The organism is Streptomyces sp. NPDC005435 (assembly GCF_040703155.1).
GTDB lineage: Bacteria > Actinomycetota > Actinomycetes > Streptomycetales > Streptomycetaceae > Streptomyces.
The window spans coordinates 166,474-224,144 of record NZ_JBEXEQ010000003.1 but is presented as its reverse complement, the minus strand read 5'-3'; the positions used below and the strand labels follow the sequence as shown (position 1 = coordinate 224,144).

The following is a 57,671-nucleotide window of genomic DNA, read 5'->3' as shown; positions in this document are numbered from 1 at the left end:
GATCTCCCTCAGCCGCTCCAGGAACGCGGGGTCGCGCGGGCTCGCCGGCTTCAGCACCTCGATCCCCGCCTCCACCGCCCGCTCGGCCACGGGCGACGCGACCAGCCTGCGCCCCCGCCCCGCCGGCGCGTCGGGCCGCGTGACGACGGCGGCCACCTCATGCCGCCCGGACGCGATCAGCGCGTCCAGAGCGGGAACGGCAACCTCGGGAGTTCCGGCGAAGACAAGCTTCATGAGCGGGATCGCGCCTCTCAAACGGCTACGGACGGGCAGCGCACCAGTCTATGACCCCGGAAAAGCCCAACAGCCGGCACCAGCTCGATGCGGGGACCGGGGCCGCCGCCGACGCCAACTCGACGCGGGGGCCAGAGCCGCCGACGGCGCTGGCCTCAATGCGGGGGCCGAAGCCACCGACGGTGCCGGCCTCAATGCGGGGACCGAAGCCACCGACGGTGCCGGCCTCAATGCGGGGGCCGAAGCCACCCGACGACGCCAGCTCGATGCGGGGACCGAAGCCGCCGACGGCGCCAGCCTCAATGCGGGGGCCGAAGCCACCCGACGACGCCAGCTCGATGCGGGGACCGAAGCCGCCGACGGCGCCGGCCTCGGCGCGCGGGGCGAGCGCGGCGACGGTGCCGGCCTCGACGCGGGGCCGGAGCCACCGACGGTGCCGGCCTCGACGCGCGGGGCGAGCGCGGCAACGGCAGGGAGCCCGTTCTGGGCCCGTCCCGCCTCCCTGCCGCCTGGAAACACCGGCGGTCAGCCGCCGACGGCGCTCGACCCCCACCGGTTGTCCAGCCTCTCTGCCAACTGGAAACGGGTGGTGCGCGGGTGGGAGAACCGGCGTACAAAACACACCGCACGCCCCCACCGCGTGACCAGCGGAGCCCCCACGCGTTGGTCAAGACAGAGTTGACCAACACCGGGCGGCTGAAGCGGCCCGTTCCTTTCAACGCCGGTTCGAGAGGCTTGTTCATGGCCGACCACGCAACCCACGACGCCCAGGCCCGGGCCAGCCTGCACCTCCTGGTGCGGGACATCGAGCGGGTCCGCCGCCAGGTGGACGCACTGCGCACGCTCACCGCCCAGCTCGGCAACGTCTACCGCCCGCGCCGCTCCGGCCCGTCCACCGGTTTCGTCGTCTACGGACGCGCCCCCGCCCCCACGGTCCGCCTCGCCCAGGAACTCCGGGACAGCGTCGAGACCCTGGTCACCGCCGCCGTGGACTTCGACCGCTCGCTCGGCTTCTCGTGGGACGCGGTGGGCTCCGCGCTCGGCGTCACCAAGCAGGCGGTGCACCGGCGTTACGGCGCCCGCCGCGCCGCCGCCCAGGCGGCCGCCGACGCCGAACGCGCGAACGAGCCCTCGGGCACCCGCACGCTCAACGTCCCCACGGTCCCCGCCGCCCGCTCCATGCCGACCCAGCCCACGGCAGGCAGCCCCACCCTCCGCGAGGACCCCCGCCCGCCCGCCTTCCCGGGCCCCCGCAACGGCTGACCCCCCGCCCTCCCGGCACCCACCCCACCCGGGAGGGCACCCCCACCACGCACCGCCGCGACACCGGGCCCCCAGCGGGACGCCCCCGAGACCGACCGTCACCGACCCCGGCAGGATGGCTCACCCACCAGCCGAACCGGCTGAACGGACCAGACCGGCCACCAGCCACCCCGCCGGCGTGGACCGAGCCGACCACAAGCCACACCTGCTGGACTCATCAGCCGACCGCCGGCGCACCCGGCCAGGCGGACCAGCCGACCGTCAGCCGGACCGACGGGGGGACCCGGTTACCCCCAGCCACACCACCCAGGCGGCCCGAGCCGACCACCGGCCGCCCCCGGCCAAGCGATCAACCCGACCGCCGCCGGCACCCGGCGGGGCACCGAGCCGTCCGCACCACACCGGCTCCGGTCGAGCCGGGCGACCGCCAGCCAACACCGGCCGGGGTCGCACTGGCCCACCACCGGCCCCACCCCGCAGAACACACCCCCACCGGGACCGCCGGCCACACCCGGCAGGACGCCACCAGTCGCCCCGCCAAAACGCCACCGCAGCCCGTCAGCCGCCCCCAGCGGGACCGCCGCCACGGGACCGCCCAGACCCAGCGGCGCGCCCCTCACCCGATGTCCGGCGGATCGATCCGCACCCGCACCGGCGCACCCCCGCCCCGCGCCATCCGGGCCGCCTGGGCCGTCTTCAGTGCCCCCGCCAGCGCCGCCCCGCTGCCCGGTGGCACCCGGATCAGGGCGCGCTCCCACTCCTCGCCCGGCGGCGGTGCCCCGGGCCTGCGGGGGCGCCCGGGGAGGGTCGGCGGGAGCGGGACGGGTCCCAGGACCTCCGCGTCCGGGGGCAGCTCGGCGGCGGTCAGGAACTCCGCGACGGCCTCGGTCGTACCGGAGACGGCGGCCATCCGCGACACCGGCGGAAAGCCCAGCTCGGCCCGCTCGGCCAGCTCGCGCAGCGCGAAGCCGGCCGGGTCCCACCGCACCAGCGCCTGCACGGGCCGCAGCGTCGGCTCGGCCATGACGACCACCGTCCCGTGCTCACCCTGCGGACGCACCAGCGCCGCCGCCGACATCCACCGGCGCAGCGCGTCCTCGTCGGAACGCAGGTCGGGACGGCCGAGCATGGCCCACCCGTCCAGCAGCAGGGCGGCCGCGTACCCGCCCTCGGCCACCGGTTCGGCGCCCGGGGTGCTGACCACCAGCGCGGGCGCACCCGGCACCGTGTCCAGTACGTGTTCGCGGCCCGAGGTACGCACCGGTACGGCGGGAAAGGCGCGCCCCAGCTCCTCGGCCGTCCGCCGCGCGCCGACGATCTGAGCACGCAGCCGGAAACCGCCGCACTCCGCGCAGTGCCAGGACGTCTCCTGGTGCCCGCACCACTCGCAGCGCAGCTCCCCCGCGTCCTGCGCCTGGAGCGGCCCCGCGCAGTGCCGGCACCGCGCGGGCGCCCGGCACTGGGCGCAGGCAAGCCGGGGGACGTAGCCGCGCCGGGGCACCTGCACCAGCACCGGCCCGTGCTTCAGCCCTTCCCGTACGGCCTGCCAGGCGAGCGTGGGCAGCCGGGCGGCGCGGGCGGCCTCGTCGCGGGCGAGGTCGGCGTCGCTGACGGTCCGCACCAGCGGGGCGCTACGGCGCACCTGGTCGCGCCCCGCGGCCAGCGGCCGGGCCCAGCCGGTCTCCACCAGCTGGGCGGCCTCCACCGTGCAGCTCCAGCTGCCCAGCAGGAAGCCACACCGGTCGAGGGAAGCCCTCAGCAGCAGGACGTCCCGCGCGTGCGGCTGGGGTGCGTGCTGCTCGGCGTGGCTGTCGTCGCCGTCGTCCCAGATGGCCACGAGCCCGAGGTCCTGGACGGGGGCGAACATGGCCGCGCGCGTCCCGACGACGGCCCGGACCGAACCGCGCCGCACCGCGAGCCACTGCGCGTACCGCTTCTCGGGCCCGGCGTCCGCGGTGAGCAGCGCGTGCCGCCCCTCGCCGAGGACCTCGGTCAGCGCGGCGTCGACACGGGCGGCGGTGCGGCCGTCCGGTACGACGACGAGCGCGCCGCGTCCCGAGGCGAGCGTGGCGGCGACGGCGCGGGCCAGCTCACCGGCCCACTCGGGGCCCGGCAGCGCGTTCCAGACGGCCCGGGGCGCGCCCCCGGAGGCCAGGGACGCGAGGAAGCCGGGCCCGTGCTCGTACCGCGCCCAGGAACCGGGGTCGGGCGCCGGGGGCGCGGGCAGCGGCTCGGGCGAGGGGCGGCGCTCGGCGCGGGCGCTGCGCGGGGGTACGGCGAGCTGCAGCACGTCGGCGAGGCTGCCGGCGTACCGGTCGGCGACCGCGCGGGCCAGGGTCAGCAGCTCCTCGCTGAGCACGGGCTCCGGGGAGACGACCTGGGCCAGCGCGGCCAGCGGTCCCGGGTAGTCGGACTCGGCGCGCCGCTCGATGAGGAAGCCGTCGATGAGCGCGCCGCCCTCACGGCGACCGCCCCGCACGCGTCCCCGCCCGGCCCCGAACCGCACCCGGACCCGCACCCCGGGCTGCGCCTCGGCGTCCAGCTCCTCGGGCACGGCGTAGTCGAAGTACCGGTCGAGGTGCAGCACGCCCTTGTCGACCAGCACCCGCGCGACCGGCCTGTCCTTGGCCAGCGCCGCTCCCCGCCAGGTCCGCGGCTTGGCCCTGGGCACCTCCGCGGCCCGCACGCTCTCCCTGATGAGCGCAAGCTGCTCCGGCGAGGCCCCTTCAGCCCCGCCGCCCCCCGACCCGTTCTCCCTGCTCACGCTTGCATTCTTACCAAACCCCACCGACAACGCCGCCCCGCCGTATCCTCACGCCCCTGCCCGGCCACGCCCCCTTCGCCCACCTGAGAGAACAACCGACGGCCCGCGACGAGGAGGAACCGGCGCACGCCCGAGCCGACGACCCCCCGCACCGCTACCTGGCGTCGCATCTTCCTGACGCTCGTGCGCTGGCATACGCCGAGGCCCGGCTCCCCCGCAGGGGAACCGGGCCTCGGGATGCCTCGGTGGGTCAGATGCCCGCGGCCTCGCGGAGGGCGTCCACGCGGTCCGTGCGCTCCCACGTGAAGTCGGGGATCTCGCGGCCGAAGTGGCCGTAGGCCGCCGTCTGGGCGTAGATCGGGCGCAGCAGGTCGAGGTCGCGGATGATCGCGGCCGGACGGAGGTCGAAGACCTCGTCGATGGCCTTCTCGATCTTCTCGGGCTCGATCTTGTGCGTGCCGAAGGTCTCGACGAAGAGACCGACCGGCTCGGCCTTGCCGATCGCGTACGCGACCTGGACCTCGCAGCGGGAGGCCAGGCCCGCCGCCACCACGTTCTTCGCGACCCAGCGCATCGCGTACGCGGCCGAGCGGTCCACCTTGGACGGGTCCTTGCCCGAGAAGGCGCCGCCACCATGGCGGGCCATGCCACCGTAGGTGTCGATGATGATCTTGCGGCCGGTCAGCCCGGCGTCACCCATCGGGCCGCCGATCTCGAAGCGGCCGGTCGGGTTGACCAGCAGGCGGTAGCCCTCGGTCTCCAGCTTGATGCCCTCGTCGAGCAGCGCGCGCAGCTCCGGCTCGACCACGAACTCGCGGATGTCGGGCGCGAGCAGCGACTCCAGGTCGATGTCCGAGGCGTGCTGGGAGGAGACCACGACGGTGTCGAGGCGGACGGCCTTGTCGCCGTCGTACTCGATGGTGACCTGGGTCTTGCCGTCGGGGCGCAGGTAGGGGATGGTGCCGTTCTTGCGGACCTCGGAGAGGCGCTTGGACAGGCGGTGCGCCAGGAAGATCGGCAGCGGCATCAGCGTCGGCGTCTCGTCCGTCGCGTAGCCGAACATCAGGCCCTGGTCGCCCGCGCCCTGCTTGTCCAGCTCGTCCTCGTCGCCCTCGACACGCGACTCGTACGCCGTGTCGACGCCCTGTGCGATGTCCGGGGACTGCGCGCCGATGGACACCGAGACGCCGCAGGAGGCGCCGTCGAAGCCCTTCTTCGAGGAGTCGTAGCCGATTTCGAGGATCTTGTCCCGCACCAGCTGCGCGATCGGCGCGTACGCCTTGGTCGTGACCTCGCCGGCGACGTGCACCAGGCCGGTGGTGATCAGCGTCTCGACGGCGACGCGCGAGGAGGGGTCCTCGCGCAGCAGCGCGTCGAGGATCGTGTCGCTGATCTGGTCAGCGATCTTGTCGGGGTGACCTTCGGTCACGGACTCCGAGGTGAACAGGCGACGGGACACAACGCTCCCTGGGGTTGCAGCGGCTGCTGGCTGATCATTGGCGGACGCCCCGGGAGCTGCGCCCGGCGTCGTCCGAGGACAGTTTATCGGTCGCTCGCGACCGCGAACCCACCCGCGCTCCTCCGGCGGAGGGCGCTGTGACCTGCGGCACGGGCATTCTGCCCAATGCCGGGCGGCATTGACCAGGCCCACCGCGCCGGATCCCGGCGGGTCCGCAGGGGAACGAATGACTCCGTGTGGCCGAAAGAACACCGTCCCCAACGGCCCAACGGGTCAGCCCAGTCGGGTCGCCACGAGGTCCCAGACCAGGTCGGCGAGGGCCTCCTTCGGGCCGTGCGGGACGAGCGTCTCGCTGCCGTCGGCGCCGAGGATCAGCGCCTCGTTCTCCTCGGAGCCGAAGGTCTTGCGCTCCCCCACCTCGTTCACCACGAGCAGATCGCAGCCCTTGCGGGCCAGCTTGGCGCGGCCGTTGGCCACCACGTCGTCGGTCTCGGCGGCGAAGCCGACGACGACCTGACCGGGCCGGGCGCGCTCGGCGGACAGCTCCGCGAGCACGTCGGGGTTGCGTATCAGGGCGACCGGTTCGGGCTCCTGGCCGTCCTTCTTCTTGATCTTGCCGCCGGCGTAGACGGCCGGGCGGAAGTCGGCGACGGCGGCGGCCATGACCACCGCGTCGGCGTCGGCGGCCGCCTTCAGCACGGCCTCGCGCAGCTGCACGGCGGTGCCGACCGGGACGACGTCCACCCCGGCGGGGTCGGGCAGCGCCGCGTTGGCCGAGACGAGTGTCACACGGGCGCCGCGCGCGGCGGCGGTGCGGGCGAGGGCGTAGCCCTGCTTGCCGGAGGAGCGGTTGCCGAGGAAGCGGACCGGGTCGAGCGGCTCGCGGGTGCCGCCCGCGGAGACGACGACATGGCGGCCCCTGAGGTCGGGCTCGCAGACGCCCCGGGCGAGCACCCGGCGGCAGACCTCGAAAATCTCGCCGGGGTCGGGCAGCCGTCCCTTGCCGGTGTCGACGCCGGTGAGCCGGCCGACGGCGGGCTCGATGACGACGGCGCCCCGGCGGCGCAGCGTGGCCACGTTCTCCTGGGTGGCGGGGTGCTCCCACATCTCGGTGTGCATCGCGGGGGCGAAGACGACCGGGCAGCGGGCGGTGAGCAGCGTGTTGGTGAGCAGGTCGTCCGCGAGGCCGTGGGCGGCCTTGGCGAGCATGTCGGCGGTGGCGGGCGCGACGATCACCAGGTCGGCGTGCTGGCCGATGCGGACGTGCGGCACCTCGTGGACGGCGTCCCAGACCTCGGTGGAGACCGGGTTGCCCGAGAGGGCGGACCAGGTGGCGGCGCCGACGAAGTTGAGCGCGGAGGCGGTCGGCACGACCCGCACGTCATGGCCCGACTCCGTGAACCTTCTCAGCAGCTCACAGGCCTTGTAGGCGGCGATGCCACCACTGACCCCCAGCACGACCTTCGGCTTCTCCACCGTCTCTCCCCGGCTCGGCACTACGTACGGGACCATCACACACCACAGGCCCGGCAATCTGCTTGCCGGGCCTGTGGATAAGTCAGTCGTGATCCGACCGTACTACTAACTGCCTGCTTACTGGACCGGGCCCTCGATGGCCTCGGACGTCAGCAGACCGGCGTTGATCTCGCGCAGCGCGATCGACAGCGGCTTCTCGTGGACGTGGGTGTCGACGAGCGGACCGACGTACTCGAGGAGGCCCTCACCGAGCTGCGAGTAGTACGCGTTGATCTGACGGGCACGCTTGGCCGCGTAGATCACGAGGCTGTACTTCGAGTCGGTGGCCTCGAGGAGCTCGTCGATCGGAGGGTTGATGATGCCCTCGGGCGCGGTGATGGAAGAGGACACGCTCTGCCTTCCGATGGGTGGGAAAGATTCAGTCGGTGGAATCGACGATGCCGTTCAGAGGACGGCGGTCACGATCACACAACGTCCATCAAGGCTAGCAGCTCACGGGCCACGTCCTTGACGGAGGTGTTGACAAGGGTCTCGTCGAACTCGGGCTCGGCCGCCAGTTCGGTGCGGGCGGCCTCCAGGCGGCGCTCGATGACCTCGGGCGATTCGGTGCCCCGGCCGGTGAGCCTGCGCACCAGCTCCTCCCAGGAGGGGGGAGCCAGGAAGACGAGCTGCGCGTCCGGCATGGACTCGCGGACCTGGCGGGCGCCCTGGAGGTCGATCTCCAGCAGTACGGGCTCGCCCTTCTCCAGCCGCTCCAGGACGGCCGCGCGCGGGGTGCCGTAGCGGTTGCCGGCGAACTCGGCCCACTCCAGCAGCTCGCCGTTGGCGATCAGCTTGTCCATCTCGTCGTCGGTGACGAAGAAGTAGTGGACGCCGTGCTGCTCGCCGGGGCGCGGCTTGCGGGTCGTCGCCGACACCGAGAGCCAGACGTCGGGGTGTTCCTTGCGCATATGGGCGACGACCGTGCTCTTGCCGACCCCGGAGGGGCCGGAGAGCACGGTCAGCCGCGGACGTGCGTCCGGGGGCACGGGGGTCGTCCCCCGGGGTGTTACAGCCATGCAGCGATTATTCCAGCATTCCCGGAGTGCCCGGGACTCCTGGTCCGGCAGAGCCCGGACTCAGGACCCGGTGCTGCCGAACTCACGCTCCAGGGACGCGATCTGGTTGGAACCGAGGCCGCGCACACGGCGGCTCTCGGAGATGCCCAGACGCTCCATGATCTGCTTGGCGCGGACCTTGCCCACGCCAGGCAGGGATTCGAGCAGGGCGGAGACCTTCATCTTGCCGATGACGTCGTTCTCCTGGCCCTGCTTGATGACCTCGTGCAGAGAGGCGCCGGAGTGCTTGAGTCGATTCTTGACCTCGGCCCGCTCCCGGCGAGCCGCGGCGGCCTTTTCGAGCGCGGCTGCGCGCTGTTCAGGGGTAAGGGGCGGAAGAGCCACGCCTACGTCACCTCGGATGTCGAACTGTCGGATACGGACCGGTGAGGAACCTAGTCGCCCCACACCTGGGGAGGTACGAGCAACACGCTTGCCCGTTCTCTGCTCGGAGACTAGCGGCCAACTCCGCCAGAGTCAGCGAGAACAGCGGAAAAGTCCTGGTCAGCCTCCGTGAGGCCGGACTTTTCGGGCATATTGCCCGGGATTCGCCGATCTATTCACACCGCAGGGGCCCGGTGACGGGCGTTCGAGCCCCCGCCACCGCCTCCGCACCGGTCCGCGACGGCCCTCGTCAGCCGCCGACGGCGGCCCTGATCTCGTCCGCGAACCGCTCCGTGGCCGCCCGCAGCCCCGCGACCTCGGGACCGTGACGCAGAACACCCCGGCTGACGTTCGGTACGACGTTGCGCACGGCCGGCCCGAAGACCCGGGGAAGGTCCGCCGGGGTCGCCCCCTGCGCGCCGACGCCGGGGGCCAGCAGCGGGCCGTTGATCGCGAGGTCGTACGACGACAGGTCGCCCACGGTGGCGCCGACGACCGCGCCGAAGGAGCCCAGCGGCTCCTCCCCCGCGTTGTCGGCGGCCAGGTGCGCCAGCACGGTCGCGGCGACGGTGCGGCCGTCGGCGCGGACGGCGTGCTGCACCTCGGGGCCCTCCGGGTTGGAGGTCAGGGCGAGCACGAACAGGCCGGTGCCGGTCTCCCGGGCCAGCGCGACGGCCGGGGCGAGCGAGCCGTAGCCGAGGTACGGCGAGACGGTGAGCGCGTCGGAGAACAGCGGGGCGTCCTTGTGGAGGAACGCCTCGGCGTAGCCAGCCATGGTCGAGCCGATGTCGCCGCGCTTGGCGTCCATGACGACCAGGGCCCCGGCCGCGCGGGTCTCCTGGACGACGCGCTCCAGGACGGCGACACCGCGCGAGCCGAACCGCTCGAAGAACGCCATCTGCGGCTTGATCACCGCGACCCGGTCGGCGACCGCCTCGACGACCGTGCGGCTGAACCGCTCCAGGCCGTCCACGTCGTCGTTCAGGCCCCACTCTGCGAGCAGGGAGGCGTGCGGGTCGATGCCGACGCAGAGCGGGCCGCGCTCGTCCATGGCGCGGCGCAGCCGGGCGCCGAAGGGTTCCAGGGAGCTCACGCGGACTTCCTCACGTCGGCGCCGACCGCGTCGGCGAGGGTGGCGTACGGGCTGTTGGCCAGGCGGGCGGCGAGGCCCTTGTGGATCGCTCGGGACCAGAAGGGGCCCTCGTAGACGAAGGCGCTGTAGCCCTGGACGAGGGTGGCGCCGGCGAGGATGCGCTGCCAGGCGTCCTCGGCGGTCTCGATGCCGCCGACGCCGACCAGGGTGATGCGGTCGCCCACGCGCGCGTAGAGGCGGCGCAGCACCTCCAGGGAGCGTGCCTTCAGGGGCGCGCCGGACAGTCCGCCGGTCTCCTTCACCAGCGCGGGCGCGGAGCGCAGGCCGAGGCCCTCGCGGGCGATGGTGGTGTTGGTGGCGATGATGCCGTCCAGGCCGAGTTCCACGGCGAGGTCGGCCACGGCGTCCACGTCCTCGTCGGCGAGGTCGGGGGCGATCTTCACCAGGAGCGGGACGCGGCGGCCCGCGACCACGCGGTCGGCGGCCTCGCGCACGGCGGTGAGCAGCGGGCGCAGCGCCTCGGTGGCCTGGAGGTCGCGCAGCCCCGGGGTGTTCGGGGAGGAGACGTTGACGACCAGGTAGTCGGCGTGCGGGGCGAGCCGCTCGGCGGACTTCACGTAGTCGGCGACGGCCTCCTCCTCGGGGACGACCTTCGTCTTGCCGATGTTGACGCCGACGACGGTCCGGAAGGCGGGCCTGCGCGCGGCGAGGCGGGCGGCGACGGCGGTGGAGCCCTCGTTGTTGAAGCCCATGCGGTTGATCAGCGCGCGGTCCGCGACCAGCCGGAAGAGCCGCTTCTTCGGGTTGCCGGGCTGGGCCTCGCCGGTGACGGTGCCGATCTCCACGTGGTCGAAGCCGAGCATCGACATGCCGTCGATCGCGACGGCGTTCTTGTCGAAGCCGGCGGCGAGCCCGAAGGGCCCGTGCATCCGCAGCCCGAGGGCCTCCGTGCGCAACTCCTTGTGGCGCGGCGCGAGCACGGCGGCGAGGAAGACGCGCAGCACCGGGAGCGCGGCGGCGAGCCGGATCCAGCGGAAGGCGAGGTGGTGGGCCTCCTCGGGGTCCATGCGCTTGAAGACGAGGTGGAAGAAGAACTTGTACATGACTGTCCTCACGAAGACACGGCTGTCCTCACGAAGAGGGGGACACCGTTTCCGGTGTCCCCCTCGGGGCTGCTAGTCGCGGGCCGCGTTCAGGTGTTCGGCGTGTTCCTGGAGCGAGCGGACGCCCACGTCACCGCGGTTGAGGGCGTCGATGCCCTGGACGGCGGCGGCGAGCGCCTGGACGGTGGTCAGGCACGGGACCGAACGGGCCACGGCCGCCGTGCGGATGTCGTAGCCGTCGAGACGGCCGCCGGTGCCGTACGGGGTGTTGACGATGAGGTCCACCTCGCCGTCGTGGATGAGCTGGACGATGGTCCGCTCGCCGTTCGGACCGGTGCCCTCGGACTGCTTGCGCACGACGGTGGCGTTGATGCCGTTGCGCTTGAGCACCTCGGCGGTGCCGGAGGTGGCCAGCAGCTCGAAGCCGTGGGCGACCAGCTCGCGCGCCGGGAAGATCATCGAGCGCTTGTCGCGGTTGGCGACGGAGATGAACGCGCGGCCCTTGGTGGGCAGCGGGCCGTAGGCGCCCGCCTGCGACTTGGCGTACGCCGTGCCGAAGACGGAGTCGATGCCCATGACCTCGCCGGTGGAGCGCATCTCCGGGCCGAGGACGGTGTCCACGCCGCGGCCCTGGATGTCCCGGAAGCGGGACCAGGGCATCACGGCCTCCTTGACGGAGATCGGCGCGTCCAGCGGGAGTTCGCCGCCGTCCCCGGTCGCCGGGAGCAGGCCCTCGGCGCGCAGCTCGGCGATGGTCGCGCCGAGCGAGATGCGGGCTGCGGCCTTGGCCAGCGGTACGGCGGTCGCCTTGGAGGTGAAGGGGACCGTGCGGGAGGCGCGCGGGTTGGCCTCCAGGACGTAGAGGATGTCGCCCGCCATGGCGAACTGGATGTTGATCAGGCCGCGGACGCCCACCCCGCGCGCGATGGCCTCGGTGGAGGCGCGCAGCCGCTTGATGTCGAAGCCGCCGAGCGTGATCGGGGGCAGGGCGCACGCCGAGTCGCCGGAGTGGATGCCGGCCTCCTCGATGTGCTCCATGACGCCGCCGAGGTAGAGCTCCTCGCCGTCGTAGAGGGCGTCCACGTCGATCTCGATCGCGTCGTCCAGGAAGCGGTCGACCAGAACCGGCCGGGAGGGGCTGATCTCGGTGGACTCGGCGATGTAGGAGGCGAGGCGCTCCTCCTCGTAGACGATCTCCATGCCGCGTCCGCCGAGGACGTAGGAGGGCCGGACGAGGACCGGGTAGCCGATCTCGTCCGCGATGGCCTTGGCCTCGGCGAAGGTGGTGGCGGTGCCGTGCTTGGGCGCGGGCAGGCCGGCCTCGGCGAGGACGCGGCCGAAGGCGCCCCGGTCCTCGGCGGCGTGGATGGCCTCGGGCGGGGTGCCGACGACCGGCACGCCGTTGTCCTTGAGCGCCTGCGCGAGGCCCAGCGGGGTCTGGCCGCCGAGCTGGACGATCACACCGGCGATCGGGCCGGCGAGGGACTCCGCGTGCACGATCTCCAGCACGTCCTCCAGGGTGAGCGGCTCGAAGTAGAGCCGGTCGGAGGTGTCGTAGTCGGTGGAGACGGTCTCCGGGTTGCAGTTGACCATCACCGTCTCGTACCCGGCGTCGGACAGCGCGAAGGAGGCGTGGACGCAGGAGTAGTCGAACTCGATGCCCTGGCCGATGCGGTTGGGGCCGGAGCCCAGGATGATGACCGCGGGCTTCTCGCGGGGCGCGACCTCGCTCTCCTCGTCGTAGGAGGAGTAGAAGTACGGCGTCCTGGCGGCGAACTCGGCGGCGCAGGTGTCGACCGTCTTGTAGACCGGGCGGACGCCGAGCGCGTGCCGGACCTCGCGGACGACGTCCTCGCGCAGGCCGCGGATTTCGCCGATCTGGAGGTCGGAGAAGCCGTGCCGCTTGGCCTCGGCGAGCAGTTCGCGGGTCAGCTCGGGGGCGTCGGTCAGCTCGTCCGCGACTTCCTTGATCAGGAAGAGCTGGTCCACGAACCAGGGGTCGATCTTCGTGTACGCGAAGATCTCCTCGGGCGTGGCACCCGCGCGGATGGCCCGCATGACGGTGTTGATGCGGCCGTCGGTGGGGCGTACCGCCTCTTCGAGGAGGGCGGTCTTGTCGCCGGGGTCACCCACGAAGGTGAACTGGCTGCCCTTCTTCTCCAGCGAGCGCAGCGCCTTCTGGAAGGCCTCGGTGAAGTTGCGGCCGATGGCCATGGCCTCGCCGACCGACTTCATGGTGGTGGTCAGCGTGGAGTCGGCCTGCGGGAACTTCTCGAAGGCGAACCGGGGGGCCTTGACGACGACGTAGTCGAGCGTGGGCTCGAAGGAGGCCGGGGTCTCCTGGGTGATGTCGTTGGGGATCTCGTCCAGGGTGTAGCCGACGGCCAGCTTGGCGGCGATCTTGGCGATGGGGAAGCCGGTCGCCTTGGAGGCCAGCGCCGAGGACCGGGAGACGCGCGGGTTCATCTCGATGACGATGACCCGGCCGTCCTCGGGGTTGACCGCGAACTGGATGTTGCAGCCGCCGGTGTCCACGCCGACCTCGCGGATGATCGCGATGCCGACGTCGCGCAGGAGCTGGTACTCGCGGTCGGTCAGCGTCATGGACGGCGCGACGGTGATCGAGTCGCCGGTGTGCACGCCCATGGGGTCGAAGTTCTCGATGGAGCAGACGACCACGACGTTGTCGTTCTTGTCGCGCATGAGCTCCAGCTCGTACTCCTTCCAGCCGAGGATGGACTCCTCCAGGAGCACCTCGGTGGTCGGGGAGAGCGTGAGGCCCTGGCCGGCGATGCGGCGCAGCTCCTCCTCGTCGTGGGCGAAGCCGGAGCCGGCGCCGCCCATGGTGAAGGAGGGGCGGACGACGACGGGGTAGCCGCCGAGCGTCTCGACGCCGGCGAGGACGTCGTCCATGGTGTGGCAGATGACCGAGCGGGCGGACTCGCCGTGGCCGGTCTTCTTGCGGACCTCCTCGACGACGTCCTTGAAGAGGTCGCGGTCCTCGCCCTTGTGGATGGCCTCGGGCTTGGCGCCGATCAGCTCGACGCCGTACTTCTCCAGGACACCGCTGTCGTGCAGGGAGATGGCGGTGTTCAGGGCGGTCTGGCCGCCGAGGGTGGGCAGGAGGGCGTCGGGGCGCTCCTTGGCGATGATCTTCTCGACGAACTCGGGCGTGATCGGCTCGACGTAGGTGGCGTCGGCGATCTCCGGGTCGGTCATGATCGTCGCCGGGTTGGAGTTGACGAGGATCACGCGCAGGCCCTCGGCCTTGAGCACGCGGCACGCCTGGGTGCCGGAGTAGTCGAACTCGGCGGCCTGGCCGATGACGATCGGGCCGGAGCCGATGACCAGGACGGACTGGATATCGGTGCGCTTAGGCACGCTGGCCCTCCAACAGGGAGACGAAGCGGTCGAACAGGTAGGCGGCGTCGTGGGGGCCCGCTGCCGCTTCGGGGTGGTACTGGACGGAGAAGGCGGGCTGGTCGAGCAGCTGGAGGCCCTCCACCACGTTGTCGTTGAGGCAGACGTGGGAGACCTCGGCGCGGCCGAACCTGGTGTCGCTCACCTTGTCGAGGGGCGCGTCGACGGCGAAGCCGTGGTTGTGCGCGGTGACCTCGACCTTGCCGGTGGTGCGGTCCTGGACGGGCTGGTTGATGCCCCGGTGGCCGTACTTCAGCTTGTAGGTGCCGAAGCCGAGGGCGCGGCCGAGGATCTGGTTGCCGAAGCAGATGCCGAACAGCGGGGTCTTACGCTCCAGGACGGCGGTCATGAGGGCGACGGGGCCGTCGGCGGTGGCGGGGTCGCCGGGGCCGTTGGAGAAGAACACGCCGTCGGGGTTCACGGCGTAGACGTCGTCGGCCGTGGCGGTCGCGGGCAGCACGTGCACCTCTATGCCGCGTTCGGCCATGCGCTGCGGGGTCATGCCCTTGATGCCGAGGTCGATCGCGGCGACGGTGAACCTCTTCTCGCCGACCGCCGGGACGACGTACGCCTCCTTGGTGGCGACCTCCTCGTAGAGGCTCGCGCCCTTCATGTGCGGCTGGGCCTGGACGCGCTCGATCAGCTCGGCCTCGGGGGCGAGGGTCGCGCCGGAGAAGATGCCGGCGCGCATCGAGCCGCGCTCGCGCAGATGGCGGGTGAGGGCACGGGTGTCGATCCCGGAGATGCCGACCACGTTCTGGGCGGTCAGTTCGTCGTCCAGGGAGCGCCGGGAACGCCAGTTGGACGGCACGCGCGCGGGGTCGCGGACCACGTAGCCGGAGACCCAGATGCGCGCCGACTCGTCGTCCTCGTCGTTCCAGCCGGTGTTGCCGATCTGGGGGGCGGTCGCGACGACGATCTGGCGGTCGTACGAGGGGTCGGTCAGGGTCTCCTGGTAGCCGGTCATGCCGGTGGAGAACACGGCTTCGCCGAAGGTCTCCCCCACGGCCCCGTAGGCGCGGCCGCGGAAGATGCGGCCGTCCTCCAGGACGAGTACGGCGGGAGTCTTGGCGGCTCCCCTGGTGGAGGTCGTCATCGTGCGCCTTCCGTGTTGTCGATCAGGTGGTTCAGGGTGTCGGCCCAGTCGTTGTGCTCGGCCGCGCGGTCGGAGCGGAAGCCGGAGTCGATCAGCTTGTCGCCGAGCGCCCAGGTGACGATCAGCAGTCCGCCCTCGGTGAGGACCTTGCCCGCGATGCCCTTGTCGAGCCGGGCGCCGCGCACGGCGTCCATGGGCACGAAGAAGTCGGTAGCGCCGGGGCGCTCGACGACCAGGCCCGCGTCGGTGAGGGTCAGCTCCACGCGGCTGCGGGTGCCCAGGCCGTGCGCCACGATGCGGTCCAGCCACTGTCCGGCGGTGGTGGAGCCGTGGTAGCGGCCGCTCATGCTCAGTCTCGCCGGACCGGGGTCCTCCGGCACGCCGGGCAGCTCCGGCAGGTCGCTCTGGAGGGTGCCGCGCCACTTCCAGCCCTCGCGCATCAGCCAGTAGACGAGCGCGATGAAGAGGGCGAGTCCGACCAGCCAGCCGATCCGCGCGCCCCAGTCGGTCACGGCGGCGGATTTCTTCTCGTCCGCGAGCCCCGTGGCGAGCGATACGGCGAGCAGGGGTGCAGATGTCACGTGAGCTTCCCGTCCATGAGCGTGGCCTTGCCCCGCAGCCAGGTGTGGGTGACACGGCCCGGCAGCTCGCGGCCCTCGTAGGGGGTGTTGCGGCTGCGCGAGGCGAAGCCCGCGGGGTCCACCTGTCCACGGTAGGCGGTGTCCACGAGGGTGAGGTTGGCGGGCTCGCCCGGCGCGACGGGCCGGCCGTGGCCGGTGGCGCGGCCGATGCGGGCGGGCGCGGCGGACATGCGGTCCGCGACGCCGGTCCAGTCGAGCAGGCCGGTCTCGACCATGGTCTCCTGCACCACTGACAGGGCGGTCTCCAGGCCGACCATGCCCATGGCGGCGGCGCCCCACTCGCAGTCCTTGTCCTCGTGCGGGTGCGGGGCGTGGTCGGTGGCGACGATGTCGATCGTGCCGTCCGCCAGCGCCTCGCGCAGCGCGCGCACGTCGCGCTCGGTGCGCAGCGGCGGGTTGACCTTGTAGGCCGGGTTGTAGGTGCGCACCATCTCCTCCGTGAGGAGGAGGTGGTGGGGGCAGACCTCGGCGGTGACCTGGATGCCGCGGGACTTGGCCCAGCGGATGATCTCGACCGAGCCGGCCGTGGAGACGTGGCAGATGTGCAGGCGGGAGCCGACGTGCTCGGCGAGCAGCACGTCCCGCGCGATGATCGACTCCTCGGCGACGGCCGGCCAGCCGCCGAGGCCCAGCTCGGCGGAGACGACGCCCTCGTTCATCTGGGCGCCCTCGGTGAGCCGGGGCTCCTGGGCGTGCTGGGCGACGACGCCGCCGAACGCCTTCACGTACTCCAGGGCGCGGCGCATGATCACCGCGTCGTCCACGCACTTGCCGTCGTCGGAGAAGACGGTGACCCCGGCGGCGGAGTCGTGCATGGCGCCCAGCTCGGCGAGCTTCCGGCCCTCCAGGCCGACGGTGACGGCGCCGATGGGCTGCACGTCGCAGTAGCCGTACTCGCGGCCGAGCCGCCAGACCTGCTCGACCACGCCGGCGGTGTCGGCGACGGGGAAGGTGTTGGCCATGGCGAACACGGCGGTGAAGCCGCCGGAGGCGGCGGCGCGGGTGCCGGTCAGCACGGTCTCGGAGTCCTCGCGGCCCGGCTCGCGCAGATGGGTGTGCAGGTCGACCAGGCCCGGCAGCAGCACCTTGCCCTCTGCCTCTACGACCTCGGCGCCCTCGGCGGACAGTCCGGTGCCGACCGCCTCGATGGTCTCGCCGTCGATCAGGACGTCCTGCGGCTCGCCCCCGAGCACCTTCGCACCACGGATCAGGATCTTGCTCATGGTTCTTACTTCTCCTCGGTACGAAGGTGGGTGGTGGCGCTCTGGGTGGTGGCGGGCTCGTTGCCGCCGAGCAGCAGGTACAGGACGGCCATGCGGATGGAGACACCGTTGGCGACCTGCTCGACGACCGTGCAGCGCTCGGAGTCGGCGACCTCGGCGGTGATCTCCATGCCCCGGACCATCGGTCCCGGGTGCATCACGATGGCGTGCTCCGGCATCCGCGCCATGCGGTCGCCGTCGAGGCCGTAGCGGCGGGAGTACTCGCGCTCGGTGGGGAAGAAGGCGGCGTTCATGCGCTCGCGCTGGACGCGGAGCATCATCACCGCGTCGGACTTGGGCAGCGTGGAGTCGAGGTCGTACGACACCTCGCAGGGCCAGGTCTCCACGCCGACCGGCAGCAGGGTGGGCGGGGCGACGAGGGTGACGTCGGCGCCGAGGGTGTGCAGCAGGTCCACGTTGGAGCGGGCGACGCGGCTGTGCAGGACGTCGCCGACGAGGGTGACGCGCTTGCCGGTGAGGTCCTGGCCGAGCCCGGCGTCCGGGCCGATCAGCCGGCGGCGCATGGTGAAGGCGTCCAGGAGGGCCTGCGTGGGGTGCTGGTGGGTGCCGTCGCCGGCGTTGATGACGGGCGCGTCGATCCAGCCGGAGTTGGCCAGGCGGTAGGGGGCGCCGGAGGCGCTGTGCCGGATGACGACGGCGTCCACGCCCATCGCCTCCAGCGTCTGGGCGGTGTCCTTGAGGGACTCGCCCTTGGAGACGCTGGAGCCCTTGGCCGCGAAGTTGATGACGTCGGCGGAGAGGCGCTTCTCGGCGGCCTCGAAGGAGATCCGGGTCCGGGTCGAGTCCTCGAAGAAGAGGTTGCAGATCGTGCGGCCGCGCAGGGTCGGCAGTTTCTTGATCGGCCGGTCCGCGACCCGGGCCATCTCCTCGGCGGTGTCGAGGATCAGGACGGCGTCGTCGCGGGTGAGGTCGGCGGCCGAGATGAGATGACGCTGCATCTGTCAGGCTCCGTAAGGCAGTTCAAACGGGAGGATTCGGGCGGAGCTGGGCGCGTCGAGGGCATGCCGAAGCAGCCCGTGCGCCGCTGTTCGCTACTGGCCGGGCTTGGCGCCGAGCAGCACGGTGTCGCGACCGTCCTCCTCGGCGAGCTGGACCTTGACCGTCTCCCGCAACGACGTGGGGAGGTTCTTGCCGACGTAGTCGGCGCGGATGGGCAGTTCGCGGTGGCCGCGGTCGACCAGGACCGCGAGCTGGACCGCGCGGGGCCGCCCGATGTCGTTCAGGGCGTCGAGGGCGGCGCGGATGGTGCGGCCGGAGAAGAGCACATCGTCCACGAGGACGACCAGGCGGCCGTCGAGGCCGTCACCGGGGATCTCGGTACGGGCGAGGGCGCGCGGCGGATGCATCCGCAGGTCGTCGCGGTACATGGTGATGTCGAGCGAGCCGACCGGGATCTTGCGGTCGGTGATCTGCTCCAGCTTGACGGCGAGCCGCTGGGCGAGGAAGACGCCCCGGGTCGGGATGCCGAGGAGCACCACGTCGTCGGCGCCCTTGGCGCGTTCGACGATCTCGTGGGCGATGCGGGTCAGGACGCGTGCGATGTCGGGGCCCTCAAGGACGGGCCGGGCATCGGACGCGGGGTGGTGCGCGTGCGTGTCCATACGAAACGGACCTCCTTCTCCGCCTCACGGGACGGACTTTAAAGGACGTCGGATTTGCGCCATCCACCCTAGCAGGTCCTCCGGAGCGCCCGTTTCACCCGTTCGGACCAGTCGGCGGCCACTACCACGGAAGAGTCGGTGTGGACCATTCGGCTTGACGCAGAAGAATCACGCTGCGTAACCTCACAGTGAGTTACCAGCCGCGCGGCGGGCACCCCCGCCGGCCGCGTCGACACAGTGTCCGGGGAGCTATATGTCCAGCGAATACGCCAAACAGCTCGGGGCCAAGCTCCGGGCCATCCGCACCCAGCAGGGCCTTTCCCTCCACGGTGTCGAGGAGAAGTCCCAGGGGCGCTGGAAGGCCGTGGTGGTCGGTTCGTACGAGCGCGGCGACCGTGCCGTGACCGTGCAGCGCCTGGCCGAGCTGGCCGATTTCTATGGCGTTCCGGTGCAGGAGCTGCTGCCGGGCACCACGCCGGGCGGGGCCGCCGAGCCGCCGCCGAAGCTCGTCCTGGACCTGGAGCGGCTGGCCACGGTGCCGGCCGAGAAGGCGGGCCCCCTCCAGCGCTACGCGGCGACGATCCAGTCCCAGCGCGGCGACTACAACGGCAAGGTGCTCTCGATCCGCCAGGACGACCTGCGCACCCTCGCCGTCATCTACGACCAGTCCCCCTCGGTCCTCACCGAGCAGCTCATCAGCTGGGGCGTCCTGGACGCGGACGCGCGCCGCGCGGTCGCCCACGAGGACAGCTGACCGCTTTACGCGCATTGAGCAGAAACGTGCCGCCGGGGTGGCAGGGAGAGTTTTTTCCCTGCCACCCCGGCGGCTTTGTGACGTACGCAAGTGGAGAAACCCGAAGGGGCGCGGGGAACTGCGCGACCGGCCGAAACGGACCGGCACACAACAGATCACCCACGCCCCAACGGCGCTCTACCGAAAAAACTAATCGCGTCGCAGGCTCGACTTGAGCTCCTTGAAACGGCCCAGCAGACCGTTCACGAACGCCGGCGAGTCATCCGTCGAGAACTCCTTGGCAAGCTGCACCATCTCGTCCAGAACGACCGCGTCGGGCGTCTCGTCCACCCAGATCAGTTCGTACGCGCCCAGCCGCAGCAGGTTGCGGTCGACGACCGGCATCCGGTCCAGCGTCCAGCCCACCGCGTACTGGGAGATCAGCTCGTCGATGCGCGACACGTGGTCCGCGTAGCCCTCGACCAGCTGCATCGTGTACTCGCTGACCGGAGGCTGGCGGGTGTCGGACCGGGACAGCCGGACCCAGTCCGCGAGGACCGTGAGGACGTCGGCGCCGCGCTGGTCGCTCTCGAAGAGGATCTGGAACGCGCGCTTGCGGGCCGTGTTGCGGGCAGCCACGGTTAGCTGTTCACCCGGCCGAGGTAGTCGCTGGTGCGGGTGTCGACCTTGATCTTCTCGCCGGTCGTGATGAACAGCGGGACCTGGATCTGGTGGCCGGTCTCCAGCGTGGCGGGCTTGGTGCCGCCGGTGGAGCGGTCGCCCTGGACGCCCGGCTCGGTCTCCTGGACGACCAGCTCGACGGCGGCCGGCAGGTCGATGAAGAGCACCTCGCCCTCGTGCTGGGCGACGGTGGCGGTGAAGCCCTCGATCAGGAAGTTGGCGGCGTCGCCGACGGCCTTGCGGTCGACCATCAGCTGGTCGTAGGTCTCCATGTCCATGAAGACGAAGTACTCGCCGTCCATGTACGAGAACTGCATATCGCGCTTGTCGACAGTGGCGGTCTCGACCTTGACGCCGGCGTTGAAGGTCTTGTCGACGACCTTGCCGGAGAGCACGTTCTTGAGCTTGGTGCGCACGAAGGCCGGGCCCTTGCCGGGCTTGACGTGCTGGAACTCGACGACGGACCAGAGCTGGCCGCCTTCGAGCTTGAGCACCAGGCCGTTCTTGAGGTCGTTCGTGGAAGCCACGGTTGCGGAATCTCCTGGACTGACGTGGACGACCCCGGGGGCGCGCACCGTTAAAGCGCGAGCAGCTCCTTGGTCGTGATGGTGAGTAGCTCGGGTCCGCCGTCCGCCTCCGGGCGCACGACGAGCGTGTCATCGATCCGGACGCCGCCCCGGCCCGGGAGGTGAACCCCGGGTTCGACGGTGACCGGCACGCAAGCGTCCAGTTTACCCATGGCTGAAGGGGCGAGCTGCGGGTCCTCGTCGATTTCGAGTCCGACCCCGTGTCCGGTGACCGGTGGCAGGGCGTCCGCGTAGCCCGCGGAGTCCAGTACCTGGCGTGCCGCGTGGTCCACGTCGCGGTAGGCGGCGCCGGGCAGCAGGGCCTCGCGTCCGGCCCGTTGGGCGGCGAACACGAGGTCGTACAGCTCGACCTGCCAGTCGGCGGGCGAGGTGCCGATGACGAAGGTACGGCCGATCTCGCAGCGGTAGCCGCGGTAGGTCGCGCCCAGGCAGACGGAGAGGAAGTCGCCCTCCTCCACCCGCCGGTCGGTGGGCCGGTGGCCGCAGCGGCCGGAGTTGGGCCCGGTCGCGACGGAGGTCGGGAAGGCGGGGCCCTCGGCGCCGTGGTCGACCAGGCGCCGTTCCAGCTCCAGGGCGAGGTGCCGTTCGGTGCGGCCGACGAGGATGGACTCGAGGAGTTCGCCCAGGGCCTGGTCGGCGATCTCCGCGCCGATGCGCAGACAGGAGATCTCCTCCTCGTCCTTGACGACCCTCAGCTGCTCCACGGCGGTGCCCAGGTCCGCCAGGCGCAGGCCGGGCGCGACCGAGCCGAGGGCGCGGTACCGGGCGACGGTGAGGTGGTGCTCCTCCACGGCCAGGGCGTCGGTGCCCTCCCCGCCCGCGAGCCCGGCGGCGGCCACGGCGGGGTCGCCTCCGGCGGAGGGCAGCACGTGCAGGGCCAGGGCCTCGTCGGGACGCCCCTCCCCCGGCCGGTCCTCCGGCGGGACGGGACACACCAGCTGGTCCTCCCGCCTGCCGAGGAGCAGGACCGCCCCCTGGGGCGCGGCTCCCGCCAGATAGCGCACATTGGCGGGGCGGGAGATGAGCGCTGCCGCGGTCCCGGCCGCGTTGCAGCGATCCCTCAGCCGGGATCGGCGGGTCGCGTACACCTCTGACATGAGACGAGCGTAGGAGTTCTCCCGCCCTCTCGCCGTTCGACGGGGTCCGAGTGGGGTGCCCCTCCGGCGGTCCGGCGCCGAACCCCCGCCCGCGAGAAGCCTCCGGCAGCCCACCCCGGCTTCGGCACGAGAGCGCCCGGCACCTGCGCGGCGGACGCCCGGCCTCCCGGCCAGGAGCACGAAGCCGGGCGGCGCCGTCCAGCCGCCTCCAGCTGAGCGGCGCGGCCCACCCCGCTACCAGCTGGGCGGGCTCGCTATCGCTCGGGTCAGGACCTCGTCGAGGACTCGTGCGGTGCCGGGGACGTCCAGTTGGGAGTTGTCGATGATGGGGAGGCCGGAGCCGTACCAGCCGGCCATGCGGCCGTGGATGCGGGCGACCTCCTCGTCGGTGAGGCGGCGGTTGCCGGAGCGTTCGGCGTTGCGCTCCAGGACGATGTCGAGGCCCGGGAGGATGACGACGGGGAGCAGGCCGGGGCCGACGTGGCGCTTCCAGCCGCCGAGGCCCACGACGGGCCGGTCCGGGAAGACCGCGTCGTCGAGGATGCAGGAGATCCCGTTGGCGAGGAAGTTGCGGGCGGCGAAGCCGCAGGTGCGGCGGGCCAGGCGGTACTGCGCCTCGGAGTTGTCGTTCCAGCCGGTCTGCGGATCGGCGAAGCCAGAGCGCACCCATTCGCGCACGTCGTCGAGGCTGATGTGGGCGGTGGGCACCCGGCGGTGGTCGGCCCAGTACTTGGCCACGCTGGTCTTGCCCGCGCCCGCCGGGCCGATGAGCAGTACGGCGAGGGTGGTGGCCGAGGGGTCGGGCGCGGCGGCGGGCGGCGCCCCGAAGGGGGCGGCGGGCGGCAGCGGCACATGGCCGGTGGCCTCGGAGCCGTGCGGCCCGTACGTTCCGGCGACGGGCGGCGCGGCCGGGGGCGGCGGCGGTACGGGCGGCATGGCGCCCGGGGGTATGGCGCCCGGCGGTACCGGAGGCATGGGGGCGCCCGCCGTGGGATAGCCGGGCGGAGGGCCCTGGGGTGCCGCCGGGGGCGGGCCCGGATGGTGCGCGGCCGGCGCCCAGCCGGCCTGCGGTCCCTGCCCCGGTGGGTGGGGCGGCGGCAGCGGAGATCCCACTGCGTGCTGCATCCGTTGCCACTCCATCTCGTACACGCGCTCGTACACGCGTTCAGCGCCGGAAGGCGGGTACGAAACCCCGCATCTGAGCGAACGGTACCGCCCCCGGCCGTCGTTTGGTGAAACGGCCGGGGGCGGGACCAAGTGCCGGGCCCGTCAGGGGAATCGGGCAGAGGGGGCGGTGTCCGGACCTACTGGCCCACTTCGCCGTAGGCGGCGAGGAGGACGGCGGGGTCCGGGCCCTCCAGGACGGTGGGCCGGGCGAGTCCGTCCAGGACGATGAAGCGCAGCAGGTCGCCGCGGGACTTCTTGTCGACCTTCATGGCCTCGACCAGCTTGGGCCACTGGTCGTAGCGGTAGTGCAGCGGCAGGCCGACGGACTCCAGGACCGCGCGGTGCCGGTCGGCGGTGGCGTCGTCCAACCGGCCCGCCAGACGGCCCAGTTCGGCGGCGAAGTGCATGCCGACGGCGACGGCCGCGCCGTGCCGCCACTTGTACCGCTCGTTCTTCTCGATGGCGTGGCCGAGCGTGTGCCCGTAGTTGAGGATCTCCCGGCGGCCCTCCTCCTTGAGGTCGGAGGAGACCACGTCGGCCTTGACCCGGATGGAGCGCTCGATCAGCTCGGCGGTGTGCGGTCCGGCCGGGGTGCGGGCGGCCTCCGGGTCGGACTCGATCAGGTCGAGGATCACCGGGTCGGCGATGAAGCCGGCCTTGATGACCTCGGCGAGCCCGGAGACGTAGTCGTGGACCGGGAGGGAGTCGAGGGCGGCCAGGTCGCACAGCACGCCGGCCGGGGGGTGGAAGGCGCCGACGAGGTTCTTGCCCTCGGCGGTGTTGATGCCGGTCTTGCCGCCGACCGCCGCGTCCACCATGGCGAGCACGGTGGTGGGGACGGCGATCCAGCGGACCCCGCGCAGCCAGGTCGCCGCGACGAACCCGGCCAGGTCGGTGGTGGCGCCGCCGCCGACGCCCACGATGACGTCGGAGCGGGTGAACCCGGACTGGCCGAGCGCCTTCCAGCAGTAGGCGGCGACCTCGGCCGTCTTGGCCTCCTCGGCGTTGGGCACCTGGATGGCGACGGCCTCGTAGCCCTGCCCGGCCAGGTCGGCGCGCAGCGCGTCCCCGGTCTCGGCGAGCGCCTCGGGGTGGATCACCGCGACCCGCTTGGCCTTGGAACCGATCAACCCGCCCAGCTCACCCAGGAGTTGGCGTCCGACCAGGACCTCGTAGGGGGCGGTGCCGGCCGTGCCGGCGACCTGGATCCTTGTTACGTGGTTCGCCATGACGTCCTCCGGCCGGGGGTCCGGGGGTTGTCCCCCGGGAATTGCGGTCTTCAACTCCAGTGCGTCCAGGACGGCCTGGGCGACCTCGTCGGGGCCGCGCCCGTCCGTCGCCACGACCGCCGTGGCGACCTCCTCGTACAGATGGCGGCGGGCCTCCATCAGCTCCCGCCACTGCTTGCGCGGGTTGACCGCGAGCAGCGGGCGCGCCGCGTTCAGACCGGTGCGGCGCACCGCCTCCTCGACGTCCATCGAGAGGTAGACCACCCGCTGTCCGGCCAGCAGGGTCCGCGTGTCCGCGTCCAGGACCGCGCCGCCGCCGAGGGCGAGGACACCCGCGTGCCCGGCGACGGCGGTGGCCACCGCGCGCTTCTCCAGCGCGCGGAAGGCCTCCTCGCCGTCGTCGACGAAGATGTCCGCGATCTCGCGGCCCTGCTCGGTCACGATGTCGTCGTCGGTGTCCCGGAAGGCCGCGCCCAGCCGCTCGGCCAGCAGCCGACCCACCGTCGACTTGCCCACGCCCATCGGGCCGACCAGGACCACGACCGGCACGCCGCTCATCCGATCGTCAGGTTGTCGAGGTACGACTGGACGTTGCGGCGGGTCTCGGCCACGCTGTCGCCGCCGAACTTCTCCGCCACCGCGTCCGCCAGCACGAGTGCCACCATGGCCTCGGCGACGATGCCCGCGGCCGGGACCGCGCACACGTCGGAGCGCTGGTGGTGCGCCTGCGTGGCCTCGCCCGTGGCGACGTCCACCGTCTTCAGGGCGCGCGGCACGGTCGCGATCGGCTTCATCGCGGCGCGCACCCGCAGCAGCTCACCCGTGGTCAGACCGCCCTCGGTACCGCCGGAGCGCCCGGTGACGCGGCGGATGCCGTCCTCGGTGCGGACGATCTCGTCGTGCGCCTTCGAGCCCGGCACCCGCGCCAGGTCGAAGCCGTCGCCGACCTCGACGCCCTTGATCGCCTGGATGCCCATCAGGGCGGCGGCCAGGCGGGCGTCCAGCCTGCGGTCCCAGTGCACGTGCGAGCCGAGGCCGACCGGCACTCCGTAGGCCAGCACCTCGACCACACCGCCGAGCGTGTCGCCGTCCTTGTGGGCCTGGTCGATCTCCGCGACCATCGCCTTGGAGGCGTCCGCGTCCAGGCAGCGCACCGGGTCCTCGTCCAGCCGCTCCACGTCCGCCGGGGTCGGGTAGACGCCGTACGGCGCCTTGGCGGAGGCCAGCTCGACCACGTGGGAGACGATCTCGATCCCGGCCGTCTCCTTCAGGTACGACCGCGCCACCGCGCCCAGCGCGACCCGCGCCGCCGTCTCACGTGCCGAGGCGCGCTCCAGGATCGGCCGGGCCTCGTCGAAGCCGTACTTCTGCATGCCGGCGAGGTCGGCGTGGCCGGGGCGGGGGCGGGTGAGGGGCGCGTTGCGCGCGAGGCCCGCGAGGACCTCCTCGTCCACCGGGTCGGCCGCCATGACCTGCTCCCACTTCGGCCACTCGGTGTTGCCCACCATGACCGCCACCGGGGAGCCGAGCGTGAGTCCGTGCCGGACACCGCCGAGGAAGGTGACCTCGTCGCGCTCGAACTTCATCCGCGCGCCGCGTCCATAGCCGAGCCGCCGTCGCGCCAGGTGATCGGCCACCATCTCGGTGGTGATCGGCACGCCGGCGGGAAGTCCCTCCAGCGTCGCGACGAGTGCGGGGCCGTGGGACTCCCCCGCGGTCAGCCAACGCAGCCTGCTCAACGGTGCTCCTCAGTGTTCGCGCCCGGTACTGCGCCGCGTACACAGATGCGCGCGTACGGCGGCGGCACGACCGGGTGCGCGATTCCGGTCCGCCGCCTCCGATCCTCCCACGCCGGGGGACGAATCCGGTCCTCGGTCCGGATACCGGGACCGGTGCGGGACGCGGGAACGGGGGTGGTCAGCGGGCGGCGAGGGCCTGTTCGCCCGCGTGCCGCATGGCCTCCAGCGGGGCCGGGGAGCGGCCGGTCATGGCCTCGACCTGAAGCACCGCCTGGTGGACGAGCAGGTCCAGGCCGCCGACCACGGCACCGCCGAACATGGACCAGCGGGCGGCCAGCTCGGTCGGCCAGGGGTCGTACAGCACGTCGAAGAGCGTGGCGGGCCGCTCGGGCACGGCGGTCGCGAGGGCGTCGGTGGCGCCCGCCGGGGTGGTGGCGATCACCAGCGGGGCGTGCAGCGCGTCGGCCGCCTCCGCCCAGGCGGCGATCCGGACCTCGACGTCGAGCCGCTCGCCCCACTGCCGCATCTCGTCGGCGCGGGCGGCGCTGCGCACGTACGCGGTGACCTCGCCGGTGCAGACCCGGGCCAGGGCGGCCAGCGCGGAGGAGGCGGTGGCGCCGGCGCCCAGGATCGCGGCGGACTCCACTTCCTCGATACCGTGCTCGCGCAGCGCGGCGACCATGCCGGGGATGTCGGTGTTGTCGCCCGTACGGCGGCCGTCCTCGGTGAACACGACCGTGTTGACGGCGTCCACGGAGGCGGCCGTCTCGCTGATGCCGTCGAGCAGCGGGATGACGGCGCGCTTGAGCGGCATGGTCAGCGACAGGCCGGCCCACTTCGGCCCCAGCCCCTCGAAGAAGGCGGGCAGCCCCTCCTCGTCGACCTCGAAGCGGTCGTACGACCATCCGTCGAGCCCGAGCGCCTCATAGGCCGCGCGGTGCAGCACCGGGGAGAGCGAGTGCGCGATGGGGGTGCCGAGCACCGCCGCGCGGCGGGCTTCGCCGCATTCAGTGGATGACATTTCCTTTACCCCTGGATTTTCCGTGGTCGGGCCTGCTGACGCAGTTCCCGTATTCCCCCGTGCTCGATTCGCCGACGCATGCCGTCAGCTTTACGGGGGTGCCTTCCGCGATCCAGCTATTGCCGTACTCGGAACAGGTGTTGGCGCCCGCGGTCTGCCAGTAGGTCTTGTACTTCACGCCATCGACGTAGAGAATGCCCACCGCGGAGTGACCGTCGGCCTTCTCGTCGCAGAGGTGGAGACGGTCACCATCGGAAAGCCAGCCGACGGAAGCGGCGCCGTCCCCCGAATAAACGAGACCGTCGGCGAAAGCAGGAGCCGCGCCCAAAGCGACCACGGCCGCCCCCATCGCCACAACGGATCCACTACCGGCTCTTCCCCCGCGACGCCGTCCACTCCTCGACGAGCTTCTCGTGGTCCGCGTACGTCTTGGTGAACTTGGTCGTCTTGCCGTCCATGGAGATGAAGTAGTACCAGCCGTCGTGCGTCGGGCTGAGCGCACCCGCGATGGCCTCTTCGCCGGGGTTGTCGATCGGACCGGGCGGCAGACCCTTGTCGTGGTACGTGTTGTACGGGCTGTTGTACTTCCGCACCTCGGCGATGGACAGGTCGAGCTTGCTCTGGTTCTTCACGTAGTTGTACGTGGAGTCGAACTCGAGGGCGCCGAAGGTCTCGGTGTTGTCGGGCTTGAGGCGGTTGTAGACCACCTCGGCCATCTTCTGGAAGTCCTCGTGGCTGCGGCCCTCGGCCTGCACCAGGCTCGCCACCGTGAGCAGCTGCCAGGGCCCTTCGAGCCCGAGGCTCTTGGCCTTCTTCTCCAGGCCGAGCTCGGTGTACTTCTCGTTGGCGCGGGCGACCATCGACTTCAGCACGGCCTCGGGCTTCTGGCCCTTGGCCACGGGATAGCTGGAGGGGAAGAGGAATCCTTCCAGCGGGTCCTTCACGTTGGCGTGGTTCATCGCCCAGGCGGGCAGGCCCAGGGACTTGTAGTCCTTCTGCGCGACCTTCTGCGTGGTGCCCTTCGGCACCTCAAGGCGCTTGTCGATCGCCTGGTAGATGGCGACGTTGCGCGTGCCCTCGGCGATGATCATGTTGCTGCGGCTCTTCGCGCTGAGCATCAGTTCGACCGCGCTGGCGGCCGACATGTGCTTCTGGAGCGTGTAGACGCCGTCCTGGAGGGACTTGCCCTTGGGGTTGGCGATCTGGGCGGAGACGAAGGCGTCGATGCTCTGGACGACCCCGGCCTCCTTGAGCTTGCGGCCGATGTCGGCGCCGCCCGCGCCCTTCGGGATCTCCACGATGACCGACTTGCCGTTGCCGCTGCCGACGTAGTCCGGGGGCGCGGCGAAACGATTTTTGTAGAAGGTGTAGCCGAGATAGCCGACACCGCCGAGGCCGCCGCCGAACACCACGATGACGACCATCAGGGCGCAGCCGGTGCGCCCCTTCTTGTTCTTGACGGGCTTGCGGCCCTTGCCGCGCCGCTCGGATCGGCCCGTCGTCGCGGGCTCGTCCTCGGTGTCGTCGTCCTCGCCGCTGTCGGCGGCCAGGGGGTGCTCCTCGGCCTCCTCGCCCTGCTCCCACTCCGTCTCGGGGCCGGCGGCGGGCTCGGCGGTGCGGTGGCCGGGGGGCTGGGGCGGCGGGTAGGCGTCCTCGGTGCCGTAGAGGTCGGGCTGCTCGGCGCCGTACGCCACCGGCTGCTGCCCGTAGGGGTCGCCCGGGTCGGCGGCGTAGGGCGCCTGGCCGTGGGTGCCGGTGGCGTCCCAGCCGCCGCCCTGGGGCTGCTGGTGCGGCTGATGCTGCTGGGGGTGCTGATGCTGCTGGCCGGCGAACTGGGGGTCGTAGTACGCCCCGCCCTGCCCGTCGTAGTGCTGCGGGTGCTGGGGCTGCTGCGGGTACTGCTCGCCATAGCCCGGCTGCCGGCCCTGGGACCAGTCGCCGTACTGCTCCTGCGGATACTGCTGCTGCGGCTGGCCGCCGTAGGGGGACTGGCCCTGGTGGGCCTGCTGTCCTCCCCATCCGCCGTCCCCGTACAACGGGTCCTCAGGATGCCACGGTTCGGAGCCTGGGCCCCGGCCATACTCAGTCATCGATCCCCTAGAGCCGCGAGGCCATGGCGGTCGCTCGGCTCCCGTACCGGCGCCGTTCCGCCTCTTGCTGTGCGGTCGCTGTTCGAAACCACCGCATCGCGCGGAACGTTACCGTATCGCGATCAGATGACCACTTCGACGCCCTCACCGGGTGGTCCGCCTGACACCCGTTCGGATTCCAGGGCCTGCTGCAGGATGATGACGGCGGCCGCCTGGTCGATCACGGAGCGGCCCTTCTTGGACTTCACACCGGAGGCGCGCAGTCCCTGACTGGCCGTCACCGTGGTCATCCGCTCGTCCACCAGCCGCACCGGCACCGGCTTGATGCCCCGGGCCAGCTCCTGGGCGAACGCGCGCACCTTGACCGCGGCCGGGCCCTCGCCCCCCTTGAGGGAGCGAGGGAGACCGACGACGACCTCGATCGGCTCGTACTCCTCGACCAGTTGCCGCAGGCGCCGGTGCGCGGCCGGTACGTCCCGGCCGGGCACCGTCTCCACCGGGGTGGCGAGAATCCCGTCGGGGTCGCACGAGGCGACCCCGATCCGGGCGTCTCCGACGTCGATCGCGAGTCGTCGTCCTCTGCGCATGAGCGATGCCCTACTTGGCCGTGTCGGCGACGAGACGCTCGACGGCGTCGACGGCCTCGCCGACGGCGGCCGGGTTCTGGCCACCGCCCTGGGCGACGTCCGGCTTGCCGCCACCGCCGCCGCCGAGGGTCTTGGCGGCCGTACGGACCAGCTCGCCGGCCTTGAGACCGCGCTCACGGGCGGCCTCGTTGGTGGCGATGACCGTGAGCGGCTTGCCGTTGTTCACCGTGAACAGGGCGACGACGGCGGCCCGGCCGCCCTGGATGCGCCCGCGCACGTCCAGGACCAGCTTGCGCAGGTCGTCCGGCGTGGTGCCGTCCGGGACCTGGCCGGTGACCAGGGCGACGCCGCGTACGTCCTTGGCGGAGCCGGCGAGACCGGCGGCGGCCTGGAGGACCTTCTCCGCGCGGAACTTCTCGATCTCCTTCTCGGCGTCCTTCAGCTTGCCGAGCATCGCGGAGACCTTCTCCGGCAGCTCCTCCGAGCGGCCCTTCAGCAGCTCGGTGAGCTGGTTGACGACCGTGTGCTCGCGGGCGAGGAAGTTGTAGGCGTCGACGCCGACCAGGGCCTCGATACGGCGCACACCGGAGCCGATGGAGGACTCGCCGAGCAGCTTCACCAGGCCCAGCTGGGCGGTGTTGTGGACGTGCGTGCCGCCGCACAGCTCCTTGGAGAAGTCGCCGATCGTCACGACGCGCACGCGCTCGCCGTACTTCTCGCCGAACTCGGCGATGGCGCCCTGCTTCTTGGCCTCGTCGATGCCCATGACCTCGGCGTGCACGTCGAGGTCGCGGGAGAGCACCTCGTTGATCTTCTGCTCGACATCCGTCATGACGGCCGTCGGGACGGCGGACGGGGAGCCGAAGTCGAAGCGGAAGCGGCCGGGCTGGTTCTCGGAACCGGCCTGGGCGGCCGTCGGGCCGAGGGCGTCGCGCAGCGCCTGGTGGGTCAGGTGGGTGGCCGAGTGGGCGCGGGCGATGGCCTTGCGGCGCAGCCGGTCCACGGAGGCGTGGGCCTTGGCGCCGACGGTGACCTCGCCGACCTGGACGGTGCCCTTGTGGACGTAGACGCCCGGGACCGGCTTCTGGGTGTCGCGGATGTCGATGACGGCACCGGAGTCGACCTTGATGCGGCCGGTGTCGCCGATCTGGCCGCCGCCCTCGGCGTAGAACGGGGTGCGGTCGAGGACGATCTCGACCTCGTCGCCCTCGGTGGCGGCCGGGGAGGAGACGCCGTCGACCAGGATGCCGACGATCGTGGACTCGCCCTCGGTGTCGCTGTAGCCGATGAAGTCGGTGGCACCGGCGGCGTCCGCGATCTCGCGGTAGGCGCCGAGGTCGGCGTGGCCGGTCTTCTTGGCCTGGGCGTCGGCCTTGGCGCGCTCCCGCTGCTCCTTCATCAGGCGGCGGAAGCCGTCCTCGTCCACGGCGAGGCCCTGTTCGGCGGCCATCTCCAGGGTGAGGTCGATCGGGAAGCCCCAGGTGTCGTGGAGCAGGAACGCCTTGTCGCCGGAGAGGACCGTGCCGCCGGCCTGCTTGGTCTCGGTGACGGCGGTGTCGAGGATGTTGGTGCCGGCCTTCAGCGTCTTGAGGAAGGCGGCCTCCTCGGCGAGGGCGACCTTCTCGATGCGCTCGCGGTCGGTGATGAGCTCCGGGTACTGCTGGCCCATCATCTCGATGACGGTGTCGATCAGCGGCTTGACGACCTGACCGGTGGCGCCGAGCAGCCGCATGTTGCGGATGGCGCGGCGCATGATGCGGCGCAGCACATAGCCGCGGCCCTCGTTGCCCGGGGTGACGCCGTCGCCGATGAGCATGACGGAGGTGCGCATGTGGTCGGTGACCACGCGCAGCGAGACGTCGGAGGCCTGGGCGGCGCCGTACTCGACGCCGGTCAGCTCGGTGGCCTTGTTGATGACGGCCATGGAGGTGTCGATCTCGTACATGTTCTGCACGCCCTGCAGAATCATGGCGAGGCGCTCAAGACCGAGGCCGGTGTCGATGTTCTGGCTCGGCAGGTCCCCGAGGATCTCGAAGTTGTCCTTGCCGATGCCCTCGCCCCGCTCGTACTGCATGAAGACGAGGTTCCAGATCTCGACGTACCGCTCGTCGTTGACGGCGGGGCCGCCCTCGACGCCGAACTCGGGGCCGCGGTCGTAGTTGATCTCGGAGCAGGGGCCGCAGGGGCCGGGGACGCCCATGGACCAGTAGTTGTCCTTCATGCCCAGGCGCTGGATGCGCTCCTTGGGCACGCCGACGACGTCGTGCCAGATGCGCTCGGCCTCGTCGTCGTCCTTGTAGACGGTGATCCACAGGCGCTCGGGGTCGAGGCCGTAACCGCCCTTGTCCTGGGGGCTGGTGAGCAGCTCCCAGGCGAACTTGATGGCGCCTTCCTTGAAGTAGTCGCCGAAGGAGAAGTTGCCGCACATCTGGAAGAACGTGCCGTGGCGGGTGGTCTTGCCGACCTCTTCGATGTCGGGCGTGCGCACGCACTTCTGCACGCTGGTGGCGCGCGGGAAGGGCGGCTTGACCTCACCCAGGAAGTAGGGCTTGAAGGGCACCATGCCGGCGGGGACGAGGAGCAGAGTCGGGTCGTCCGCGATGAGCGACGCCGAAGGGACGACGGTGTGCCCGCGCTCCTCGAAGAAGCTCAGCCAGCGGCGGCGAATCTCGGCCGACTCCATCAGTGGTCCTCATTCCGGTTGTACGAGTACGTCGTGTTCTCGATGTACTTCAGTGTGCTGCGGTCGTTCTCGGTGCGGTGGGTCTCGATGGCGGTGTACCGCCGGGCCGGGGGCAGGCCGGGGCTCTCGTGGATGCCGAGTGCCTCCTCCAGCTCGCTCTCCCGCTGCGCCATGTTGTCGCGGACGTCGAGCGCGAAGCCGACCGCGCGGTCCTTCAGGCGCGTTCCTGTCTCCAGGGCCTTGTTCGCCGCCGTCGCGGCTAGGCTCTCCGGAGTCAGCTGCTTCAGCTTGCGGTTGACCTTGGTGGTGGCCCACACACCGGCGGCGACACCCGTGGTGAACCAGAACGTACGGCGGAACATCGCTGGTCTCAGTCCTTACTTTCGCTTGCCCCGCCGGGTGGCCGGGACCGTGCGGCCCACGATCACCGCGCGCCTGGACGGCTTCGCGGGCGCGGGCTCCTTGCGGCCGCCGAGGGCCTGACGGACGCCGTAGCCGAAGGCCGCGACCTTGACCAGGGGGCCGCCGAAGGTGGAGGCGACGGTGGAGGAGAGCGCGGACGCGTTGGAGGTGACCTCCTGGACGTCGGTCGCGATCGCGTCCACCCGGTCGATCTGGGTCTGCGCGGACCGGACGGCCGCGGACGCGTCGGCGAGCAGCGGGACGGCCTGGTCGGTCACATCCGCCACGAGCTTGGTCGTCGCCTTGAGGGTCTGGGCCAGCCTCGCCAGTGCCACCGCGAGGAAGGAGACCAGGATCGCCCAGAAGACGGCCACCAGGATTCCGGCCACCTCTCCACCGGACACTGTGCGCACCCGCTCCCTGAAACATGCCTGAGCATCGGAAAAGTCGTGCACCGAGCCTATCGCGCCGACGGCGGGGCTCTGTACCGGATTACCCGGGGCCGCGCGGTGGCCTCTCCGGGGCCGCTTCACCGGTTCCGGGGCGTGGTCCGGGAACGCGCGAACCCGCCGCCCCGCCCGCCTGGAAGGGCGGTGGGACGGCGGGCCTGAGTGCCTACGCGGGGGCTGAAATCAGCGGGCGTAGTACTCGACGACGAGCTGCTCGTCGCAGATCACCGGGATTTCCTTGCGGTTCGGCTCGCGGTCCAGGCGGAACGCCAGGGCCTTGAGGTTCACCTGCAGGTAACGCGGGGTCTCACCGTCGGCGGCGAAGCCACCCTCACGCGCGACCTGGAAGAGCGTCTTGTCCTTGGAGCGGTCGCGGACCTGCACGACGTCGTCCGGACGGACACGGAAGGACGGCTTGTCGACCTTCTGGCCGTTGACCTGGATGTGGCCGTGGACGACCATCTGGCGGGCCTGGTAGATCGTGCGGGCGATGCCCGAACGCAGGACCAGGGCGTCGAGACGACGCTCCAGCTCGATGATCAGGGCCTCGCCGGTCTTGCCCTGGACCTTGGCGGCACGCTCGTAGGCGCGGACGAGCTGACGCTCGGACACGTCGTACTGCGCGCGCAGACGCTGCTTCTCGAGCAGACGGACCTTGTAGTCCGAGTTCTGCTTGCGGCCGCGGCCGTGCTCGCCCGGCGGGTAGGGGCGGGCCTCGAAGTACTTGACGGCCTTCGGGGTCAGCGCGATGCCGAGGGCACGCGACTTCTTGACCTTGGGGCGGGACTGGTTCGCCATGAACCAAACACCTCGTTTTATCTGTGCGAATACGGCTTCACCAGGGTTAGGGGAGGTCGCATCCGCAGCCGGGGAAACCCTGTCCGTCCTCGTCGGACGGGCCGGGCAGCCGTTCCCCGAACTGGGCACATACGTGCAGCACGCGAGTGGCCCACCGACCGGTTCCGGACGCTGCCGGAGGGTGGTGGGCTGCCCGCGACACCTTCGACGGTGCGCGACGCTCCTGGAGAACCCCGCCCGGGGGCCGGGTCTCCGGCTGGGTGTCCCGCTCTGGTGAGCCGGTTCCTCTTGGCGAGGGGCCGGACACGGGACTCAGCACTTCGGGGCAGTCTACAGGGCGCTCAGGACCGCTTGCGACCGAGGTGCTTCCTGGTCCACTCGACGGCGTCCGCGTACCGCGCCTCGGCGCCGTTGCGCGTCGGGGTGTAGTACTCGCGGTTCTTGAGGGCGTCCGGGGCGTACTGCTGGGCGGCGATGGCGTCCGGCTGGTCGTGCGGGTAGATGTAGCCCTTGGCGTGGCCGAGCTTCTCGGCGCCCTTGTAGTGGCCGTCCCGCAGATGGGCGGGGACCGGTCCGGCCAGGCCCTTGCGCACGTCGGCCATGGCGCCCTGGATGGCCCGGGTCGCCGAGTTGGACTTGGGGGCGAGCGCGAGGGCGATGGTGGCGTGGCTGAGGGTGAGCGCGGCCTCCGGGAAGCCGATCATCGCGACCGCCTGGGCGGCGGCGACGGCTATGGGCAGCGCGTTCGGATCGGCGACGCCGATGTCCTCGCTGGCGGAGATCATCAGGCGGCGGGCGATGAAGCGGGGGTCCTCGCCGGCCTCGATCATGCGGGCCAGGTAGTGCAGGGCCGCGTCCACGTCGGAGCCGCGGATGGACTTGATCAGCGCGCTCGCGACGTCGTAGTGCTGGTCGCCGTCGCGGTCGTACTTCACGGCCGCGCGGTCGACGGTCGCCTCCAGGGTCTGGAGGGTGATCTCCGTCTCCGCCTGGTCGAGCGCGGCGCCGGCCGCGGCCTCCAGAGCGGTCAGGATCCGGCGCGCGTCGCCTCCGGCGATACGGAGCAGGTGCTCCTCGGCGTCCTCGGGAAGCGTGAGGGTGTCCCCGAGACCGCGCTCGTCGGCGAGGGTGCGGCGCACCAGGTGGCGCAGGTCGTCGTCGGTGAGGGGTTCGAGGGTGAGGAGGAGGGAGCGGGAGAGCAGGGGGGAGATCACCGAGAAGTAGGGGTTCTCGGTGGTGGCGGCGATCAGGGTGACCCAGCGGTTCTCGACGGCGGGGAGCAGGGAGTCCTGCTGGGCCTTGCTGAAGCGGTGGATCTCGTCCAGGAAGAGGACGGTGTCCTTGCCGAAGCCTCCGGCGGCGCGGCGGGCGCCGTCGATGACCGCGCGGACCTCCTTGACGCCCGCGCTGATCGCGCTGAGTTCCACGAACCGCTTGTCGGTGGCGCGGGAGACCACATGGGCGAGGGTGGTCTTGCCGGTGCCGGGCGGGCCCCAGAGCACGACCGAGGAGGGTCCCGCCGGGCCGCCGCCGCCCTCGACCAGGCGCCGCAGGGGTGAGCCGGGCTTGAGCAGATGCCGCTGGCCCACCACCTCGTCCAGGGTGCGCGGACGCATCCGCACGGCGAGAGGACTGCTGGTCGGGTCCTTTTCCTGGCGTTCTTCTGCAGCGGCGGTGAACAGGTCGGCTTCCACGCTGAAACCCTAAGACACCCCACTGACAACCGGGGGCGGACGACCGGGCACGGCCGCCCGCCGGCCGGTGCTCAGCTGGTCCAGAAGCTCCACCAGCGGGTCAGGATCAGCATGCCGATGATGCCGATGTGCAGGGCCGGCAGGACCCAGGTGAACTCGCCGAAGAAGGTCTTCAGGGCGCGGCCGCCCGGCAGGAAGCCGTTGCGCACGTTGAAGGACGTGACGTACCAGAACATGACGATGGTGGCGACCCAGGCCAGGGAGCACCACAGGCACAGGGCGTTGATCCGGTACAGGGACTGGAACTGGAGCCAGGAGCAGAAGGCCACGCCGAAGAGGGTGCCGAAGTTGAAGGTCAGCCAGTACCAGCGCGGGAAGCGGGCGCGGGCGAGCAGGCTCATGCCGACGCAGATGACGATGCCGTAGCAGACCAGGCCGAGCATGGGGTTCGGGAAGCCGAACGCGGCGGCCTGCTTGCTCTCCATGACGCTGCCGCAGGAGACCACGGGGTTGAGACTGCACCCCGGGGTGAAGGTCTTCCCCGCGACCTTGGCCTCAAGGATCTTGAACTTGTCGATCGTGATGACCCACGCGGCCAGCAGCCCCGCGGCACCGGTGATCAGCAGCAGCACGGCGAAGGCGCGGCTGCCGCCCGCGGCTCCGGGTGGGGTGGCGGCGTACTCCGGCTCGGGCACGGTGGAGACGTCGGTGACTGTCGTCTTGCTCATCACGCCGATTCCGTCTGCTTGAGAAGGGACCTTCTTCGGGCAGGGGCCATTGTGCCGCACGGGTGCGCCCGCGCACCGTTCGCTGTGGATAAGTAAGGACCTTCGGCCCTCGGAAGGGGCGGGTTTCCGGCCGGTTCCGCATCCGGCGGGGGCACAGCAGAGCGAAGAGTGACGGGCCGGGCGGCATCGTGCCGCCCGGCCCGTCACACGGCTGCCGGCTCAGGCGAGCCGGGACTCCAGTTCCGCGACGACCTCGGTGAGGCCGACCGGCGTCTGGTCGCCGGTCTCCATGTCCTTGAGCTGGACGACGCCCTCGGCGAGGTCGCGTTCGCCGGCGACGATCGCGTAGCGGGCGCCGGAGCGGTTGGCGGCCTTCATGGCGGCCTTGAGGCCCTTGGCGCCGTAGCAGAAGTCGGCCGCGACGCCGACCTTGCGCAGTTCGGTGACCTTGGCGAACAGCAGGCGGCGGGCCTCGTCGCCGAGGGGGACGGCGTAGACGCTGGTGGCGGAGGGGATGTCCAGTTCCACACCCTCGGCCTCCAGGGCGAGGACGGTGCGGTCCACGCCGAGGGCCCAGCCGACCGAGGGCAGCGCGGGGCCGCCGATCATCTCGGAGAGGCCGTCGTAGCGGCCGCCGCCGCCGACCGCGGACTGCGAGCCGAGGCCGTCGTGGACGAACTCGAAGGTGGTGCGGGTGTAGTAGTCCAGGCCGCGGACCAGCTTGGGGTCGTCCTCGAAGGAGACGCCCGCCGCGAGGACCAGCTCGCGGACCTCCTCGTGGTACGCCTTGCAGGCGTCGCACAGGTAGTCGCGCAGCAGGGGGGCGCCGGTGAGCTGCTTCTGGACCGACTCGCGCTTGTCGTCCAGGACGCGCAGCGGGTTGATCTCGGCCCGGCGCAGGGTGTCCTCGTCGAGGTCGAGGCCGCGCAGGAAGTCCTGGAGGGCGGCCCGGTAGACGGGACGGCACTCCTTGTCGCCGAGGGAGTTCAGCAGGATGCGGAAGTTCCTCAGGCCCAGCGAGCGGTACGCCTGGTCGGCCAGGATGATCAGCTCGGCGTCCAGCGCCGGGTCCTCGGCACCGATCGCCTCGGCGCCGACCTGGGAGAAGTGGCGGTAACGGCCCTTCTGGGGGCGCTCGTAGCGGTAGTACGAGCCGGAGTACCAGAGCTTGACCGGGAGGTTGCCCGCCTTGTGCAGGTTGGCCTCCAGGGCGGCGCGCAGCACGGAGGCGGTGCCCTCGGGGCGCAGGGCGAGCCGGTCGCCGCCCTTGGTCTCGAAGGCGTACATCTCCTTGGTGACGATGTCGGTGGACTCGCCGACACCGCGCGCGAACAGCTCGACGTTCTCGAAGCCGGGGGTCTCGATGTAGCCGTACCCGGAGTTGCGCAGGGGGGCGGCGATGGCCTCGCGCACGGCGAGGTACGTGGCGGACTGCGGCGGGATCAGGTCGTACGTGCCCTTGGGGGCCTTGAAGGTGCTCACGGAAAGAAGCTCTCTCGTCACATTCCTCGTCGGGGAGCCTGGCCGGCTCCCTGGCCGGCGGCCACCTGCCGCAGATAGGGGTTGGTGGCGCGTTCCTGGCCGATGGTCGTCTGGGGGCCGTGGCCGGAGAGCACCACGGTGGAGTCGTCGAGCGGCAGGCACACGCGTGCCAGCGACCCGAGCATGTCCTCCATGGAGCCGCCCGGCAGGTCGGTGCGTCCGATGGAGCCGGCGAACAGCAGATCCCCGGAGAAGAAGACCGGCGGGATGTCGGTCTTCTCGGGCATCTCGAAGGTCACCGACCCCTTGGTATGGCCCGGCGCGTGCGCGACGGAGAACTCCATCCCGGCCAGCTCCAGCTTCGCCCCGTCGGTCAGCTCCCGGACGTCGCCGGGCTCCCCCACGGTCAGCTCGCCCATGAGCGGCATGCCGATGGACCGGCCGAGCGCCTTCTCGGGGTCGCTCAGCATGTAGCGGTCGTCGGGGTGGATCCAGGCCGGCACGTCATGTGCGCCGCACACGGGGACGACCGAGGCCACATGGTCGATGTGGCCGTGGGTGAGGACGACGGCGGTGGGCTTCAGCCGATGCTTGCGCAGCGTCTCCTCGACTCCTTGGGCGGCCTGATGGCCCGGGTCGATGATCACGCACTCCTCACCGGCGGCGGGGGCGACGACGTAACAGTTCGTCCCCCAGGCCCCGGCGGGGAACCCGGCAATGAGCACGATCGTCCTTCGTTTGTGTCGGTACGGGAGGGCTCGCGGGCGGTCGGCCCGTGGTCCAGAGCCTACCGGCGCTGCCGTTTCCTCAGCGAACCCATATACGGTACGGGGCTACACGCGCCTGTCGGTCCGGCGCGCGCACGCGTACCGGCCGGCACACGACACGCATGAGGAGAGAACCCGGTGGTCAGCCAGGAGCAGCGGCGGCGTCAGCTCGCCCGGGAGAAGTTCTTGCGGCAGCAGCAGCGGCGCACGAGCGCACGGCGCAAGGCGAGGACGCGCAACGCCGTGATCGCGTCGGCCCTCGGCGTGGCCGTGATCGCCGGTGTCGCCCTGTACACGACCGGGGCGCTGAAGAGCGACGACAGCAAGAAGGTGAACGCGGGCTCCGAGCCCACGCCGTCCGCGAGCCCGGCCAAGAAGGCGCCGGACCCGTGCGAGAAGCCCGCCGAGGGCGCGGTGAAGAAGCTCCAGTGGAAGAAGGAGCCGGCGGTGTCGATCGACACGTCGGCCAAGTACACGATGAAGCTGGCCACCACCTGCGGTGACATCGACGTGGCGCTGAACAACGCGGCCCCGCACACGGTCAACTCGTTCGACTTCCTGGCGAACAAGGGCTACTTCGACCACACGAAGTGCCACCGTCTGACGACCAACGGGATTTACGTGCTGCAGTGCGGCGACCCGACGGGCACCGGCAGCGGCGGTCCGGGCTACACGATCCCGGACGAGAACCTGAAGGACAAGAGCCTGAAGGGCGGCACGTACCCGGCGGGCACGGTGGCGATGGCCAACCAGTACAACGCCCAGACCAAGCAGGGCCGTCACACCGGCGGCAGCCAGTTCTTCCTGGTCTACAAGGACAGTCCGCTGCCGCCCGACTACACCCCGTTCGGCACGGTCGACAAGGCGGGCCTGAAGGTGCTCGACAAGATCGCGAAGGCCGGCGAGAGCACGAGCATGGGCGACGGCGCCCCGAACGCGACGGTCGTGATCGACAAGGCGACGGTCGCCAAGTCCTGACCCTCCGGTGGTGGCGGTCCGCGTCGTCATCTGCGCAATTTCGGTCGCGCTGGATGCGGACAGGCCACCCGCCGGTCGCCTATGTTGGCGGTGACGAAACTGTGGACGATGCCCGGGGGCCGGGAGGCACCTGGCGGGCATCATGTGGAGGAGGCGCTGTGAGCAGCGACCCGTGGGGCCGCGTCGACGAGACGGGGACCGTGTACGTGCGTACGGCAGACGGCGAGCAGGTCGTCGGATCGTGGGCGGCCGGCTCCCCCGAGGAGGCGCTTGCCTACTTCGAGCGCAAGTACGAGGGCCTGGTTGTCGAGATCGGCCTCCTCGAAAAGCGGGTGCAGACCACCGATCTGTCGGCCAAGGACGCCCAGACGGCGATCGGCCACATCCGCGAGCAGGTGGACGCGCACCACGCGGTCGGCGACCTGGACGCGCTGCGGACCCGCCTCGACAAGCTGGTCAAGACGGTCGAGTCGCGGCGCGAGGAGCGCAAGGCGCAGCGGGCCAAGCAGTCCGACGAGGCCCGCAAGGCCAAGGAGGACCTGGTCGTGGAGGCCGAGCAGCTGGCGGCCTCCGACCAGTGGCGGGTGGCCGGTGAGCGGCTGCGGGCGCTGGTGGACACCTGGAAGGGGCTGCCCCGTCTGGACCGCAAGTCCGACGACGAGCTGTGGCACCGCTTCTCGCACGCCCGGTCGGCGTTCTCCAAGCGGCGCAAGGCGCACTTCGCGCAGCTGGACGCGCAGCGCGAGGACGCCCGCCGGATCAAGGAGCAGCTGGTCGCCGAGGCCGAGGCGCTGTCGGGTTCGACGGACTGGGGTCCGACGGCGGCCCGTTACCGCGATCTGATGGCGGACTGGAAGGCGGCGGGCCGCGCCCAGCGCGAGCACGAGGACGAGCTGTGGAACCGCTTCCGCGGTGCCCAGGACGTGTTCTTCGCCGCGCGCAGCTCCGTGTTCGCGGAGCGGGACGCGGAGCAGGGCGAGAACCTGAAGCTGAAGGAGGGTCTGGCCGAGGAGGCCGAGAAGCTCCTTCCGGTCTCCGACCTGAAGGGCGCGCGGGCCGCCTTCCGCTCGATCAACGAGCGCTGGGAGGCCATCGGTCATGTGCCGCGGGACGCGCGTCCCAAGGTCGAGGGCCGGATGCACGCGGTCGAGCGGGCCATCCAGGAGGCCGAGGAGGCCGAGTGGCGCCGGACCAACCCGGAGGCGCGTGCGCGCGCCGAGGGGCTGACCGGTCAGCTCCAGGCCGCCGTGGACAAGCTGCGCGGCCAGATCGAGCAGGCGCGTGCCCAGGGCAACACCGCGCGCGCCGACAAGCTGGAGCGTGAGCTGGAGGGCCGTCAGGCGCTCCTGGACCAGGCTCTGAAGGGTCTGCACGAGTTCGGCGGCTGATACCCCGCCCACCACGCCGAAGGCCCCGTACGCGACGTACGGGGCCTTCGGCGTGTTCTGGGTCTCCTGGGGCCCGCGGGTCCTGCGGGGGGCCTGTGCGGCCCCCCGCGCGGTCCTACGAGCGGTTGCGGGCCGAGGTGACCCGGTAGACGTCGTAGACGCCCTCCACGCCCCGGACGGCCTTCAGGACGTGGCCGAGGTGCTTGGGGTCGCCCATCTCGAAGGTGAAGCGCGAGGTGGCCACCCGGTCGCGGGAGGTCTGCACGGCCGCCGAGAGGATGTTGACGTGCTGGTCGGACAGGACGCGGGTGACGTCGGAGAGCAGCCGGGAGCGGTCGAGGGCCTCGACCTGGATGGCGACCAGGAAGACCGAGGACTGGGTGGGCGCCCACTCGACGTCGAGGATGCGCTCGGGCTCGCGGGAGAGCGACTCCACGTTGACGCAGTCGTTGCGGTGGACGGAGACGCCGCTGCCCCGGGTGACGAAGCCGATGATCGGGTCGCCGGGGACGGGGGTGCAGCAGCGGGCCAGCTTGACCCACACGTCGTCGACGCCCTTGACCACGACACCGGGGTCGGAGCTGGAGCGGCGCTTGCGGCTGCGGCCGCGCGAGGGCGGGACGCTCTCGTCGATCTCCTCGCTCGCGGCCTCCTCGCCGCCGAGCGCCTGCACCAGCTTCTGCACCACGTTCTGCGCGGAGACATGGCCCTCGCCGATCGCCGCGTACAGCGCGGAGATGTCGGGGTAGCGCATCTCGTGCGCGAGCGTGACCAGCGAGTCGCCGGTCAGGATGCGCTGGATCGGCAGGTTCTGCTTGCGCATGGCGCGGACGATGGCGTCCTTGCCCTGCTCGATCGCCTCGTCGCGGCGCTCCTTGGAGAACCAGGCGCGGATCTTGTTGCGCGCGCGGGGCGACTTGACGAAGCCGAGCCAGTCGCGGGACGGACCCGCGCCGGGCGCCTTGGAGGTGAAGACCTCCACCAGGTCGCCGTTGTCCAGGGTGGACTCCAGCGGTACGAGGCGTCCGTTGACACGCGCTCCTATGGTGCGGTGGCCCACCTCGGTGTGCACCGCGTAAGCGAAGTCGACCGGGGTGGCCCCGGCCGGGAGCGCTATGACGTCGCCCTTGGGCGTGAAGACGAAGACCTCGTTGCGCGAGAGGTCGAAGCGCAGGGACTCCAGGAACTCGCCGGGGTCCTCGGTCTCCTTCTGCCAGTCCAGGAGCTGTCTGAGCCACGCCATGTCGTTGAGGTGGTCGTCCTTGCCCTTGCCGGACGTCTTCGGCGCGTCGCTGCGCACCTTGGAGGCGCCGGCGACGGCCTCCTGCTTGTACTTCCAGTGCGCGGCGATGCCGTACTCGGCACGGCGGTGCATGTCGAACGTGCGGATCTGGAGTTCGACCGGCTTGCCGTTGGGCCCGATGACCGTCGTGTGCAGCGACTGGTACATGTTGAACTTGGGCATCGCGATGTAGTCCTTGAACCGGCCGGGGACCGGGTTCCATCGCGCGTGGATGGTGCCGAGGGCCGCGTAGCAGTCGCGGACGGTCTCCACGAGGACGCGGATGCCCACCAGGTCGTAGATCTCCGCGAAGTCACGGCCGCGGACGATCATCTTCTGGTAGACGCTGTAGTAGTGCTTGGGGCGGCCTGTGACGGTCGCCTTGATGCGGGCGGCGCGCAGGTCGGACTGCACCTCGTCGGTCACTATGGCGAGGTACTCGTCGCGCTTGGGGGCGCGCTCGGCCACCAGACGCACGATCTCGTCGTACATCTTGGGGTAGAGGATCGCGAAGGCGAGGTCCTCCAGCTCCCACTTGATGGTGTTCATGCCGAGGCGGTGGGCGAGCGGCGCGTAGATCTCCAGCGTCTCGCGCGCCTTCTTCTCCTGCTTCTCGCGCTTGAGGTAGCGCATGGTGCGCATGTTGTGCAGGCGGTCGGCGAGCTTGATGACCAGGACGCGCGGGTCCTTGGCCATGGCGACGACCATCTTGCGCACGGTCTCTGCTTGCGCGGCCTCGCCGAACTTGACCTTGTCCAGCTTGGTGACGCCGTCGACCAGCAGCGCGACCACGTCGCCGAAGTCCCGGCGCAGGTCGTCCAGGCCGTAGTCGGTGTCCTCGACGGTGTCGTGCAGCAGGCCCGCCATCAGGGTGGCCGGGTCCATGCCCAGCTCGGCCAGGATGGTGGTGACGGCCAGCGGGTGGGTGATGTACGGGTCGCCGCTCTTGCGCTTCTGTCCCCGGTGCCAGCGCTCGGCGACCTGGTAGGCGCGCTCGATCTGGCGGAGCGTCGCGTTCTCGATCTTGGGGTCGTTGCTGCGCACTATCCGCAGCAGGGGCTCCAGGACCGGGTTGTAGGGATTCGCGCGCTGTACGCCGAGGCGGGCCAGGCGGGCGCGGACGCGGTTGGAGGAGCCGGAGCGGGACGCGGACTGGCCGGCCGCGGCACGCACGGGAGCGGCCGGTTTCGGCCGGGAGGCGTCGGCGGTCTTCTCGACGGGCGCGGAGGAGGCGTGGGCCGCCGTCCCGCGCGAGTCGTTCTTCGCGTCGGACGCGCTGGGCGCGGGCTTCACCGCCGGGGCCGAGGCGGGCTCGGGCTTGGCGGCGGTCAGTGGCTGGGCCTCGTCTGGCAAGAGGACTCCTCGTGCGCGATCCGGGTAGCCCGGACAGGCTCCGGAGATCCCATGGTAGCCATCCCACGCCTCGTCATCGCTCCCGGCCCGATGCGCGGCCACTCCGTCCACGGAACGCGTGGGGCCCGTGGGGGATTCCGGGAGGTGGCCGGGGAGGGCCGGTGGGGTGGCCGGAAGCGTATGGGTGGGGGCGGGCGGGGTGGGTACGGCGGTGGGCGGACGTGACGGACGCGGTCGGGGGCGGACGTGGGCCGGAAAGTGGCGGGTGCGGCGGAGGGCCGGTACGGCGGGTGCGGCCGGGGCCGGTGCGGCGGATACGGCCGGCGGCGGGTGCGGCCAGGGACGGACCGTGGCGGATACGGCGGGGGCGGTACACGGCGGGGTGCGGCCGGGGGGGCCGTACGGCGGATACGGCCGGCGGTGGACATGGCGGGTGCGGCCAGGGACGGACCGTGGCGGGTGCGGCCAGGGAGCCGGTACAGCGGGTACGGCCGACGGCGGACATGGCGGGGTGCGGCCGGGAGCGGGACGTGGCAGATACGGCCGGGGTCGATACGGCGGACGCGGCGGAGGGCCGGTACGGCGGACACACCCGGGGGCGGACGTGGCGAAGAGCCGGGACGGCGGACACGCCCGGGGTCGGACGGGGCGGATACGGCCGTGGGCGGCACCAGGGGTCCGGTGCCGCCCACGGGCGAGCTGTGCTTCGGTTCTGCCGGAGGCGTCAGACCTGGAGCAGGGCTTCCAGGGGGGCGCCCTTGAGGGCGGGCTCCAGGCGGGCGCGGCCGCCGAGGAAGCCGAGCTCCATGAGGACCGCGAGACCCGCGACCTCGGCACCGGCCCGCTCGATGAGCTGGGCCGCGGCCTCGGCGGTGCCGCCGGTGGCGAGCACGTCGTCCACGATCAGCACGCGGTCGTCCGGGGTGAGGTCCTCGGCGTGCACCTCGATCTCCGCCGACCCGTACTCCAGGTCGTAGGCCTGGCGCAGGGTCGCGCCGGGCAGCTTGCCGGCCTTGCGGACCGGGATGAAGCCGAGGCCCGCGCGGACGGCGACGGGCGCTCCGAGGATGAAGCCGCGGGCCTCCAGGCCGACGACCTTGGTCGCCCGGGTGTTCGTGGCGATCTCGGCCAGCGTGTCGGTCAGGGCCGTGAACGCTGCCGGGTCTGCCAGGAGCGGGGTGATGTCCTTGAACATCACTCCCGGCTCCGGGTAGTCGGCGACGTCACGGATTCGGCTGAGCAGCAGCTCCTGGATGTCGGTCATCGGCGCTTTCCAGAGGGTCGGCCGCGGCCTCGGTTGCGTGCCGCGGACTGGTCGCGCGGGCCCACCACAGCGGACGCCGCCTCGTAAGTATCACCCGCGGGACCCGACTCCCCGGAATCGTCCCCGGCCGCGGCCTGCGCGCGCTTGGCCAGGACCCGCTTGCGCAGGGCCTTCATCGCGGGCTCGCGCTCCTTGAGATCGGCGACGAGCGGGGTGGCGATGAAGATCGAGGAGTACGCGCCGGCCGCGAGGCCGACGAACAGCGAGAGCGAGATGTCGTTGAGCGTGCCGGCGCCGAGGAAGCCGCCGCCGATGAAGAGCAGACCCGCGACCGGCAGCAGGGCGACGACCGTGGTGTTGATCGAGCGCACCAGGGTGCCGTTGATCGACTGGTTGGCGATGTCGCTGTAGGTGAAGCGGGTCTGCTTGGTGATGTCCTTGGTCTGCTCCTTGAGGCTGTCGAAGACGACGACCGTGTCGTAGAGCGAGTAACCGAGGATGGTCAGCAGACCGATGACCGTACCGGGCGTGACCTCGAAGCCGACGAGGGCGTAGATGCCGACGGTGATCGTGATGTCGTGGATCAGGGCGACCAGGGCCGCCACCGCCATGCGCCACTCGAAGGCGATGGCCAGGTAGATCACCACGAGCACCATGAAGATCGCCAGGCCCTCCCAGGCCTTGTTGGCGATCTGCTCGCCCCAGCTCGGGCCGACCAGGTCGGCGTTGAGCTTCTCGGGGTCGATCCGGAGGTCCTTGGCCAGGGTCTCCTTGATGTCGTCGGCCTTGCCGGTGTCGATGCCGGCGATCTGGATGCGCAGGCTGCCGTTGCCGAGCTTCTGCACCACCGCTTCGTGGCCGGAGGCCTCATGGGCGAAGCCCTCGGCCTGGGCGACCGACACGCTCATGCTGGTCGGCGTGGTGAAGACCGCGCCGCCCTGGAAGTCGATGCCCATGTTCAGCCCGCGCACCACCAGGCCGACGATGGCCGTGATGGTGATCAGGATGGAGACGCCGTACCAGATCTTGCGCTTGCCGATGAAGTCGTAACTGATCTCACCGCGGTGCAGCCGGGCGCCGAGGTTACCGAGCTTCGACATCGCTCACGCCTCCTTGAAGTCGACGGAACCGGCGGCAGGACCGGACTGACGGCGGGTGCGGCGCAGCGGCGCCTTGGCACCCAGGCTCTTCGGGTCGAGCCCGGACCACTTGTGGCCGTCCGCGAAGAACTTGCGGCGGGCCAGGAGGGTCATGAGCGGCTTGGTGAAGAAGAAGACCACGACCACGTCGAGCACGGTGGTCAGACCGAGCGTGAACGCGAAGCCCTGCACCTTGCCGACGGTCACGATGAACAGCACCGCGGCGGCGAGGAACGACACGAAGTCGGAGACGAGGATGGTGCGCCGGGCGCGCGGCCAGGCCCGCTCGACGGCGGGGCGCAGCGTGCGGCCCTCGCGGATCTCGTCCCGGATGCGTTCGAAATAGACGATGAACGAGTCGGCGGTGATGCCGATCGCCACGATGGCGCCACAGACCGCGGGCAGGTTCAGCGCGAAGTGGATCGCCGGACCGAGCAGGGTCATGATCACGTAGGTGAGGATCGCGGAGACCAGCAGGGAGGCCATGGCGACGAGCGACAGACCGCGGTAGTAGATCACCAGGTAGAGCACGACCAGGGCGAGGCCGATGGCGCCCGCGAGCAGACCGGCGTGGAGCTGCTCACCGCCGAGCGCGGCGGTCACCGTGGTGACGGTCTCCTTCTGGAAGGACAGCGGGAGCGCGCCGTAGGACAGCATGTTCGCGAGGCTCTGCGCCTCCTCCTGCGTGAAGCGGCCGGTGATCTCGGCCGAGCCGCCGGTGATGGCCTGGCTCACGCTCGGGGCGGAGACGACGTCGCCGTCGAGGACGATGGCGAACTGGTTCTGCCCGGTCTGCGCCTGCTGGGCCAGCTGCGCGGTGACGTCCGCGAACTTCTTCGCGCCGCCGGAGGTGAAGGTCATCTCCACCTGCCAGCCGGCCGCACCCTGGGTGTCGAAGCCCGCCCGGGCCGACTTGACCTCGGTGCCGTCGACGCGGGCCGGGCCGAGCACGTACTTGAACCAGGCCTTGCCCTGCTGGCCGCAGGCCAGGACGGTGTCGGTGGGCTTGGTGTTCTGGGCGATCTTGACGCGCTCGTCGGGCTTGGCGCAGTCCAGCGCCGCGAAGCGCTCCTGGAGCTTGGCGTCGGCGCCGCCGGCGCTCGCGGACGGGCTCGCGGAGGCGGCGGCCGAGGAGGACGCCTTCGGGGAGGCGGTGGAGGACGGCGTGGCGTCGGCCTTCAGGGCGCCGCCGACGGCGCGGCCCTGGGTCGTCGCCGAGGCGTTGGGGGACGGCGTGGTGGCGGACGCCTTCTGGTCACCGGCGGCGCTGCCCGAGGGGCTCGGCGAGGCGCTGCCCTTGGAGGAGGCGCTGGGCGAGGTGCTGGGCTGGGCCTCGGCGCCGTTGGGCGCGCTCGTGAGGACCTGGCGGAAGTACAGCTTGGCGGTGGTGCCGACCTGCTCCTGCGCCTGCCTGGAGTTGGTGCCCTTGGGGATGTTGACGATGATGTGGTCGGTCCCCTGGGTCTGCACCTCGGTCTCGGAGACACCCAGACCATTGACACGGCGGTTCATGATGTCGACCGCGGTGTCCATGTTGGCCTTGTTGATCGCCGACCCCTGGTCGGCCTTCGCCTTGAGCGTGATGCTCGTACCACCGGCAAGGTCGATGCCGAGACGCGGAGTGGTGTGTCCGGAGGCGAACATTCCCCCGGTGAGCGCCACGATGGCGATCAGGATGAGGACCAGTGAGCGCCCTGGCTTGCTCTGAGCGCTCGCACTCCGGCCCTTCTTAGGTGCTGCCACCTTCTCGTACTCCCTCTCGGGCCGCTCTGGGCGCCGTCGGCGCGGGGCGGCCATGACATGGTGTCGGGATCCGTGCGGGAAACAGAGGCGATCGGGGCGTGCCCGGCGGATGTCGGACGGTGCCGGGCCGCCTCGTCGAACGCCTACTTGGCGCCGGACTCGCCGTCGGTCTTCTTCGGCGCGTCGCCCGTCTTGGCCTCGGCGGCGTCCTTGACGTCGGCGGTGTCCGCGGGCTTGGCGTCCCCGGTCTCCTCGACGGTCTCGGCGTCCTTGGCGGCGTCGTCCTTCGCCTCGGCGGCCGGGGCGTCCTCGGCGGCGTCCTTCTTGCCGAGGTCGACGGGCTTGTCGCCGGCGTCGTCCGTGAGGGAGGAGGCGTCGTCCGGGACGATGTCCGCGTCGGACTTCAGGTCGTGCTCGACGCCGTGCACGATGCGGTTGTACTCGTCGTCGGTGAGAACGGCGCCGATCGCGTTCTTGGCGAAGACCAGCTCGACACCGGGGCCGGCGTCGAGGAGGACGGTGTCCTCGGTGATCTCCTTGACCGTCGCGTACATCCCCCCGATGGTGCGCACGCCCGAACCGGGCTGCATCTCGTTACGCATCTGGCTGGCCTGCTGCTGCTTCTTCTTGGCCGATCGCGTCATCAGGAACATGGCCGCGATGAGCACGATGAAGGGGAGAAGGGTATAGATCTTCACGAGACGGAATTTTCCTTCGCGTGACCGCGCGGTGAGCGGCCTGGTGGAGGGGGCTGGTCGGCGCCGCCCGCATGGGCGGCATCGGCGGAGTCTAGGCGAGTCCGCGTGCATGGAACAACGCTCAGCATGGCACCTCGGTTCCTTCCGTCGCCAATGCCCCCGCCGTCACGCCCCGAACAGGTCCTGTTGTCCGTTTCCCGCGCCCGCCGCGCCCGGCGGGGTCAGTCCGAGATGGGCCCAGGCCGCCGGGGTGGCGACGCGGCCGCGGGGGGTCCGGGCGAGCAGGCCCTCGCGTACGAGGAAGGGCTCGGCGACCTCCTCCACCGTCTCACGCTCCTCCCCCACCGCGACGGCGAGTGTGGACAGACCGACCGGTCCGCCGCCGAAGAGCTTCAGCAGTGCTTCGAGCACCGCCCGGTCCAGCCGGTCGAGGCCGCGCGCGTCCACCTCGTAGACGGCGAGGGCGGCGGCCGCGACCTCACGGGTGATCAGGCCGTCGGCCTTGACCTGCGCGTAGTCGCGGACCCGGCGCAGCAGGCGGTTGGCGATGCGGGGCGTGCCCCGGGAGCGGCCGGCGATCTCGGCGGCGCCCTTGCCCTCTATGCCGACGTCGAGCAGGTTCGCCGAGCGGTGCACGACGCGCTCCAGCTCGTGCGGCTCGTAGAACTCCATGTGCGCGGTGAAGCCGAAGCGGTCGCGCAGCGGGGGCGGCAGCAGACCGGCGCGGGTGGTGGCGCCGACCAGGGTGAAGGGGGGCAGCTCCAGCGGGATGGCGGTGGCGCCGGGTCCCTTGCCGACGATGACGTCGACGCGGAAGTCCTCCATCGCCATGTACAGCATCTCCTCGGCGGGCCGGGACATGCGGTGGATCTCGTCCAGGAAGAGGACCTCGCCCTCCTGGAGGGAGGAGAGGATCGCGGCGAGGTCGCCCGCGTGCTGGATGGCGGGGCCGGAGGTGATGCGGATGGGGGCGGCCATCTCCGCGGCGATGATCATCGACAGGGTGGTCTTGCCGAGGCCGGGCGCGCCGGAGAGCAGGACGTGGTCGGCGGTGGCCCCGCGCGCGCGGGCGGCGCGCAGCACCAGGTCGAGCTGTTCGCGGACCTTCTCCTGGCCGATGAACTCGCCGAGGTCCTTGGGGCGCAGGGCGGCCTCGACGGCCTGGTCCTCCCCGTCGGCGACGGAGCCCACCAGCCGGTCGTCGGCGGGGCTGTCGGTCGGGTCGTCCCGGTTCACTCAGATACTCCTTGCGGGGCGGCGCGGGTCAGCGGGCGCGGTTGAGGGTCTGGAGGGCGGCCTTCAGCAGCTGGCCCACCTGCGGGGTGCCGCCTGCGGCCTCGGCCTCGGGGGCCACGGCGGACACGGCCTCTTCGGCCTCGCGGGGGGCGTAGCCGAGGCCGACCAGCGCGGTGTGCAGCTGGTCGCGCCAGCCCCGGGCGGCCGGGGCGACGGCGGCGGCGGTGCCGAGGGGCGCGCCGAGCCGGTCCTTCAGTTCGAGGAGCAGCTTCTGCGCGCCCTTCTTGCCGATGCCGGGTACGGCGGTGAGGGCCTTCTCGTCGGCGGTGGCGACCGCGCGGCGCAGCGCGTCCGGGGTGTGCACGGCGAGCATCGCCTGGGCGAGGCGGGGGCCGACGCCGCTCGCGGTCTGGAGCAGTTCGAAGACCTGGCGCTCGTCGTCGTCCGCGAAGCCGTACAGGGTGAGGGAGTCCTCGCGCACGACCAGGGAGGTGTGCAGCTTGGCGGCTTCGCCCAGGCGCAGCTTGGCCAGGGTGTCCGGGGTGCACTGCAGGGCCATGCCGACCCCGCCGACCTCGACGACCGCCGTGTCGGGGGCGAGCGCGGCGATGGTGCCGCTGACGAAGGCGATCATGCCGTTCGGCCTTTCGTTGCGTGAGCTGCGTGTGCTCCGTGTGCTGCGTGTCCCGCGTGTGCTGCCTTGGCCGCGTGGGCCTCGTGCCGGGCCACGGCCTGCTGGAGCCGGTTCTGCGCGGGGGCGCGCCAGATGTGACAGATGGCGAGGGCGAGGGCGTCGGCCGCGTCGGCGGGCTTGGGCGGGGCGCTGAGCCGGAGCAGCCGGGTGACCATGGCGCCGACCTGGGCCTTGTCGGCCCGGCCGCTGCCGGTGACGGCGGCCTTGACCTCGCTCGGGGTGTGCAGGGCGACGGGGATGCCGCGCCGGGCGGCGCACAGCATGGCGACGGCGCTGGCCTGGGCGGTGCCCATGACGGTGCGCACGTTGTGCTGGGCGAAGACGCGCTCCACGGCGACGAACTCCGGCCGGTGCTCGTCCAGCCACTGCTCGATGCCCTCTTCGACGGCGACGAGCCGTGCGCCCAGTTCGGCGGTCGCCGGCGTACGGACCACACCGACGCCGAGCATCGTGAGCGGCCGTCCGGGCACACCCTCGACGACGCCGACGCCGCACCGGGTCAGCCCCGGGTCCACACCGAGTACGCGCATCTGAATAGTCCTCGCTCCTTCCATCTGCCCTGGCCGTCCGGCCCGTACGACCTGGGCCGTACCTGCCGCGCCAGGCTATCCGGCGCCACCGACAACGCGTCATCAGCCACGGAACGATCAAAGGGAAGGCAAAGAAAACGGTCCGGCCGTCCAGGAAAATCCTGATGATTCGTCAGGACTTGGGCATACGACGGCCGTTATCGATTGCTGCGCACACTTGATCGCTATACGTTCACCCACTGTCGGCCAATCGACCACCATCTGTAACAGGCCGAACTTTCATCACCATCGCGTCACACAGAAATCGGGGAAATTTCGTGCGCGCCATACTGAAGACCGCCGTCGCCACGTCCGTCCTGCTGGCGGGCCTTGCCGTCGCGACGCCCGCACAGGCCGCCCAGATGTCGGCGGAGTCCCAGCACAGCGGCCGCAGCGGCTGCTTCAACTGGTCCTACGGCGACGGTATCTCGACCACCACCGTGTACTACCACAACATCTGTAGCCACACGGCCACCATCAACATCTGGTGGAAGGACGGTCAGTTCGAGGACATGCTCGCGGACTCCGTCAAGGCCGACGGCAAGGGTCACCTGAAGCACACCGGTTCGGTCAAGAGCATCGACGGCTGATCCGGCACGTGTACGGAACGGCCCGCCGGACCAACTGGTCCGGCGGGCCGTTCTGCGTCACGGGAACGGCGGCGCCGCGGCAGTGCCACGGCGCCGGCGGCTCACGCGTCGACCTTCTCCATGACCTCGTCGCTCACGTCGAAGTTGGCGAAGACGTTCTGCACGTCGTCGCTGTCCTCCAGGGCGTCGATCAGCTTGAAGATCTTCTTGGCGCCCTCCTCGTCCAGCTCGACCTGGACGGACGGGACGAAGCTGGAGTCGGCGGAGTCGTAGTCGATGCCCGCCTCCTGGAGCGCGGTGCGGACCGCGACCAGGTCGGTGGCCTCGCTGATGACCTCGAAGGACTCACCGAGGTCGTTGACCTCCTCGGCACCGGCGTCCAGGACGGCGCCGAGCACGTCGTCCTCGGTCAGCTCGCCCTTGGGGACGATGATGACGCCCTTGCGGCTGAACATGTACGACACGGAACCCGGGTCGGCCATGTTGCCGCCGTTGCGGGTCATCGCCACGCGCACGTCGGAGGCGGCGCGGTTGCGGTTGTCGGTGAGGCACTCGATGAGCACCGCGACACCGTTGGGGCCGTAGCCCTCGTACATGATCGTCTCGTAGTCGGCGCCGCCGGCCTCAAGGCCGCCGCCGCGCTTGACCGCGGAGTCGATGTTCTTGTTGGGGACCGACTGCTTCTTGGCCTTCTGGATGGCGTCGAAGAGCGTCGGGTTGCCCTCGATGTCGACGCCGCCCATGCGGGCCGCGACCTCGATGTTCTTGATGAGCTTCGCGAAGAGCTTGCCGCGCTTGGCGTCGATCACGGCCTTCTTGTGCTTCGTCGTAGCCCATTTAGAGTGGCCGGACATCTGCCTGTCTCCTTCGCGTAACCCAATCCTGATCGGACTCCCCCGGCGCTGGGAGAGCCTGAGGGGTACCGCCGCAGATCCTACAAGGACTCCGGCGTCCGGTTCGCGCGGACCATGTCGACGAAGAGCGCGTGGACGCGATGGTCGCCGGTCAGTTCCGGGTGGAACGAGGTGGCGAGCGCGTTGCCCTGGCGGACGGCGACGATGTGGCCGTCGTGCTCGGCGAGCACCTGGACGTCCGCGCCGACGGACTCGACCCAGGGGGCGCGGATGAAGACGCCCTCCACGGGATCGCCCGGCACACCCTGGACGCCGACCGCCGCCTCGAACGACTCGTTCTGGCGGCCGAAGGCGTTGCGGCGCACGATCATGTCGATGCCGCCGATCGTCTCCTGGCCCGAGCGCGGGTCGAGGATCTTCTCGGCCAGCAGGATGAGCCCGGCGCAGGTGCCGTAGACGGGCATTCCGGCGCGCACGCGCGCGCGGAGGGGCTCCATCAGGCCGAAGAGGACGGCCAGTTTGGAGATGGTGGTGGACTCGCCGCCGGGGAGGACGAGGCCGTCCACCTCGGCGAGTTCTTCGGGGCGCCTGACGGGCCTGGCCACGGCGTCCGCCGCGGCCAGGGCGATCAGGTGCTCCCGTACGTCGCCCTGGAGGGCCAGGACGCCGATGACGGGGGTGCTCATGGGTGTCGTGCCTTACCAGCCGCGGTTCGCGTAGCGCTCGGTCTCGGGGAGGGTGTCGCAGTTGATGCCGACCATGGCCTCGCCGAGGTTGCGGGAGGCGTCCGCGATGATCTTCGGGTCGTCGTAGAAGGTGGTGGCCTTGACGATGGCGGCGGCGCGCTTGGCCGGGTCTCCGGACTTGAAGATGCCGGAGCCGACGAAGACGCCCTCGGCGCCGAGCTGGCGCATCAGGGCGGCGTCGGCCGGGGTGGCGACGCCACCGGCGGAGAAGAGGACCACCGGGAGCTTGCCCAGCTCGGCGACCTCCTTGACCAGCTCGTAGGGCGCGCGCAGGTCCTTGGCGGCGGCGTACAGCTCGTTGTTGTCGTAGCCCCGCAGGCGCGCGATCTCGTTCTTGATCTGGCGCAGGTGGCGCACGGCCTCCACGACGTTGCCGGTGCCGGCCTCGCCCTTGGAGCGGATCATGGCCGCGCCCTCGGCGATACGGCGCAGGGCCTCGCCCAGGTTGGTGGCACCGCAGACGAACGGGGTGGTGAACGCCCACTTGTCGGAGTGGTTGACCTCGTCGGCCGGGGTCAGCACCTCGGACTCGTCGATGTAGTCGACGCCGAGGGACTGCAGGACCTGGGCCTCGACGAAGTGGCCGATGCGGGACTTGGCCATCACCGGGATGGAGACGGCGTCGATGATGCCCTCGATCATGTCCGGGTCGGACATGCGGGCCACGCCGCCGTCCTTGCGGATGTCGGCGGGGACCCGCTCCAGGGCCATGACGGCGACGGCGCCCGCGTCCTCGGCGATCTTCGCCTGCTCCGGGGTGACGACGTCCATGATCACGCCGCCCTTGAGCTGTTCGGCCATGCCGCGCTTCACGCGGGCGGTGCCGGTCTCGGGAGCCTGGTTGTCGATGGTGGACACGGGGTGACCTCACTGATGGCGATGGGGATTGCTGCACCATCGAGGAAACGTGAACCCCGCAGGTCACGGCAAGGGCCAATGGGGAACCGGTGGATCGTTTTGCGCGGTCCGCTCAGGCCGCGCGCTCGATCAGGGCGGCGGGCGGCTCGTCGTCCATCTCGAAGGCGAGCGGGAAGGGGGCGTGGCCGGCGAGCCGGAACCAGCGCACCTTGCGGTGCTCGCGGAGCCTGCGGGCGGCGCCCACGGCGTCGTTGTGGAAACGGCGGGCCATCGGCACCCGGCGCACCGCCTCGGCCAGCTCCCGGGCCGCCTCCTCGCCGCCCGGCGCGGCCCGTACGGCCTCCACCTGGGCCGCCTCCTCGAACACGGCGCGCAGTGTCTGGCTCAGCTCGCTCTCCAGGACCTCCCGCTGCTCCTCCTCGGCCTGCCGGGCCGCGTGCGCGGCCTCGTAGAGCACGATGGAGGCGGCCGGGTCCAGCACCCCGGAGGTGGCCAGCTCCTGCGCCACGGAGGCCCGGCGCAGCAGCTGCGCGTCGAGCGCGGCCCGCGCGGCGTCCATCCGCACATGCAGCCGGTCCAGCCGGCCGGCCGTCCAGCTCAGATAGACGCCGATGGCCACCAGCGCGACGAGAATCCAGATGAGCGTTGCTGTCACGCCGGAAGGCTACCGGCCCCGGGCGGCGGGCTGTCCTCAGGTCAGTCGCGGGCCGCGAGGCCGAAGCGGGAGCGGAGGCCGGGGCGTTCGTCCGTGGCGACCGCCGCCGCGCCCGCGGTGACCGTCTCGTACACCGACAGGATGTCCGCGCCGACCGTGGACCAGTCGAAGCGGCGGACATGGGCGCTGCCGCGTTCGCGGAGTTCGGCGCGGCGCTCGGGGTCGCCCAGGAGGCGGACGGCCGCTTCGGCGAGGGCGTCGGCGTTCTCGTTGGCGAAGACCTCGCCCGCCTTGCCCTGGTCGAGGACCTGGACGAAGGCGTCCAGGTCGGAGGCGAGGACCGGCGCACCGGCCGACATCGCCTCGACCAGGATGATGCCGAAGCTCTCCCCGCCGGTGTTGGGCGCCACGTACAGGTCGATGCTGCGCAGGAAGCGGGCCTTGTCCTCGTCGCTGACCATGCCGAGGAACTCCACGCGCGAGCGCAGCTCCTCGGGCAGCTCCGCGACGGCCGCCTCCTCGTCGCCCCGCCCCGCCACCAGCAGCCGGGCCCCGGGCCGGGCGGCCAGGATCTTCGGCAGGCCCCGCATCAGCACCGGGAGTCCCTTGCGGGGTTCGTCGATGCGCCCTATGAAGCCGATCGTCTCGCCCTGCCACTCCGGGTTGGGCTCGGCCTTGGCGAAGAAGTCCACGTCCACGCCGTTGGGGATGACGACCGCGTCGCCGCCCAGGTGCTCGACCAGGGTCCGGCGCGCGTACTCGCTCACCGCGATCCGGGCGCTGATCTTCTCCAGCGCGGCCTGGAGGATCGCGTACGCGGCGATCATGGCGCGTGAGCGCGGGTTGGACGTGTGGAAGGTGGCCACGATGGGCCCCTGCGCCGCCCAGCAGGTGAGCAGGCCGAGCGAGGGCGAGGTCGGCTCGTGGATGTGCACCACGTCGAACGCCCCGTCGTGCAGCCAGCGCCGCACCCGCGCCGCCGAGAGGAACCCGAAGTTCAGCCGGGCCACCGAGCCGTTGTACGGCACCGGGACCGCGCGGCCCGCCGAGACCACGTACGGCGGCAGCGGGGTGTCGTCGTCGGCCGGGGCCAGCACGGACACCTCGTGGCCGAGGCGGATGAAGTACTCCGCGAGGTCCCGGATGTGGAACTGGACGCCGCCCGGGACGTCCCAGGAGTACGGGCAGACGATGCCGATCCTCACGCCCGTCCCTCCGTCCTGGCCGGGTCGAGGTCGGCGAGCCACAGCCGCTGGAGCATGTGCCAGTCCTCGGGGTGCTCGGCGATGCCGCCGGCGAAGGCGTCGGCCAGCGCCTGTGTCATGGCGGCGGTCTTCTCCGCGCGCGTGCCCGTCTCGGGGACCTCGATCGCGGGGTGCACCTCGCCCTGCATGACGGGCGAGTCGTCGTACCAGAGGGTGACCGGCAGCAGCAGCGCGCCGGTCTGCTGGGCGAGCAGCGCGGGCCCCGCGGGCATCCGGGCGCGCTCGCCGAAGAAGTCCACCTCGACGCCGGAGGCCGACAGGTCGCGGTCCGCGACCAGGCAGACCAGGCCGCCGTCGCGCAGCCGCCGCGCCAGCGTGCCGAACGCGGAGGCGCCGCTGTGCGGCAGCACCTCCATGCCGAGGCCCTCGCGGTAGGCCACGAAACGGTCGTACAGGGTCTCCGGCTTCAGGCGCTCGGCGACCGTGGTGAACGGCGTGTTCAGCTCGGTGGTGACCCAGGCGCCCGCCAGGTCCCAGTTGGCCAGGTGCGGCAGGGCGAGTATCACGCCCTTGCCCGCGGCGAGGCCGTCGATCAGATGGTGCGCGCCCTTGGGGGCGAAACCGCCCCTGATCCGCTCGGGGCTCCAGGCCGGGAGCCGGAAGGACTCCATCCAGTAGCGCAGATACGAGCGCATCCCCGCGCGCGACAGCTCGGCAAGCCGCTCCGGGCTCGCAGCGGGCACCACGCGCGCGTAGTTGGACTCCAGGCGCTGGACACCCTTGCCGCGCCGCTTCCAGGCGAGGTCGGCGATGGTGACGCCCAGCCGCGCGGCGGCCGGCTCGGGCAGCCTCTTGACCGCGCCCCAGCCGAATCCGTAGAGGGCGTCGGTCAGGCGTTCCGCAGTGCTCACTTGGCCGCCCCGCTGCCCCGTGCCGCCTCGTTCCGCGCGGCCTCCTCCGCCTCCGCCGACTCCCGGCGCACGGTGACGACGCGCTGGATCAGGGTGACCATGCTGCCCACGGCAACGATCCACAGCGCGACCGGGAGCAGGTACTGGATGCCCGGCACGCCGAACTTGTGCAGCCCCGCGAACCCGGCCGCGACCAGCGAGATGACCAGCCGCTCGGCCCGCTCCACCAGCCCGTTGACGGCCACCGGCAGCCCGATCGACTCGCCGCGCGCCTTGGTGTACGACACGACCTGGCCGCTGGCCAGACAGAAGATCGAGACGGCGCACAGCACGTTGTCATTGCCGTTGCCCGCGTACCAGAGGGCGAAGCCGCCGAAGATCGCGCCGTCGGCCACCCGGTCCAGCGTGGAGTCCAGGAAGGCGCCCCAGCGGCTGGAGCGGCCCAGCTGGCGCGCCATGTTGCCGTCGACCAGGTCGGAGAAGACGAACAGCGTGATCACGATCGTGCCCCAGAAGAACTCGCCCCTGGGGAAGAAGACCAGCGCACCCGCGACCACACCGGCCGTGCCGATGAGGGTGACCGTGTCCGGGCTCACGCCCCGGCGGATGAGAAACGTGGCGAACGGTGTGAGGACACGCGTGAAAAATGCACGCGCGTAC

General features: G+C 71.4%; 54 protein-coding genes (2 of these 54 only partly in view). 6 read left to right on the top strand and 48 right to left on the bottom strand.

What is annotated here, in order from left to right; translation table 11 throughout:
- Positions 1-234 carry the 5' end (the start) of a methionyl-tRNA formyltransferase gene (fmt, locus tag AB0898_RS05930; protein ID WP_366801578.1) on the bottom strand. 699 nt of this gene lie to the left of the window's left edge, so the window shows 234 of its 933 coding nt (coding positions 1-234); the start codon lies at positions 232-234; its stop codon lies off the left edge, out of view.
- On the opposite strand from fmt, the gene AB0898_RS05925 reads away from it, so the two are divergent.
- Positions 233-916, top strand: a complete 684-nt coding sequence (locus tag AB0898_RS05925; protein WP_366801577.1) for a hypothetical protein — start codon at positions 233-235, stop codon at positions 914-916. The genes fmt and AB0898_RS05925 overlap by 2 nt on opposite strands.
- 59 nt (positions 917-975) lie before the next feature.
- Entirely contained in the window at positions 976-1,497 is a 522-nt protein-coding gene (locus AB0898_RS05920) for a hypothetical protein (protein WP_366801576.1), read from the top strand.
- A gap of 616 nt (positions 1,498-2,113) precedes the next feature.
- On the opposite strand, the gene AB0898_RS05915 is transcribed toward AB0898_RS05920, so the two are convergent.
- The 14 genes from AB0898_RS05915 to pyrR form a co-directional block, all read right to left on the bottom strand.
- The gene (locus AB0898_RS05915) at positions 2,114-4,261 is read right to left on the bottom strand and encodes a primosomal protein N' (protein WP_366801575.1); all 2,148 of its coding nucleotides are present in this window, start codon (positions 4,259-4,261) and stop codon (positions 2,114-2,116) included.
- A gap of 250 nt (positions 4,262-4,511) precedes the next feature.
- Entirely contained in the window at positions 4,512-5,720 is a 1,209-nt protein-coding gene (gene metK / locus AB0898_RS05910; RefSeq protein ID WP_161178556.1) for a methionine adenosyltransferase, read from the bottom strand.
- A gap of 273 nt (positions 5,721-5,993) precedes the next feature.
- A complete protein-coding gene (coaBC, locus tag AB0898_RS05905; protein ID WP_366801574.1) occupies positions 5,994-7,196 on the bottom strand; it encodes a bifunctional phosphopantothenoylcysteine decarboxylase/phosphopantothenate--cysteine ligase CoaBC in 1,203 nt (400 codons plus the stop codon).
- Positions 7,197-7,313: 117 nt separating this feature from the next.
- Complete coding sequence (gene rpoZ / locus AB0898_RS05900; RefSeq protein WP_030810584.1) at positions 7,314-7,586, bottom strand: DNA-directed RNA polymerase subunit omega; 273 nt, start codon at positions 7,584-7,586, stop codon at positions 7,314-7,316.
- Positions 7,587-7,660: 74 nt separating this feature from the next.
- A complete protein-coding gene (gene gmk / locus AB0898_RS05895; RefSeq protein ID WP_366801573.1) occupies positions 7,661-8,254 on the bottom strand; it encodes a guanylate kinase in 594 nt (197 codons plus the stop codon).
- A gap of 60 nt (positions 8,255-8,314) precedes the next feature.
- Complete coding sequence (locus tag AB0898_RS05890; protein ID WP_003977346.1) at positions 8,315-8,638, bottom strand: integration host factor; 324 nt, start codon at positions 8,636-8,638, stop codon at positions 8,315-8,317.
- 289 nt (positions 8,639-8,927) lie between these two features.
- The gene (gene pyrF, locus AB0898_RS05885; protein WP_366801572.1) at positions 8,928-9,770 is read right to left on the bottom strand and encodes an orotidine-5'-phosphate decarboxylase; all 843 of its coding nucleotides are present in this window, start codon (positions 9,768-9,770) and stop codon (positions 8,928-8,930) included.
- Positions 9,767-10,873 carry a quinone-dependent dihydroorotate dehydrogenase gene (locus tag AB0898_RS05880; RefSeq protein ID WP_366801571.1) on the bottom strand — a complete coding sequence of 369 codons (1,107 nt, stop codon included), beginning with the start codon at positions 10,871-10,873 and terminating at the stop codon, positions 9,767-9,769. The genes pyrF and AB0898_RS05880 overlap by 4 nt, the downstream gene beginning before the upstream one ends.
- Positions 10,874-10,945: 72 nt before the next feature.
- A complete protein-coding gene (gene carB / locus AB0898_RS05875) occupies positions 10,946-14,254 on the bottom strand; it encodes a carbamoyl-phosphate synthase large subunit (RefSeq protein WP_366801570.1) in 3,309 nt (1,102 codons plus the stop codon).
- Positions 14,247-15,389, bottom strand: coding sequence for a glutamine-hydrolyzing carbamoyl-phosphate synthase small subunit (gene carA, locus AB0898_RS05870; protein WP_366801569.1), 1,143 nt, complete (start codon positions 15,387-15,389; stop codon positions 14,247-14,249). Before carA ends, carB begins: the two co-directional genes overlap by 8 nt.
- Positions 15,386-15,970, bottom strand: a complete 585-nt coding sequence (locus tag AB0898_RS05865) for a hypothetical protein (protein WP_407078289.1) — start codon at positions 15,968-15,970, stop codon at positions 15,386-15,388. The genes carA and AB0898_RS05865 overlap by 4 nt, the downstream gene beginning before the upstream one ends.
- The gene (locus AB0898_RS05860) at positions 15,967-17,253 is read right to left on the bottom strand and encodes a dihydroorotase (RefSeq protein WP_366801568.1); all 1,287 of its coding nucleotides are present in this window, start codon (positions 17,251-17,253) and stop codon (positions 15,967-15,969) included. Before AB0898_RS05860 ends, AB0898_RS05865 begins: the two co-directional genes overlap by 4 nt.
- 5 nt (positions 17,254-17,258) lie before the next feature.
- Positions 17,259-18,251 carry an aspartate carbamoyltransferase catalytic subunit gene (locus AB0898_RS05855; protein WP_366801567.1) on the bottom strand — a complete coding sequence of 331 codons (993 nt, stop codon included), beginning with the start codon at positions 18,249-18,251 and terminating at the stop codon, positions 17,259-17,261.
- Between the two features lie 93 nt (positions 18,252-18,344).
- On the bottom strand, positions 18,345-18,914 hold the full coding sequence (gene pyrR / locus AB0898_RS05850; RefSeq protein ID WP_366801566.1) for a bifunctional pyr operon transcriptional regulator/uracil phosphoribosyltransferase PyrR: 570 nt from the start codon (positions 18,912-18,914) through the stop codon (positions 18,345-18,347).
- A 253-nt stretch (positions 18,915-19,167) separates the two neighbouring features.
- Between pyrR and bldD the strand changes: the two genes are divergently transcribed.
- A complete protein-coding gene (bldD, locus tag AB0898_RS05845; protein WP_018549006.1) occupies positions 19,168-19,668 on the top strand; it encodes a transcriptional regulator BldD in 501 nt (166 codons plus the stop codon).
- Positions 19,669-19,857: 189 nt separating this feature from the next.
- Here bldD and nusB read toward each other — a convergent pair whose 3' ends face one another.
- From nusB to AB0898_RS05755, 18 genes are all read right to left on the bottom strand, one after another.
- Positions 19,858-20,286 (bottom strand): transcription antitermination factor NusB, encoded by a 429-nt coding sequence (gene nusB / locus AB0898_RS05840; RefSeq protein ID WP_366801565.1) that lies wholly within the window; start codon positions 20,284-20,286, stop codon positions 19,858-19,860.
- A 2-nt stretch (positions 20,287-20,288) separates the two neighbouring features.
- Entirely contained in the window at positions 20,289-20,855 is a 567-nt protein-coding gene (efp, locus tag AB0898_RS05835) for an elongation factor P (RefSeq protein WP_366801564.1), read from the bottom strand.
- Between the two features lie 50 nt (positions 20,856-20,905).
- Entirely contained in the window at positions 20,906-22,012 is a 1,107-nt protein-coding gene (locus AB0898_RS05830; protein WP_366801563.1) for an aminopeptidase P family protein, read from the bottom strand.
- 234 nt (positions 22,013-22,246) lie between these two features.
- Positions 22,247-23,137, bottom strand: a complete 891-nt coding sequence (locus tag AB0898_RS05825) for a Pro-rich N-terminal domain-containing protein (protein ID WP_366801562.1) — start codon at positions 23,135-23,137, stop codon at positions 22,247-22,249.
- A 179-nt stretch (positions 23,138-23,316) separates the two neighbouring features.
- A complete protein-coding gene (gene aroB, locus AB0898_RS05820; RefSeq protein ID WP_366801561.1) occupies positions 23,317-24,966 on the bottom strand; it encodes a 3-dehydroquinate synthase in 1,650 nt (549 codons plus the stop codon).
- Positions 24,963-26,147: a chorismate synthase gene (gene aroC / locus AB0898_RS05815; RefSeq protein ID WP_366801560.1), complete on the bottom strand. Its 1,185-nt coding sequence runs from the start codon at positions 26,145-26,147 to the stop codon at positions 24,963-24,965. Before aroC ends, aroB begins: the two co-directional genes overlap by 4 nt.
- Positions 26,148-26,325: 178 nt before the next feature.
- Complete coding sequence (locus tag AB0898_RS05810) at positions 26,326-27,168, bottom strand: shikimate dehydrogenase (protein WP_366801559.1); 843 nt, start codon at positions 27,166-27,168, stop codon at positions 26,326-26,328.
- Positions 27,155-27,523, bottom strand: coding sequence for a hypothetical protein (locus AB0898_RS05805; protein ID WP_366801558.1), 369 nt, complete (start codon positions 27,521-27,523; stop codon positions 27,155-27,157). Before AB0898_RS05805 ends, AB0898_RS05810 begins: the two co-directional genes overlap by 14 nt.
- Positions 27,524-27,533: 10 nt before the next feature.
- On the bottom strand, positions 27,534-29,258 hold the full coding sequence (gene mltG, locus AB0898_RS05800) for an endolytic transglycosylase MltG (protein WP_366801557.1): 1,725 nt from the start codon (positions 29,256-29,258) through the stop codon (positions 27,534-27,536).
- A 122-nt stretch (positions 29,259-29,380) separates the two neighbouring features.
- Complete coding sequence (gene ruvX, locus AB0898_RS05795; protein ID WP_242489007.1) at positions 29,381-29,845, bottom strand: Holliday junction resolvase RuvX; 465 nt, start codon at positions 29,843-29,845, stop codon at positions 29,381-29,383.
- A gap of 10 nt (positions 29,846-29,855) precedes the next feature.
- On the bottom strand, positions 29,856-32,528 hold the full coding sequence (alaS, locus tag AB0898_RS05790) for an alanine--tRNA ligase (RefSeq protein ID WP_366801556.1): 2,673 nt from the start codon (positions 32,526-32,528) through the stop codon (positions 29,856-29,858).
- Entirely contained in the window at positions 32,528-32,890 is a 363-nt protein-coding gene (locus AB0898_RS05785; RefSeq protein WP_366801555.1) for a hypothetical protein, read from the bottom strand. Before AB0898_RS05785 ends, alaS begins: the two co-directional genes overlap by 1 nt.
- 15 nt (positions 32,891-32,905) lie before the next feature.
- Positions 32,906-33,343 (bottom strand): DUF948 domain-containing protein, encoded by a 438-nt coding sequence (locus AB0898_RS05780; RefSeq protein WP_366801554.1) that lies wholly within the window; start codon positions 33,341-33,343, stop codon positions 32,906-32,908.
- A 219-nt stretch (positions 33,344-33,562) separates the two neighbouring features.
- Positions 33,563-34,177, bottom strand: a complete 615-nt coding sequence (gene rpsD, locus AB0898_RS05775; protein ID WP_018549020.1) for a 30S ribosomal protein S4 — start codon at positions 34,175-34,177, stop codon at positions 33,563-33,565.
- Between the two features lie 341 nt (positions 34,178-34,518).
- Positions 34,519-35,871, bottom strand: a complete 1,353-nt coding sequence (locus AB0898_RS05770) for a replication-associated recombination protein A (protein WP_366801553.1) — start codon at positions 35,869-35,871, stop codon at positions 34,519-34,521.
- 71 nt (positions 35,872-35,942) lie between these two features.
- The gene (locus AB0898_RS05765) at positions 35,943-36,599 is read right to left on the bottom strand and encodes a vitamin K epoxide reductase family protein (protein WP_366801552.1); all 657 of its coding nucleotides are present in this window, start codon (positions 36,597-36,599) and stop codon (positions 35,943-35,945) included.
- A gap of 219 nt (positions 36,600-36,818) precedes the next feature.
- A complete protein-coding gene (gene hisS / locus AB0898_RS05760) occupies positions 36,819-38,081 on the bottom strand; it encodes a histidine--tRNA ligase (RefSeq protein WP_366801551.1) in 1,263 nt (420 codons plus the stop codon).
- A 17-nt stretch (positions 38,082-38,098) separates the two neighbouring features.
- Positions 38,099-38,806 (bottom strand): MBL fold metallo-hydrolase, encoded by a 708-nt coding sequence (locus tag AB0898_RS05755; RefSeq protein ID WP_366801550.1) that lies wholly within the window; start codon positions 38,804-38,806, stop codon positions 38,099-38,101.
- 180 nt (positions 38,807-38,986) lie between these two features.
- On the opposite strand from AB0898_RS05755, the gene AB0898_RS05750 reads away from it, so the two are divergent.
- Complete coding sequence (locus AB0898_RS05750) at positions 38,987-39,826, top strand: peptidylprolyl isomerase (protein WP_366801549.1); 840 nt, start codon at positions 38,987-38,989, stop codon at positions 39,824-39,826.
- 158 nt (positions 39,827-39,984) lie between these two features.
- Positions 39,985-41,214 carry a DUF349 domain-containing protein gene (locus tag AB0898_RS05745; protein WP_366801548.1) on the top strand — a complete coding sequence of 410 codons (1,230 nt, stop codon included), beginning with the start codon at positions 39,985-39,987 and terminating at the stop codon, positions 41,212-41,214.
- Positions 41,215-41,329: 115 nt separating this feature from the next.
- On the opposite strand, the gene AB0898_RS05740 is transcribed toward AB0898_RS05745, so the two are convergent.
- From AB0898_RS05740 to ruvC, 8 genes are all read right to left on the bottom strand, one after another.
- Entirely contained in the window at positions 41,330-43,849 is a 2,520-nt protein-coding gene (locus tag AB0898_RS05740) for a RelA/SpoT family protein (protein ID WP_366801547.1), read from the bottom strand.
- A 724-nt stretch (positions 43,850-44,573) separates the two neighbouring features.
- Complete coding sequence (locus tag AB0898_RS05735) at positions 44,574-45,113, bottom strand: adenine phosphoribosyltransferase (protein ID WP_366801546.1); 540 nt, start codon at positions 45,111-45,113, stop codon at positions 44,574-44,576.
- On the bottom strand, positions 45,110-46,213 hold the full coding sequence (secF, locus tag AB0898_RS05730) for a protein translocase subunit SecF (RefSeq protein ID WP_366801545.1): 1,104 nt from the start codon (positions 46,211-46,213) through the stop codon (positions 45,110-45,112). The genes AB0898_RS05735 and secF overlap by 4 nt, the downstream gene beginning before the upstream one ends.
- A gap of 3 nt (positions 46,214-46,216) precedes the next feature.
- The gene (gene secD, locus AB0898_RS05725; protein WP_366801544.1) at positions 46,217-47,995 is read right to left on the bottom strand and encodes a protein translocase subunit SecD; all 1,779 of its coding nucleotides are present in this window, start codon (positions 47,993-47,995) and stop codon (positions 46,217-46,219) included.
- A 143-nt stretch (positions 47,996-48,138) separates the two neighbouring features.
- Positions 48,139-48,693: a preprotein translocase subunit YajC gene (yajC, locus tag AB0898_RS05720; RefSeq protein ID WP_366801543.1), complete on the bottom strand. Its 555-nt coding sequence runs from the start codon at positions 48,691-48,693 to the stop codon at positions 48,139-48,141.
- 165 nt (positions 48,694-48,858) lie between these two features.
- Positions 48,859-49,929, bottom strand: coding sequence for a Holliday junction branch migration DNA helicase RuvB (gene ruvB / locus AB0898_RS05715; RefSeq protein WP_366801542.1), 1,071 nt, complete (start codon positions 49,927-49,929; stop codon positions 48,859-48,861).
- A gap of 28 nt (positions 49,930-49,957) precedes the next feature.
- Complete coding sequence (gene ruvA / locus AB0898_RS05710; RefSeq protein ID WP_366801541.1) at positions 49,958-50,563, bottom strand: Holliday junction branch migration protein RuvA; 606 nt, start codon at positions 50,561-50,563, stop codon at positions 49,958-49,960.
- Positions 50,560-51,153 carry a crossover junction endodeoxyribonuclease RuvC gene (gene ruvC / locus AB0898_RS05705; protein ID WP_366801540.1) on the bottom strand — a complete coding sequence of 198 codons (594 nt, stop codon included), beginning with the start codon at positions 51,151-51,153 and terminating at the stop codon, positions 50,560-50,562. The genes ruvA and ruvC overlap by 4 nt, the downstream gene beginning before the upstream one ends.
- Positions 51,154-51,470: 317 nt before the next feature.
- Here ruvC and AB0898_RS05700 point away from each other — a divergent pair, with 317 nt between their 5' ends.
- Positions 51,471-51,782 (top strand): hypothetical protein, encoded by a 312-nt coding sequence (locus AB0898_RS05700; protein ID WP_366801538.1) that lies wholly within the window; start codon positions 51,471-51,473, stop codon positions 51,780-51,782.
- A 101-nt stretch (positions 51,783-51,883) separates the two neighbouring features.
- On the opposite strand, the gene AB0898_RS05695 is transcribed toward AB0898_RS05700, so the two are convergent.
- From AB0898_RS05695 to pgsA, 7 genes are all read right to left on the bottom strand, one after another.
- Entirely contained in the window at positions 51,884-52,636 is a 753-nt protein-coding gene (locus AB0898_RS05695; protein ID WP_366801537.1) for a YebC/PmpR family DNA-binding transcriptional regulator, read from the bottom strand.
- An 80-nt stretch (positions 52,637-52,716) separates the two neighbouring features.
- The gene (gene pdxT / locus AB0898_RS05690; RefSeq protein ID WP_366801536.1) at positions 52,717-53,322 is read right to left on the bottom strand and encodes a pyridoxal 5'-phosphate synthase glutaminase subunit PdxT; all 606 of its coding nucleotides are present in this window, start codon (positions 53,320-53,322) and stop codon (positions 52,717-52,719) included.
- 12 nt (positions 53,323-53,334) lie between these two features.
- A complete protein-coding gene (gene pdxS, locus AB0898_RS05685) occupies positions 53,335-54,240 on the bottom strand; it encodes a pyridoxal 5'-phosphate synthase lyase subunit PdxS (RefSeq protein ID WP_161178297.1) in 906 nt (301 codons plus the stop codon).
- 112 nt (positions 54,241-54,352) lie between these two features.
- Entirely contained in the window at positions 54,353-54,895 is a 543-nt protein-coding gene (locus tag AB0898_RS05680) for a hypothetical protein (protein ID WP_366801535.1), read from the bottom strand.
- Positions 54,896-54,936: 41 nt separating this feature from the next.
- On the bottom strand, positions 54,937-56,100 hold the full coding sequence (locus tag AB0898_RS05675; protein ID WP_366801534.1) for a glycosyltransferase family 4 protein: 1,164 nt from the start codon (positions 56,098-56,100) through the stop codon (positions 54,937-54,939).
- A complete protein-coding gene (locus AB0898_RS05670; protein ID WP_366801533.1) occupies positions 56,097-57,011 on the bottom strand; it encodes a phosphatidylinositol mannoside acyltransferase in 915 nt (304 codons plus the stop codon). The genes AB0898_RS05675 and AB0898_RS05670 overlap by 4 nt, the downstream gene beginning before the upstream one ends.
- Positions 57,008-57,671: the 3' portion of a phosphatidylinositol phosphate synthase gene (gene pgsA, locus AB0898_RS05665; RefSeq protein WP_407078291.1), read on the bottom strand. It continues 65 nt past the right edge of the window; the window shows 664 of its 729 coding nt (coding positions 66-729); its start codon lies off the right edge, out of view; its stop codon occupies positions 57,008-57,010. The genes AB0898_RS05670 and pgsA overlap by 4 nt, the downstream gene beginning before the upstream one ends.

Bases quoted from the DNA above. Each gene is read 5' to 3' on its own strand.
- AB0898_RS05925 (WP_366801577.1), top strand. From the start codon at position 233: ATGAGCGGGATCGCGCCTCTCAAACGGCTACGGACGGGCAGCGCACCA.
- AB0898_RS05920 (WP_366801576.1), top strand. From the start codon at position 976: ATGGCCGACCACGCAACCCACGACGCCCAGGCCCGGGCCAGCCTGCAC.
- gmk (WP_366801573.1), bottom strand. From the start codon at position 8,254: ATGGCTGTAACACCCCGGGGGACGACCCCCGTGCCCCCGGACGCACGT.
- AB0898_RS05880 (WP_366801571.1), bottom strand. From the start codon at position 10,873: ATGTACAAGTTCTTCTTCCACCTCGTCTTCAAGCGCATGGACCCCGAG.
- carA (WP_366801569.1), bottom strand. From the start codon at position 15,389: ATGACGACCTCCACCAGGGGAGCCGCCAAGACTCCCGCCGTACTCGTC.
- AB0898_RS05860 (WP_366801568.1), bottom strand. From the start codon at position 17,253: ATGAGCAAGATCCTGATCCGTGGTGCGAAGGTGCTCGGGGGCGAGCCG.
- AB0898_RS05855 (WP_366801567.1), bottom strand. From the start codon at position 18,251: ATGCAGCGTCATCTCATCTCGGCCGCCGACCTCACCCGCGACGACGCC.
- pyrR (WP_366801566.1), bottom strand. From the start codon at position 18,914: ATGGACACGCACGCGCACCACCCCGCGTCCGATGCCCGGCCCGTCCTT.
- bldD (WP_018549006.1), top strand. From the start codon at position 19,168: ATGTCCAGCGAATACGCCAAACAGCTCGGGGCCAAGCTCCGGGCCATC.
- AB0898_RS05830 (WP_366801563.1), bottom strand. From the start codon at position 22,012: ATGTCAGAGGTGTACGCGACCCGCCGATCCCGGCTGAGGGATCGCTGC.
- AB0898_RS05825 (WP_366801562.1), bottom strand. From the start codon at position 23,137: ATGCAGCACGCAGTGGGATCTCCGCTGCCGCCGCCCCACCCACCGGGG.
- aroB (WP_366801561.1), bottom strand. From the start codon at position 24,966: ATGAGCGGCGTGCCGGTCGTGGTCCTGGTCGGCCCGATGGGCGTGGGC.
- AB0898_RS05810 (WP_366801559.1), bottom strand. From the start codon at position 27,168: ATGTCATCCACTGAATGCGGCGAAGCCCGCCGCGCGGCGGTGCTCGGC.
- mltG (WP_366801557.1), bottom strand. From the start codon at position 29,258: ATGACTGAGTATGGCCGGGGCCCAGGCTCCGAACCGTGGCATCCTGAG.
- ruvX (WP_242489007.1), bottom strand. From the start codon at position 29,845: ATGCGCAGAGGACGACGACTCGCGATCGACGTCGGAGACGCCCGGATC.
- alaS (WP_366801556.1), bottom strand. From the start codon at position 32,528: ATGGAGTCGGCCGAGATTCGCCGCCGCTGGCTGAGCTTCTTCGAGGAG.
- AB0898_RS05785 (WP_366801555.1), bottom strand. From the start codon at position 32,890: ATGTTCCGCCGTACGTTCTGGTTCACCACGGGTGTCGCCGCCGGTGTG.
- rpsD (WP_018549020.1), bottom strand. From the start codon at position 34,177: ATGGCGAACCAGTCCCGCCCCAAGGTCAAGAAGTCGCGTGCCCTCGGC.
- AB0898_RS05765 (WP_366801552.1), bottom strand. From the start codon at position 36,599: ATGAGCAAGACGACAGTCACCGACGTCTCCACCGTGCCCGAGCCGGAG.
- AB0898_RS05735 (WP_366801546.1), bottom strand. From the start codon at position 45,113: ATGACCGACATCCAGGAGCTGCTGCTCAGCCGAATCCGTGACGTCGCC.
- secF (WP_366801545.1), bottom strand. From the start codon at position 46,213: ATGTCGAAGCTCGGTAACCTCGGCGCCCGGCTGCACCGCGGTGAGATC.
- ruvA (WP_366801541.1), bottom strand. From the start codon at position 50,563: ATGATCGCCTTCGTCAGCGGCACCATCGCCGCGCTCGCCCCCGACACG.
- ruvC (WP_366801540.1), bottom strand. From the start codon at position 51,153: ATGCGCGTACTCGGTGTGGACCCGGGGCTGACCCGGTGCGGCGTCGGC.
- AB0898_RS05695 (WP_366801537.1), bottom strand. From the start codon at position 52,636: ATGTCCGGCCACTCTAAATGGGCTACGACGAAGCACAAGAAGGCCGTG.
- pdxT (WP_366801536.1), bottom strand. From the start codon at position 53,322: ATGAGCACCCCCGTCATCGGCGTCCTGGCCCTCCAGGGCGACGTACGG.